The sequence below is a fragment of the Plesiomonas sp. genome (assembly GCF_051652165.1).
Lineage (GTDB): Bacteria > Pseudomonadota > Gammaproteobacteria > Enterobacterales > CAMTGL01 > Plesiomonas.
In genome coordinates this window covers 1-57,671 of record NZ_JBOFTR010000017.1, presented here as the reverse complement: position 1 = coordinate 57,671, position 57,671 = coordinate 1, and the positions used below count along the sequence as shown (strand labels likewise).

General features: G+C 46.7%; 52 protein-coding genes and 1 riboswitch (1 of these 53 running past the window's edge). Of the genes, 24 read left to right on the top strand and 28 right to left on the bottom strand.

The annotated features are described in order from the left end of the window. On the bottom strand, window positions 1-265 hold the start of the coding sequence (gene tssI / locus ACRC53_RS12370) for a type VI secretion system tip protein TssI/VgrG (protein ID WP_438643700.1). 1,781 nt of this gene lie to the left of the window's left edge; 265 of the gene's 2,046 nt are visible here — the first part of the coding sequence; the start codon lies at window positions 263-265; the stop codon falls past the left edge of the window. 192 nt (window positions 266-457) lie between these two features. Then, window positions 458-976 carry a type VI secretion system effector Hcp1 gene (gene hcp1 / locus ACRC53_RS12365; RefSeq protein ID WP_438622667.1) on the bottom strand — a complete coding sequence of 173 codons (519 nt, stop codon included), beginning with the start codon at window positions 974-976 and terminating at the stop codon, window positions 458-460. Window positions 977-1,392: 416 nt separating this feature from the next. On the opposite strand from hcp1, the gene ACRC53_RS12360 reads away from it, so the two are divergent. After that, entirely contained in the window at window positions 1,393-1,752 is a 360-nt protein-coding gene (locus tag ACRC53_RS12360; protein WP_438643699.1) for a hypothetical protein, read from the top strand. Between the two features lie 198 nt (window positions 1,753-1,950). Here ACRC53_RS12360 and ACRC53_RS12355 read toward each other — a convergent pair whose 3' ends face one another. Continuing rightward, complete coding sequence (locus ACRC53_RS12355; RefSeq protein WP_438643698.1) at window positions 1,951-2,814, bottom strand: YicC/YloC family endoribonuclease; 864 nt, start codon at window positions 2,812-2,814, stop codon at window positions 1,951-1,953. Between the two features lie 168 nt (window positions 2,815-2,982). On the opposite strand from ACRC53_RS12355, the gene rph reads away from it, so the two are divergent. Beyond that, window positions 2,983-3,702, top strand: a complete 720-nt coding sequence (gene rph / locus ACRC53_RS12350; protein WP_438643697.1) for a ribonuclease PH — start codon at window positions 2,983-2,985, stop codon at window positions 3,700-3,702. 124 nt (window positions 3,703-3,826) lie between these two features. Then, window positions 3,827-4,480 (top strand): orotate phosphoribosyltransferase, encoded by a 654-nt coding sequence (gene pyrE, locus ACRC53_RS12345; protein WP_438643696.1) that lies wholly within the window; start codon window positions 3,827-3,829, stop codon window positions 4,478-4,480. Here pyrE and ACRC53_RS12340 read toward each other — a convergent pair whose 3' ends face one another. The 4 genes from ACRC53_RS12340 to coaBC form a co-directional block, all read right to left on the bottom strand. Further along, window positions 4,481-5,428, bottom strand: a complete 948-nt coding sequence (locus ACRC53_RS12340; protein WP_438643695.1) for an urea transporter — start codon at window positions 5,426-5,428, stop codon at window positions 4,481-4,483. 433 nt (window positions 5,429-5,861) lie between these two features. Beyond that, the gene (gene slmA / locus ACRC53_RS12335) at window positions 5,862-6,452 is read right to left on the bottom strand and encodes a nucleoid occlusion factor SlmA (protein ID WP_438643694.1); all 591 of its coding nucleotides are present in this window, start codon (window positions 6,450-6,452) and stop codon (window positions 5,862-5,864) included. A gap of 126 nt (window positions 6,453-6,578) precedes the next feature. After that, window positions 6,579-7,034 (bottom strand): dUTP diphosphatase, encoded by a 456-nt coding sequence (dut, locus tag ACRC53_RS12330; RefSeq protein WP_438643693.1) that lies wholly within the window; start codon window positions 7,032-7,034, stop codon window positions 6,579-6,581. Beyond that, window positions 7,021-8,283 carry a bifunctional phosphopantothenoylcysteine decarboxylase/phosphopantothenate--cysteine ligase CoaBC gene (coaBC, locus tag ACRC53_RS12325; protein ID WP_438643692.1) on the bottom strand — a complete coding sequence of 421 codons (1,263 nt, stop codon included), beginning with the start codon at window positions 8,281-8,283 and terminating at the stop codon, window positions 7,021-7,023. The genes dut and coaBC overlap by 14 nt, the downstream gene beginning before the upstream one ends. A 344-nt stretch (window positions 8,284-8,627) precedes the next feature. Here coaBC and radC point away from each other — a divergent pair, with 344 nt between their 5' ends. The 4 genes from radC (at window position 8,628) to mutM (ending at window position 11,084) form a co-directional block, all read left to right on the top strand. Then, complete coding sequence (radC, locus tag ACRC53_RS12320; RefSeq protein WP_438643691.1) at window positions 8,628-9,302, top strand: RadC family protein; 675 nt, start codon at window positions 8,628-8,630, stop codon at window positions 9,300-9,302. A 391-nt stretch (window positions 9,303-9,693) separates the two neighbouring features. Continuing rightward, complete coding sequence (gene rpmB, locus ACRC53_RS12315) at window positions 9,694-9,930, top strand: 50S ribosomal protein L28 (protein WP_438622675.1); 237 nt, start codon at window positions 9,694-9,696, stop codon at window positions 9,928-9,930. A gap of 11 nt (window positions 9,931-9,941) precedes the next feature. Then, the gene (gene rpmG, locus ACRC53_RS12310; protein WP_029093261.1) at window positions 9,942-10,109 is read left to right on the top strand and encodes a 50S ribosomal protein L33; all 168 of its coding nucleotides are present in this window, start codon (window positions 9,942-9,944) and stop codon (window positions 10,107-10,109) included. 126 nt (window positions 10,110-10,235) lie between these two features. Then, complete coding sequence (gene mutM / locus ACRC53_RS12305) at window positions 10,236-11,084, top strand: bifunctional DNA-formamidopyrimidine glycosylase/DNA-(apurinic or apyrimidinic site) lyase (protein WP_438643690.1); 849 nt, start codon at window positions 10,236-10,238, stop codon at window positions 11,082-11,084. 117 nt (window positions 11,085-11,201) lie between these two features. Here the strand turns inward: mutM and coaD are convergent, their stop codons facing one another. Together coaD and waaA are read right to left on the bottom strand one after the other, a co-directional pair. Then, entirely contained in the window at window positions 11,202-11,687 is a 486-nt protein-coding gene (coaD, locus tag ACRC53_RS12300; protein ID WP_438643689.1) for a pantetheine-phosphate adenylyltransferase, read from the bottom strand. After that, window positions 11,684-12,976, bottom strand: coding sequence for a lipid IV(A) 3-deoxy-D-manno-octulosonic acid transferase (gene waaA, locus ACRC53_RS12295; RefSeq protein WP_438643688.1), 1,293 nt, complete (start codon window positions 12,974-12,976; stop codon window positions 11,684-11,686). Before waaA ends, coaD begins: the two co-directional genes overlap by 4 nt. A gap of 172 nt (window positions 12,977-13,148) precedes the next feature. On the opposite strand from waaA, the gene ACRC53_RS12290 reads away from it, so the two are divergent. Next, window positions 13,149-13,898, top strand: a complete 750-nt coding sequence (locus tag ACRC53_RS12290) for a glycosyltransferase family 2 protein (protein WP_438643687.1) — start codon at window positions 13,149-13,151, stop codon at window positions 13,896-13,898. A 61-nt stretch (window positions 13,899-13,959) separates the two neighbouring features. Here the strand turns inward: ACRC53_RS12290 and ACRC53_RS12285 are convergent, their stop codons facing one another. The 3 genes from ACRC53_RS12285 to rfaQ are packed head-to-tail and all read right to left on the bottom strand — an operon-like array spanning window position 13,960 to window position 17,250. Then, window positions 13,960-15,054 (bottom strand): glycosyltransferase, encoded by a 1,095-nt coding sequence (locus tag ACRC53_RS12285; protein WP_438643686.1) that lies wholly within the window; start codon window positions 15,052-15,054, stop codon window positions 13,960-13,962. Beyond that, entirely contained in the window at window positions 15,051-16,181 is a 1,131-nt protein-coding gene (locus ACRC53_RS12280) for a glycosyltransferase family 4 protein (RefSeq protein WP_438643685.1), read from the bottom strand. The genes ACRC53_RS12285 and ACRC53_RS12280 overlap by 4 nt, the downstream gene beginning before the upstream one ends. Next, window positions 16,174-17,250, bottom strand: a complete 1,077-nt coding sequence (gene rfaQ, locus ACRC53_RS12275; RefSeq protein ID WP_438643684.1) for a putative lipopolysaccharide heptosyltransferase III — start codon at window positions 17,248-17,250, stop codon at window positions 16,174-16,176. Before rfaQ ends, ACRC53_RS12280 begins: the two co-directional genes overlap by 8 nt. Before the next feature lie 172 nt (window positions 17,251-17,422). On the opposite strand from rfaQ, the gene ACRC53_RS12270 reads away from it, so the two are divergent. Continuing rightward, window positions 17,423-18,382, top strand: coding sequence for a polysaccharide deacetylase family protein (locus ACRC53_RS12270; protein ID WP_438643683.1), 960 nt, complete (start codon window positions 17,423-17,425; stop codon window positions 18,380-18,382). Window positions 18,383-18,385: 3 nt separating this feature from the next. Here ACRC53_RS12270 and ACRC53_RS12265 read toward each other — a convergent pair whose 3' ends face one another. The 7 genes from ACRC53_RS12265 to rfaD all read right to left on the bottom strand — a co-directional run bounded on the left by ACRC53_RS12265 (window position 18,386) and on the right by rfaD (window position 25,834). Beyond that, on the bottom strand, window positions 18,386-19,624 hold the full coding sequence (locus ACRC53_RS12265; protein WP_438643682.1) for a glycosyltransferase: 1,239 nt from the start codon (window positions 19,622-19,624) through the stop codon (window positions 18,386-18,388). 12 nt (window positions 19,625-19,636) lie between these two features. Next, a complete protein-coding gene (locus ACRC53_RS12260; RefSeq protein WP_438643681.1) occupies window positions 19,637-20,743 on the bottom strand; it encodes a glycosyltransferase family 4 protein in 1,107 nt (368 codons plus the stop codon). A gap of 1 nt (window position 20,744) precedes the next feature. Next, window positions 20,745-21,902 (bottom strand): O-antigen ligase family protein, encoded by a 1,158-nt coding sequence (locus ACRC53_RS12255; RefSeq protein ID WP_438643680.1) that lies wholly within the window; start codon window positions 21,900-21,902, stop codon window positions 20,745-20,747. Window position 21,903: 1 nt separating this feature from the next. After that, window positions 21,904-22,770: a sugar glycosyltransferase gene (locus tag ACRC53_RS12250; protein WP_438643679.1), complete on the bottom strand. Its 867-nt coding sequence runs from the start codon at window positions 22,768-22,770 to the stop codon at window positions 21,904-21,906. Window position 22,771: 1 nt separating this feature from the next. Then, a complete protein-coding gene (gene rfaC, locus ACRC53_RS12245; protein ID WP_438643678.1) occupies window positions 22,772-23,734 on the bottom strand; it encodes a lipopolysaccharide heptosyltransferase RfaC in 963 nt (320 codons plus the stop codon). Further along, a complete protein-coding gene (gene rfaF, locus ACRC53_RS12240; RefSeq protein ID WP_438643677.1) occupies window positions 23,734-24,780 on the bottom strand; it encodes an ADP-heptose--LPS heptosyltransferase RfaF in 1,047 nt (348 codons plus the stop codon). The genes rfaC and rfaF overlap by 1 nt, the downstream gene beginning before the upstream one ends. 109 nt (window positions 24,781-24,889) lie before the next feature. After that, complete coding sequence (rfaD, locus tag ACRC53_RS12235; protein WP_438643676.1) at window positions 24,890-25,834, bottom strand: ADP-glyceromanno-heptose 6-epimerase; 945 nt, start codon at window positions 25,832-25,834, stop codon at window positions 24,890-24,892. Between the two features lie 111 nt (window positions 25,835-25,945). Between rfaD and ACRC53_RS12230 the strand changes: the two genes are divergently transcribed. The 3 genes from ACRC53_RS12230 (at window position 25,946) to tdh (ending at window position 29,149) form a co-directional block, all read left to right on the top strand. Then, window positions 25,946-26,596 carry a TetR/AcrR family transcriptional regulator gene (locus ACRC53_RS12230; RefSeq protein WP_438643675.1) on the top strand — a complete coding sequence of 217 codons (651 nt, stop codon included), beginning with the start codon at window positions 25,946-25,948 and terminating at the stop codon, window positions 26,594-26,596. 236 nt (window positions 26,597-26,832) lie between these two features. Continuing rightward, window positions 26,833-28,026, top strand: a complete 1,194-nt coding sequence (locus tag ACRC53_RS12225) for a glycine C-acetyltransferase (RefSeq protein ID WP_438643674.1) — start codon at window positions 26,833-26,835, stop codon at window positions 28,024-28,026. A 97-nt stretch (window positions 28,027-28,123) separates the two neighbouring features. Further along, window positions 28,124-29,149 carry an L-threonine 3-dehydrogenase gene (gene tdh / locus ACRC53_RS12220; RefSeq protein WP_438643769.1) on the top strand — a complete coding sequence of 342 codons (1,026 nt, stop codon included), beginning with the start codon at window positions 28,124-28,126 and terminating at the stop codon, window positions 29,147-29,149. A 194-nt stretch (window positions 29,150-29,343) separates the two neighbouring features. Here tdh and metJ read toward each other — a convergent pair whose 3' ends face one another. Beyond that, window positions 29,344-29,661: a met regulon transcriptional regulator MetJ gene (gene metJ / locus ACRC53_RS12215; RefSeq protein WP_438622693.1), complete on the bottom strand. Its 318-nt coding sequence runs from the start codon at window positions 29,659-29,661 to the stop codon at window positions 29,344-29,346. A 329-nt stretch (window positions 29,662-29,990) separates the two neighbouring features. Between metJ and metB the strand changes: the two genes are divergently transcribed. From metB to metF, 3 genes are all read left to right on the top strand, one after another. Next, window positions 29,991-31,142 carry a cystathionine gamma-synthase gene (gene metB / locus ACRC53_RS12210; protein WP_438643673.1) on the top strand — a complete coding sequence of 384 codons (1,152 nt, stop codon included), beginning with the start codon at window positions 29,991-29,993 and terminating at the stop codon, window positions 31,140-31,142. Window positions 31,143-31,146: 4 nt separating this feature from the next. Continuing rightward, entirely contained in the window at window positions 31,147-33,573 is a 2,427-nt protein-coding gene (locus ACRC53_RS12205) for a bifunctional aspartate kinase/homoserine dehydrogenase II (protein ID WP_438643672.1), read from the top strand. A 382-nt stretch (window positions 33,574-33,955) separates the two neighbouring features. Beyond that, the gene (gene metF, locus ACRC53_RS12200; protein ID WP_438643671.1) at window positions 33,956-34,852 is read left to right on the top strand and encodes a methylenetetrahydrofolate reductase; all 897 of its coding nucleotides are present in this window, start codon (window positions 33,956-33,958) and stop codon (window positions 34,850-34,852) included. 77 nt (window positions 34,853-34,929) lie between these two features. Here the strand turns inward: metF and ACRC53_RS12195 are convergent, their stop codons facing one another. The 3 genes from ACRC53_RS12195 to argE form a co-directional block, all read right to left on the bottom strand. Beyond that, window positions 34,930-35,520 carry a PadR family transcriptional regulator gene (locus ACRC53_RS12195; protein WP_438643670.1) on the bottom strand — a complete coding sequence of 197 codons (591 nt, stop codon included), beginning with the start codon at window positions 35,518-35,520 and terminating at the stop codon, window positions 34,930-34,932. Window positions 35,521-36,691: 1,171 nt separating this feature from the next. Further along, the gene (ppc, locus tag ACRC53_RS12190) at window positions 36,692-39,322 is read right to left on the bottom strand and encodes a phosphoenolpyruvate carboxylase (protein WP_438643669.1); all 2,631 of its coding nucleotides are present in this window, start codon (window positions 39,320-39,322) and stop codon (window positions 36,692-36,694) included. A 173-nt stretch (window positions 39,323-39,495) separates the two neighbouring features. Beyond that, complete coding sequence (gene argE, locus ACRC53_RS12185) at window positions 39,496-40,665, bottom strand: acetylornithine deacetylase (RefSeq protein ID WP_438643668.1); 1,170 nt, start codon at window positions 40,663-40,665, stop codon at window positions 39,496-39,498. A gap of 477 nt (window positions 40,666-41,142) precedes the next feature. Between argE and argC the strand changes: the two genes are divergently transcribed. The 4 genes from argC to argH all read left to right on the top strand — a co-directional run bounded on the left by argC (window position 41,143) and on the right by argH (window position 45,743). Next, complete coding sequence (gene argC / locus ACRC53_RS12180) at window positions 41,143-42,147, top strand: N-acetyl-gamma-glutamyl-phosphate reductase (protein ID WP_438643667.1); 1,005 nt, start codon at window positions 41,143-41,145, stop codon at window positions 42,145-42,147. Between the two features lie 27 nt (window positions 42,148-42,174). Next, window positions 42,175-42,963, top strand: a complete 789-nt coding sequence (gene argB, locus ACRC53_RS12175; protein WP_438643666.1) for an acetylglutamate kinase — start codon at window positions 42,175-42,177, stop codon at window positions 42,961-42,963. A gap of 67 nt (window positions 42,964-43,030) precedes the next feature. Continuing rightward, a complete protein-coding gene (locus ACRC53_RS12170; protein ID WP_438643665.1) occupies window positions 43,031-44,242 on the top strand; it encodes an argininosuccinate synthase in 1,212 nt (403 codons plus the stop codon). 112 nt (window positions 44,243-44,354) lie between these two features. Then, window positions 44,355-45,743 carry an argininosuccinate lyase gene (gene argH / locus ACRC53_RS12165; RefSeq protein ID WP_438643664.1) on the top strand — a complete coding sequence of 463 codons (1,389 nt, stop codon included), beginning with the start codon at window positions 44,355-44,357 and terminating at the stop codon, window positions 45,741-45,743. A gap of 157 nt (window positions 45,744-45,900) precedes the next feature. On the opposite strand, the gene ACRC53_RS12160 is transcribed toward argH, so the two are convergent. From ACRC53_RS12160 to ACRC53_RS12150, 3 genes are all read right to left on the bottom strand, one after another. Continuing rightward, window positions 45,901-46,194 (bottom strand): hypothetical protein, encoded by a 294-nt coding sequence (locus ACRC53_RS12160; RefSeq protein WP_438643663.1) that lies wholly within the window; start codon window positions 46,192-46,194, stop codon window positions 45,901-45,903. 274 nt (window positions 46,195-46,468) lie between these two features. Next, a complete protein-coding gene (locus ACRC53_RS12155) occupies window positions 46,469-47,917 on the bottom strand; it encodes a dihydrolipoyl dehydrogenase (RefSeq protein WP_438643662.1) in 1,449 nt (482 codons plus the stop codon). 145 nt (window positions 47,918-48,062) lie between these two features. Continuing rightward, window positions 48,063-48,794, bottom strand: coding sequence for a glutathione peroxidase (locus ACRC53_RS12150; protein WP_438643661.1), 732 nt, complete (start codon window positions 48,792-48,794; stop codon window positions 48,063-48,065). Between the two features lie 170 nt (window positions 48,795-48,964). Here ACRC53_RS12150 and oxyR point away from each other — a divergent pair, with 170 nt between their 5' ends. After that, entirely contained in the window at window positions 48,965-49,867 is a 903-nt protein-coding gene (gene oxyR / locus ACRC53_RS12145) for a DNA-binding transcriptional regulator OxyR (protein WP_438643660.1), read from the top strand. 122 nt (window positions 49,868-49,989) lie between these two features. Here oxyR and sthA read toward each other — a convergent pair whose 3' ends face one another. Beyond that, complete coding sequence (gene sthA / locus ACRC53_RS12140; RefSeq protein WP_438643659.1) at window positions 49,990-51,399, bottom strand: Si-specific NAD(P)(+) transhydrogenase; 1,410 nt, start codon at window positions 51,397-51,399, stop codon at window positions 49,990-49,992. A gap of 385 nt (window positions 51,400-51,784) precedes the next feature. Here sthA and fabR point away from each other — a divergent pair, with 385 nt between their 5' ends. After that, window positions 51,785-52,411 carry an HTH-type transcriptional repressor FabR gene (gene fabR / locus ACRC53_RS12135; protein ID WP_438643658.1) on the top strand — a complete coding sequence of 209 codons (627 nt, stop codon included), beginning with the start codon at window positions 51,785-51,787 and terminating at the stop codon, window positions 52,409-52,411. 191 nt (window positions 52,412-52,602) lie between these two features. Next, window positions 52,603-52,965 (top strand): YijD family membrane protein, encoded by a 363-nt coding sequence (locus ACRC53_RS12130; protein WP_438643657.1) that lies wholly within the window; start codon window positions 52,603-52,605, stop codon window positions 52,963-52,965. A 52-nt stretch (window positions 52,966-53,017) separates the two neighbouring features. Here ACRC53_RS12130 and trmA read toward each other — a convergent pair whose 3' ends face one another. Further along, a complete protein-coding gene (trmA, locus tag ACRC53_RS12125; RefSeq protein WP_438643656.1) occupies window positions 53,018-54,124 on the bottom strand; it encodes a tRNA (uridine(54)-C5)-methyltransferase TrmA in 1,107 nt (368 codons plus the stop codon). A 105-nt stretch (window positions 54,125-54,229) separates the two neighbouring features. After that, window positions 54,230-54,539: riboswitch (cobalamin riboswitch) on the top strand. Window positions 54,540-54,611: 72 nt separating this feature from the next. On the opposite strand from trmA, the gene btuB reads away from it, so the two are divergent. Further along, window positions 54,612-56,483, top strand: coding sequence for a TonB-dependent vitamin B12 receptor (btuB, locus tag ACRC53_RS12120; RefSeq protein ID WP_438643655.1), 1,872 nt, complete (start codon window positions 54,612-54,614; stop codon window positions 56,481-56,483). Continuing rightward, window positions 56,473-57,303, top strand: coding sequence for a glutamate racemase (gene murI / locus ACRC53_RS12115; protein ID WP_438643654.1), 831 nt, complete (start codon window positions 56,473-56,475; stop codon window positions 57,301-57,303). The genes btuB and murI overlap by 11 nt, the downstream gene beginning before the upstream one ends. Window positions 57,304-57,671 lie beyond the last annotated feature (368 nt).

The window sequence follows — 57,671 nt, the reverse complement described above, 5'->3', positions numbered from 1 at the left end:
GCCGAAATCCGGTTTCCCCTTGTGAAAATTGGTTAGCAACACCGCTGATACGGCGCTGCAGTGCACCGTTAAACCAAATCAACAACTCACAAGGCTTTTCGAGTACCGCCGCAAAATCAATGTCAGGCCGTGAGCTTGCCAGTTCAAGATGGAGTAGAAATGGGCTACTCAGTGCTTCATGCAATGAGAACTCCGCAACAGCAAAGGTGTTTTCCGGCAGCGTACCGACAGTCAAGGTAAACTGTAGCCCTGTTTGATTGGCCATTCATCGCTCCTTGATGATGCTTTGCCATACTGCCGACAGTCCGGTTCAGTGGCAAAGCAAAAAGCTCCGGTCGCCAGCCGCGGCCGAAGCGATATGATGGCAGCCAATAGCGGTTGCCCATGATATACACCCTTGCAGTAAAATATCCCGACATACTGAGGGGATAGCGATTATCAGGGTCAATACGTGTAGTTAGGCCTCAATAGGTGCACGCCAGTCATCAGCCCCTGATGTTCCGGCTACGGTGTGTTCCCAGTCAATTTTGCGGTAAGCCATTGAGACTTGAATCAGTTGGGTAAAATCAGACTTAATCGGGTCTTGGCAGTGTGGCATTTGGCAGTCAATATCAACGATGGTGGCATCCGTCAGCAGGGTAGAGAAGAAGTGCTCTTGTTTACCTTCTACCGACGTGCGATACCATTTTAAGGTCACTTTTGGCAGCATTTCGCCTGATGCCAGTGCGTTATACATCAGCGGAACTGCTTTATTGAGCGCAACGGTGAACTGAAATGGTTTGTGAACACGTTGCCCTGCTGGCTGGCCTGATTGTGGATCTGTCGGCACAGTAACAATATGCTTAAACTCTTGTACCAGCATTTCATCTTCGTGCCCTTGCACAAAAATATTCCCGACTGAATCCGCTGTAAAAGCACCGGCGGTGATGTTGCCCTGTGTTTTACCATCGATAGAGATATAGCATGGGGTTGGCATGGATAGTTCTCCTGTTAGAAAAAAGGTTCATTCCAACAAGAGAAGGCAACTTTAATGCCAATATATAATGTTGTTATAAATCAATGTGTTATGATTTTTATGGCGTATTGATGCCATGTTTTTCAGCAAAAATTTGCGTAAACAGTGCAGATCAACCAGCAAAAGTTGCATAAAAAGTGAAATGGTCTGAACAGTGAGCGAAATTCTGCGTAGGTAGAGGGTTATGTGGTTTGTATACTTTTAACACTGTATGTTTAGGTAATGTTATGAACTCTTATCGTGATGGGGTTAGTCACACATAGCACATAGCGCAACACCGATAGCGATACATTAATTTACATTAGTAACTCGCTTTATGCACGAGTTGGGTGCTTGTAAGAGTCTTATTAACCTGTTGTTTTTTTATAGTGATAATTATGAAATCGTTATTTAGTAGTGTGTTACTTGCGGCGTTACTTGCTCTGTCTTTTTCTTCTGTTGCGGGCTCAGTCAACGGCCAGTTAACGAAAATTCGGGCATATGAAAAAGGCCGGAAAATTGAGTTTAAATCGCGAGTTCCTAATGTGTCATTTAGTTTAACGAAAGTTGATATTTTAAAAGCGATGACACGGTTTGGTAAAACAACGGCGGTCGCTGATTTAGAAAAAAATGGTTTGATTATTAATACCGATCGTAAAGCACTTGTCACACTTGATCGTGTTAGAGATGGTTTGTATATCAAAGGCAAAACGTTAACGATGTTTATCACAGAAAAAGAGTTAGACAGAGTGCGTTAAAAGAGCGGCTTAATGAAGGAGCTTACATAGGTTTGCTCCTTTATTTTCTTTATCGACAAATTGAAAAATGAGTGATGACCATTCAGTACGGCTCTATAGCCGAACTATAGCAACAATTACCGAACCTAATAAAACAAAAATCCCCACAAATGTGAGGATTTTCAATAAATTAAAATCAATATAAAACAGTGTAAAACATCATTCTATATTCTGAATCTGCTCACGCATTTGTTCGATTAGCACTTTTAGCTCAATACCGCTGGCGGTGACCTCGGCATTGATTGATTTTGAAGCCAGCGTGTTGGCTTCACGGTTAAACTCTTGCATCATAAAATCTAAGCGGCGGCCAACGGCTTCGTTCTTTTTCAAAATCGCGTGAGTCTCTTGTACGTGTGCGCTTAAACGGTCGAGCTCTTCGGCTACATCTAAACGTTGTGCCAGCAAAACCAGCTCTTGTTCAAGGCGGTTGCTGTCAACTTGCACCTGTGCCTCTTCCATTTTGGTGATCAGCTTGTCGCGCTGCCACTGCAAAATCTCTGGCATGTGCAGTTTTACTTTCTCAGCTTGTTCTTGAACGCCCTGCAAACGCTGTTCAATCAGCGCCTTCAGTGCTGCCCCTTCGCGTTCGCGGGCAGCGACAAACTCGTTCATCGCTAACTCAAAGCCTTGCATTAACTCTGTCGAGATGGCATCTAAGTCTTGCTCTGCGGCGGCAATCACCCCCGGCCAGCGCAGCACTTCCAGCGGGTTAATCTCGCCTTCGCCACTGGTCTGTTTTACCCACTGAGCAGCCGCCAATAGCTGGCGCGCCAGATCTTCATTCACACTCAGCGTGCTTTGTGCCGTTGGGTTAGCTTCAAAACGCAGCGCACATTCAACTTTACCGCGGGTTAAACGGTGACGAATACGCTCACGCAGTACCGGCTCAAGTGAGCGGAACTGTTCGGGTAAGCGCAGGTAAGTCTCGAGATAACGTTGGTTAACGGAACGGATTTCCCAAGCGGCGGTGCCCCAATCGCCCTTAATTTCTTGGCGGGCGAAAGCTGTCATACTACGGATCATGCGCGTGCGTCTCGTAATGAGTATTAATGTGGAACGATTATAACGCAGCTAAGTGCCTCTAGTCAGTGCAATCTCTGGTTGGAATTAGGAATTGTGCGGCGAAATCCGTATAATGCGCGGTCAATTGTTCCGGTAAACCGTGCCTTAATCCCGATCCAGGAGAACGTTATGCGCCCCGCAAACCGATTAGCTTCGCAAGTTCGCCCCATTACGATGACCCGTAATTACACTAAACATGCAGAAGGTTCTGTGCTGGTGGCGTTTGGCGATACCAAGGTGCTGTGTACCGCCACCATTGAAGAGGGCGTACCGCGCTTTTTAAAAGGGAAAGGTCAGGGCTGGATCACTGCAGAGTATGGCATGCTGCCACGCTCAACCCATACCCGTAACCAGCGTGAAGCAGCCAAAGGCAAGCAGAGTGGCCGGACGATGGAGATCCAACGTCTGATTGCCCGTGCGCTGCGTGCGGCAGTTGATTTGAAAGTGCTGGGAGAGTTCACCATTATTCTTGATTGCGATGTGATTCAGGCTGATGGCGGTACACGTACTGCGTCTATTTCGGGTGCATGTGTGGCACTGATGGATGCGATCAATGCACTGATGGCCAAAGGCACGCTGAAAGTGAACCCGATGAAAGGGCGCGTAGCGGCTGTCTCTGTGGGTATTGTGAATGGCGAAGCTTTGTGTGATTTAGAGTATGTGGAGGACTCCGCTGCGGAAACGGATATGAATGTGGTGATGATGGAAGATGGCCGCATGATTGAAGTGCAGGGCACGGCCGAGGGCGAACCATTCTCGCATGAAGAGTTATTGAGCCTGTTGGCTCTGGCGCGTGGCGGTATTGATGAGATCCTCGCGGCGCAGCAAGCGGCATTGCAAAACGGATGAGTGAAAGCGGCATTGAAGCCGCTTTTTTTATATCCCCCGTCAAAATATAACGCTGTGCCATGAAACAGCGAATAGACTGACGGAGGTGTGTTGGTGGTTGATCATTTTAGAACGGATACAGCAGATGAAAGCATATCAGCGTGAGTTTATTGAATTTGCCTTGAGCAAGCAGGTCCTCAAATTCGGTGAGTTCACCTTAAAATCAGGGCGATGCAGCCCCTACTTTTTTAACGCTGGCCTGTTTAATACTGGCCGTGATTTGGCGTTGCTCGGGCGCTTTTATGCTGCTGCCTTGGTGGATTCAGGGGTTGAGTTTGATCTGCTGTTTGGCCCTGCATATAAGGGTATTCCGATTGCGACCACGGCGGCGGTTGCACTGGCCGAGCACCATGACCGTGATGTGCCGTACTGCTTTAACCGTAAAGAAGCCAAAACGCACGGAGAGGGCGGAAACTTAGTCGGCAGCCCGTTGCAGGGCCGTGTGATGCTGGTTGATGATGTGATCACCGCCGGCACAGCTATCCGTGAATCGATGGAGATTATTGCCGCGCAACAGGCGACGTTGGCTGGGGTCATGATTGCACTCAACCGCATGGAGCGGGGTAAAGGTGAATTATCAGCAATTCAGGAAGTTGAGCGTGATTACGGCTGTCAGGTGATATCTATTATCAATCTGCATGATCTGATCACTTATCTGGAGGAGCAAGTTAGCACCCAGCCTGAACTGGCCAAACATCTGGCCGCAGTTCAGGCATACCGTGCAGAGTTTGGGGTTTGATTACTCTTTTTTAGGGCTCATAATTTGTAAAGCAGGTTGCGCTAACATGAAAATACCCAGTGTTAACAAATATGCTGCGGTAAATGTAGGCAATCCGAGCGGCGTAAACAAGCGGTTGAGTGCGGCTTGTACAATCACAGTGACAAAGGTAGCTAACATTGCCAACCAGATCCGTGAGTGGGTGGGTAAATAAAATACCCGCCCGATAGCCAAAGCACTTAATACCGGCGAAAAACCATATAACCCGGTTAAAATCGCGTAGGTATTTGCGCCAAATAACTGCGCTAACGTGGTTGCCAGCAGTGCACCACCTAGCGTAGTTAATGCCATCGCCCGTGAATGTACGGCTAATCCGATTAAAATCAGAACACCGCTAAAAGTGCTATTGAGCAAAAAAACCTGTGCAATATTGCGAATACTGGCCTGAAGCAACATCCACAAACTGATAGCCACATGGCTATTGCGGTGAACAGCATCATCAAGCACATGCAAATGTACACCCGATAAATTATAACCTGCCAATAGCAGCATCCAACTAATTAGTACAAAGGGTGCAGTTGAACCAGGTAAACCCCATGAGCGGCTCATTGACTCACTGATCGCTGATTCAACAATTGGGCAGAGTGTTGCACCAAGCAGTAGCAGTACCCACATCAGTGGAGAGGGGATAAAAAAGGTTGTCACCATAATCCCCACTAAAATACCGTTAAAGCCATGTAAACCTTGGTTAATATCATCTGTTTTTAAACGCAACATCTTGGCTGCGAAAGTAGACATAAACAACCCAACCACAGCACCGATAGCGGTGTAAGCTTCTCCACTATTGAATGCAGCATAAAAAATAGCCAATAGAAAAAAACTACCGGTGATGGGATTGTCACAGAAAAAAACTTGGCCTGCACCACGCAGTGCTGCAGAGACGATAGGTTTTGCTATGATTTTTGACATGATGATCCATCAACATAATAAAGAGAAAGAGGCTGCATGTTAGAAAAATACACAGTCGTCATACTGAGATGTTCAGCATACGGTAGGCCCGTGATCTGATTATTGATGGTTTTATGCCAACTGGCGAAGCCCAAAGTGTTTAGTAATATGGCTAAGAGTAAGTAAATATGACAGGGTATTGAGCTGGGTTGATAAAGCAGTCATAAAACAGCACATAACGTGGTGTGTGATAAAAAAACCACAGAGCTGCGCATTGTGATGTGCAACTCTTGATGAGTAAAATCAGGCCACAGAAGTGGCCAATGAGAGCTATCGCACAGTTTTACAAAGATGCTCTATTTGAGGGAAGCTGTTTTGACGGTGTTAATGCAACGTGTTTAAAACAGTGTATTTAAAATAGCGCGTTTACACTCACGACGCTGTGTGCAATCCACTACAGTAATTCAGCCGTTAACAGTTGCCAGCGAGTATCAAAATCAGCCGTGGGCAGATGACGAAATTCAGAACGTACAAAACGTAACATCAGGCCTTCACAAAAAGCGAGCAGTTGTACCGCTAATAAGCTCTCATCGTGGTTAAAGCCCTTGCCTTCACGTAACTTACGTTCACGCATTACTTGTCGTAGCTGGGCTTCAATCCGCTCAAATAACTGATTAATACGGCTTTGCAGACGATCTTGTTCAAACATCAGTGCATGGCCTGTCAGAATGCGAGTGAGGCCAGGGTTTTTTTCTGCAAAACCGAGCAAGAGTTGAATGATTAAGCGCAAGCGTAATAGCGTGTCTTTCTCGTCAGTTAAAATAAGATTAATCCGCGACATCAAACTGTCTTCGATAAACTCGATCAACCCTTCGAACATTTTGGCTTTGCTTGGAAAATGGCGATAGAGCGCCGCTTCTGATACACCCACTGTGATCGCTAAACGTGCAGTCGTGATCCGTTGAGACCCTTCACTTGACTCTAGCATCTGTGCGAGTGCTTGCAAGATCTCTTCCCGCCGGTTTTTCTTCTTATTTCCTGCCATTACATGCGATTCCCTATAAAGCTAAAAACTGCGTAATAACCGCAGTTAACATCAACGCGCCAACGTTATACGCGCTCGACAGGCGATAAGCCTGCCGAGAGAATAGGTTTTTAAGACAATGGAGTCTTATTTACGCCCCGTATGACCAAAACCGCCTTCGCCGCGTTCACTCTGATTAAACTCAGTCACCAAATTAAACGCTGCTTGCACCACAGGAACAAAAACCATTTGTGCGATACGCTCGCCCGGTTCAATCACAAATGTATCGTGGCCACGATTCCAAACTGACACTTTTAGCTCACCTTGATAATCCGAATCAATCAGCCCAACCAAGTTACCTAGCACTACACCGTGCTTATGCCCTAGCCCTGAACGCGGTAAAATCACAGCTGCTAACGAGGCATCTGCAACATGAATAGCCAGACCCGTTGGCACCAGTACAGTTTGCCCAGCTTCTAGCGTAATCGGGGCATCCAAACAGGCGCGCAGATCAAGGCCAGCTGAACCCTCAGTGGCATACGTTGGCAGAGGAAACTGCTGGCCAATCCGAGGATCGAGAATTTTCAGATCAATTTTTTTCATGAGAAAGTGCCGCTTGCTTATATAAGTAGAGTGAGAGGATTTCATCGTTTAGCTGTTGCCCTAACAGCGCCTTATGACAACACCGCAGGGCTTTATCGCCGAATGGCCAATACAAATGCAATGCGTTTTGATCGGCATTAAAACCTTGTTCTGGGGATGAAACATTATTGGCGCAGATCAGATCCAAATTTTTTCGCGTCAGCTTATCGCGAGCATATTTTTCCACATCTTGGGTTTCTGCTGCAAACCCAACAACAAAAGGGCGTGCAACGGTCAGCGCAGCAACATCAGCAACAATGTCAGGGTTTTTCACCAAGTGCAGCACCATCGCCTGATCTGTGCCATCGGCCGTTTTTTTGATTTTTTGGGGCGCGATCTCAGCCGCTCGGTAGTCTGCAACCGCAGCACATGCAATAAAAATATCGTGTTGACCCGCACGTTGCATCACCGCTGCATGCATTTGCAGCGCAGTTTCAACGGCCACACTAACCACACTATCAGGCACCGGTAATGTCACGGGCCCACTGACTAACGTAACGATCGCACCACGTTTAGCTGCGTTTTGCGCAATGGCATAGCCCATTTTTCCAGAGCTGTGATTACTGATAAAACGCACAGGATCAAGAGCTTCTCGCGTTGGTCCTGCGGTAATTAATACCCGTAACCCCTGCATATCCTGCACAGGATTGATGCTAGGCGTTTCTTGAAAAAACTGTAGCACTTTTTCGCACAGCGCAGCCGGTTCAAGCATTCGCCCAGGCCCGATATCACCACAGGCTTGAGCGCCCTCAGCCGGCCCCCATAACCGATAACCACGCTGTTGCAACCGCCGTAAATTCTCTTGCGTAATGGCCGCCTGATACATTTGCTGATTCATCGCGGGTGCTGCCGCGATGGGCGCAGCCGTTGCCAAACAGACCGTTGTCAGTAAATCATTGCCCATACCTGCCGTAATACGGGCTAACAGATCAGCCGTTGCGGGAGCAAGTAACACCAAATCAGCCCATTTTGCCAACTGAATGTGGCCCATTGATGACTCTGCAGCCGGATCAAGCAAATCATCGGCCACGGGGTGGCCCGATACCGCTTGTAACGTCAACGGCGTAATAAAGGCTTTGGCAGCGGTGGTCATCACCACCCTGACGTGCGCTCCTTGCTCACGCAAACGGCGCACGAGCTCAACACACTTATAGGCTGCTATTCCGCCACTGATCCCAAGCAAGATCTGTTTACCGGCTAATTCATTCATTTAGAAAATTGGCTCTTTAGCAGAAACACATATGTGGCACACTTTATCACACTCTTTTTCCGCTTTTTACTTTCACAACCCCTCTTATTAGCATTGGTATGTCAACATATCTCGCGTTTAGCCCTTGTATTAACACAATGCAAGATTAGATCAATCAGGCAATCCCCATCTTGCGTACACAGATACAACCCTCGGCAAAGCGTGAAGTTGCGGACTATTTCGCAGCAAAATAGCGTAGTGATCGCCGTAAGTAGTAACTTCTTTTACAACAACACGCTTTCGCATCCACCCTTAAAAGATGTTTTTTTGGGGGATACACAGCAGATCAAGGAGCTCTACGTGTTATGTTGATAAAAGCATTGCCTACAGCCGAACGTCCGCGTGAAAAATTATTGCAACAGGGCGCTCATCAGTTAACTGATGCAGAACTGCTGGCCATCTTTTTGCGTACCGGTATTAAAGGCTGTAATGCCATTGAACTGGCACAACGCCTATTGGCTACCTTTGGCTCTTTGCGAGCTCTGCTGGCAGCGAATCAAGAGGAATTTTGTCAGCAGCACGGGTTAGGCGAGGCCAAATTTGTGCAACTACAAGCCAGTATTGAGATGTCGCGCCGTTATCTGGCTGAACGTTTACAGCGTGAAAGTGCCCTGACCAGTGCAGAAATGACCAAAGCCTATTTACAAACATGCTTAAGTGGGCGTGAAAGAGAGATTTTTTTAGTGCTGTTTTTGGATAATCAACACCGAGTTATCAAACAAGAAGAGATGTTTGCTGGCACATTTAACAGCGCCACCGTACACCCGCGTGAAATTATTAAAACCGCGTTGGCGTGTAATGCTGCCGCACTGATTTTATCGCATAACCACCCTTCGGGTGTGGCAGAACCGAGTCAGGCTGACCGCAATATCACCCAAACTATTCAGCAAGCGTGCCGATTAGTGGATATTCAAGTGCTTGATCATATCGTCATCGGGATAGGTGAAACCGTCTCTTTTGCTGAACGAGGCTGGATTTAACCATTAACCAGACAAATTTCCACCATTGAATACTAAAAATTGCACATATTTAGCGCAATTGCTCGTTTTTAAATTTAACTTGCGGCGCGAAAGCTGTATCCTTACGCCCAGCCCCAGTAACGCAACTCCACATACTGTTATAACTTTCGTGCCATGTGCCGAAATTTAGTGGTTATGTGGGTGTACCGTTGGTGGTTTTAGATATTTGTCGAGTTATCTAGCCCCTGCGATTTAAGATCCTTTATTGATCCTAGAGGTGACTGCCTCTTGAGCAATCGCCAGATATCTTGTACAATCCCCGACCTTTGAGAATCACGGGTAAGGCGTGTTACCTGACGAGGTAGCCTTAACCTAACGACGCTCGAGCTGATTTGATTTTTGGAGAATTGACATGTCCCGAGTATGCCAAGTAACTGGCAAGCGTCCGGCAGTCGGTAATAACCGCTCTCATGCGATGAATGCGACCCGTCGTCGCTTCCTGCCGAACCTGCACACTCATCGCTTCTGGGTAGAAGGTGAGAAACGTTTCGTATCCCTGCGTGTTTCAACTAAGGGTATGCGAATCATCGACAAGAAGGGTATCGAAGTTGTTCTTTCTGAACTTCGTGCCCGCGGTGAGAAGGTGTAAGGAGCTGACTCATGGCTAAAGGTATTCGTGAAAAGATCAAGCTGGTTTCTTCTGCTGGCACTGGTCACTATTACACAACTACTAAAAACAAGCGCACTAAGCCTGAAAAATTGGAACTGAAGAAATTCGATCCAGTTGTTCGCCAGCACGTGCTGTACAAAGAAGCGAAAATTAAATAATTTTCTTTTCGGCGTAAACTTGTTAAAAAACCCAGCTTTGGCTGGGTTTTTTTATGCACGGCGTTTAGGTCTTAGCTTGCCGATTGTTTGCTAAGATGACGGCACATTTTTTGTCGGGTGGATATCATGCCAGAGCTTCCAGAAGTTGAAACAAGCCGTCGGGGGATAGAACCCTACTTACTTGGCGCAACCATTACCCACATGACGGTACGCCGATCGGCATTGCGCTGGCCTATTCCGCAAGAGATCATTGCCCTGCATGATGTGGAGGTTCGCGCTGTCAGACGGCGGGCAAAATACCTGCTGATTGATGTGGTCGATAAAGAGAATACCGCGAATGCGCACCAGACCGGCACACTGCTGATTCATTTAGGTATGTCAGGCAGCCTGCGGATTGTGGATGCTAGCGTGCCTATCACCTTGCACGATCATATTGATATGCAGCTCAATAATGGCAGCATATTGCGGTATAACGATCCGCGCCGTTTTGGTTGCTGGTTGTGGCACTCCTCGGCAGAGACGCACCCACTGCTTGCCCAGCTTGGCCCTGAACCGCTGACCGCTGCATTTAATGCCGACTATTTTTATGCCCGTAGCCAGCAACGCAAAACGGCGATTAAAGCATGGCTGATGGAGAATAAATTTGTCGTTGGGGTAGGCAATATTTATGCTAATGAAGTGCTGTATCAGTGCGCAATCCACCCGTTAACACCGGCTGGAGCACTCACTGAGATGCAATGTGCAACACTAACCAATAGCATTAAACAGATCTTAGCCCGCGCAATAGAGCAAGGCGGTACAACGTTGCGTGATTTTACCCAGCCTGATGGTAAACCCGGTTATTTTGCCCAAACGCTACATGTGTATGGCCGTGCCGGTGAACCGTGCGATAGCTGTGCAACCCCGATTGAGAGCTTACGTATCGGGCAGCGGAACAGTTTTTTCTGCCCGCATTGCCAGCCGTTGGTAGGATAAGGCACACACCTTACCTATTGATTGCCGAAAGTTCCTGTAAATAGCCAGCTCACCGCGATGACAAGGTTTTGGCTGGCTGTTTACTGTAACTTGTTTAGTGTTATCAGTGTATATTGATCAGCAGTAGGTTTTTTTCTGCGTCAGTGCAGTAGCAACTGCCGGTGGAACAAATTCTCTGACATCCCCACCGTGTAAGGCAATTTCACGCACCAGTGTTGACGAGATAAACGTCCACTCTTCAGAGGGGGTTAAAAAAACCGTTTCCAACTCTGGCATCAAACGGCGATTCATATTAGCCAGTTGGTGTTCGTAATCAAAATCGGTGACACCCCGAACTCCCCGTAATAACACATTGGCCTGTTGTGCTTTAGCCAGCTCGATTAGCAGACCGTTAAAACCGATTACCTCAACATTAGGAAGATCAGCGGTGACAGTTTGAATCAGTCGAACACGCTCATCTAAATCAAACAGCGGGCGTTTTGCAGGGCTGGCGGCTACGGCAATCACGATGTGATCAAATAAACGGCCAGCGCGCTGAATTAAATTAAGGTGTCCGTTGGTGATAGGGTCGAAAGTCCCTGGATAAATAACAGTGACACTCATGACCTGTTTCCTTGTTGAGGTAATTGCTGATCGATAACGTGTAACAGCCTCTCTAGTGCACCTTGATTGTGTGTGAGGACAGCCAATGCATTGTGCCCCTGCGTTGTCCGCAACAGGTTATCTTGTAAAAGTTGCTGCAATGCTGTGATTAAAGAAGCTGAGTCAGACACGGTCGTCAGGGCTTGTGCGGCGGTCAGTTTATCCCCGATCTCTTTAAAATTGAATCGATATGGGCCCATGATAATCGGAATGCCGTGTGCAGCAGGTTCAAGCGGATTGTGCCCGCCCCGTTCAATCAGGCTGCCCCCTACAAAAGCGATATCGGCAACGCCATACATAAGCATCAACTCGCCCATTGAATCACCAATCACAACCTGTGTCGCCGATGTTGGTGTATCGCCGCTACTGCGGGTAATACAGGATAAGCCAGTCGCCAGAGTTTGTGAGATAACTTCTGCAAAACGTTCAGGATGCCGAGGAACGATAATTAGCAACAGATCAGGGTGGATATGCAATAAGGCTTGGTGTGCTTGAAGTATCAACGACTCTTCACCCTGATGGGTACTAGCAGCAATCCATACCGGCCGCTGGGCAGCCCATTGCTGGCGAAGTTGTTGGCGTTGAGCATGTAATTCTGGAGAAACCGAGATATCAAATTTGATACTGCCGGTTATGGTGAGGTGTGATTTTGGTAATCCTAGTTGGATAAAACGTGCGCCATCATCTGTAGTTTGGGCTGCAATCTGGGTGATTTCGGGTAGTGTTTGTGCCATCAGTGATCGTATTTTTCCATAACCTTTGGCTGAACGTTCAGACAGTCGGGCATTGGCCACAATCAGTGGAATGTTACGTTGATGTGCTTGGTGGATCATATTTGGCCAGAGTTCGGTCTCCATCACCACCACCAGTACAGGTTGCAGATGCCGATAAAAACGGGCCATTGCATCAGGCAGATCGTAGGGCAGATAGCAGTGTGAAACTTGCTGGCCAAAGGTAGCGATGACACGCTCTGAACCGGTTGGTGTCATGGTGGTAATGGTAATTGGCAGCGCAGGATAGCGGCTTTGCAGTGCACGCACCAGTGGAATAGCGGCCAGTGTTTCGCCAACTGAAACTGAGTGCAGCAGTATCCCGCCCGAAGGTAGTGTTGCTCTGCGTGTCATGCCCAGTGCATAGCGTTCAGACCAACGTTGGCGATATGCCGGTGCTTTTCGGCCACGTAAAAACAGGCGTAGCCAGATAAGGGGCTGAATAAGATATAAAAGCAGTGAATAGAGAGCCCTTGGCATAGTTAAGCCTGTATAAATCTAAAAGATGGACAAAATTCTAGAGGTTTCAATAATAAGGTACAATATAAAGCCGCTGTATTTCCGCGTTCCGGTCTGCTTTGCATGCAGTATTAGGCGGTATAGGTTATCTTCATCAAAACGCAGAGATCTGCATAGGTGTTCGGGCAGCAAAATGAAATTAAGTGGATTAGTCATTACTTTTAATGAAGAGAAGAATATTCTTGCTTGTATACGCTCGTTACAGCAGGTGTGTGATGATGTGGTGGTGGTTGACTCAGGGAGTCAAGATCAAACCTGTGAGCTGGCTTTAGAGGCTGGGGCTACCGTTGTGGTGAATACGCCTTTTTTGGGCGATGGGCCGCAGCGTAGCTATGGGTTATCATCGTGTCGCCACCCTTGGGTAGTGAATTTAGATGCCGATGAGCGGTTGGATGATGATCTTGTCGCGTATTTACGTGCTACCGATATTGAAAATTTGGGCGTAGAGGCAATTGAAAATCGGCGTAAAAATTATATTGGTCAGCGAATGACGGAGTATGCCGGCCAGTACCCAGACTATATTTGCCGGATTTTTGATCGCACAAAAACCGATTTTTCACCGGTTTTTACGCACACACGGATCATGACGCGTAACACACAGAAAATCAGCCAACATGTGATTCACTATTCGTATGCTGATTACCATGACATGTTTGCGCGCTGTGTAAAATATGGTCAATGGCAGGGAAAAACACTGGCCGATTCAGGTAGAACAGTCCAACCGTGGCAACCGGTTGTGCATGGCGTATGGACATTTATTCGTCTGTATATCATTAAACGCGGTTTTTTAGCGGGCCTTGATGGGTTTACGATTGCAAAAGCAAAAGCAGTGAGCTCGTATTTGAAATATGCGGTCGCATGGGAGTTACAAAATAACAAATAGTAGTATTTATCGTTTCAGAATAGCGGTTAATTTTACCGCCATTCTGATGAGGTGATCCCCATTAGCACGCTAAATACTGTTCACAAATCGTATGTAAGCTAAATCGGCTAAGATCAACGGTTGAAAGATCAACGGGGTGTGCATCTATCTCTTGTATTGCCAGCGCAAGGCTTGCTGCTGACATGTCTATAGATAAACCACGGCGTAAATCACCCTGTAAAATCTCTGCAGGCCCACCAGGGCAAGGGGTGCTGACGACTTGAGTGCCACACACAAGTGCTTCAACCAAAACATTTCCGAAGCCTTCAGAGTCAGAGCTAAGAATCAGCATCTTGGCGTGGCGCAAATAAGGGTAGGGGTTAGCTTGAAAACCAAGATAGTGTACGCGATCAGCAATGCCTAACGTTTGGGCCTGTTGTTTAATATTGGCTTGAGCCTGCTCTGATCCCTCCCCAATAAGAAGCAGTGGGGACATAAGGTTGGCACGCGCATAAGCATCAAGCAAACGATCATGGCGTTTATGAGGGTGCAAACGCCCCATATGCAAAAGGTAGGGCTGAGAAGACCAATCACAAGGTGCGCTGGCGTGTTGACGAATGGTATTAAAATCAAAAGGGTTATAAATAACGCGGCTTTTTTGAGTATGCACCCCCAGTTGCTGCTGAAGATCAGCGATCACTGCATGTGAAACACCAATGACCTGGCGTTGCTGATAAACATGGCGGAGTTTGAGGCGCTTCCATAACCGAGAAAGACCACGCTTATGCCCTAAGTAAGAGGTTGATAACATGCCATGAATACATAACCACACCTTGTCTGTTGCCAGAGTTTTACACTGTGTCACAATACGATCTGTTTTATGCAAATTGGAAAAGATGTGGGTAAAGCAACCTTGGGCTTGTTGTTGCTCTAAAATACGATCCAGTTGCATGGCTCGGCGTTTGATCTCATTGAGTTTTCGAAACGGGCCGTGGGCATTATCTTCAACCACAATATATTGAAGCTGGGCAGGTAATGTGTATGTACACACATTACGCAATGAGATTAATGTGACCTGATGCCCTTGCTGTAGCATGCCCTCAGCTAAGGTCAGTACCACACGTTCAGCGCCTCCACCGGGCAGTCCGTCAATAATGAAAAGAATATTCTGTGTCATTTTTTCAGTAATTCCCGATACAGCGTGATGAGCTTTTCTGACATCTTTTGTGGAGTACAAGTGAGGATCTGCTCGCGTGCAGCCGCACCCATTGTTGAGCCAAGAGCTTGTGTGGGAAGCGCCATGATGGCATCACGAATTGCTATAGTATCAAGCGCGTCGGTGACAAAGCCCTCTTGCCCTGCGCGAATAAATTCAGCACCACCACAGTGAGTGCTTGTAATCACCGGTAATCCACACGCCATGGCTTCTAAAATCACATTCGGGAATGGATCATAGCGAGTGGGGAGCAGTAAACCATCGGCGGCATGGTAAAAGGGCAGCACATCTGGCTGCATACCAAAAAAATGCACTTGTTGTGCCACACCGCATGATTGGGCCAATGCCCGGTAGTGCTGTTCGGCTTTATCTTTACCTATCACCATCAAATGGCGGTTTGTACCCGCTAATGCAGCAATGGCGGTAGCTAAACCCTTGCGCTCAAAACCTGAGCCTACATAAATCAGGTAAGTGTGGTGTAGATGAAGGTTCAGAGCTTGGCGCGCCTGTAAACGTTGTTGCGCTGTTGCTGGTTGGAAGAGTGTGTTGTCTATGCCGTTATAAATGACATGAATTTTCTCTTCTGCTACCCCAAAATCAGCCATGATCTCGTGTTTGACCATATTGGCATTGCAAATAACCGCCTGTAATTCAGGTGCGGTGAACATGTCGCGTTCAGCTTGTAGAACATAGCGATGATAAGGGTCTGCATACAGCAGTTTTCCCCGCCAACGGGGAAGTGTGCGACAACGTTGCGCAAGATATTGGCGATGTACGCCATCACCTGCACGGTATAGCCCACAGCCAGGAATGCGCTCATGGCTTTGTACAAGATCAAATGCCTGCGATTGCCAGAGTTGACGTGCAGCATGAGCAAACCCACGCTCACGGCTAATACGCCCCCATTTTTGGGGATTACAAAGATGAATATGCCAGTTTGGATTTACAGTATCATGCCATTGTCGCGTAATAACATTGAGTTCAATATTTTGTTCTGACAAGGCGGTCAATGCACGGGCAATAAAACGTTCAGCGCCCCCATCTGGCCGGTATTTTTGTCGCACAAGGGCTAAACGAAAATTATCCATGTAAAAGCTCTTTGGCTGCCTGAATGACATCTTCTGCAGGGATGATATCCAGATAACGTTGGTCGGTATGGGTGCTAATGGTATCAGGATCAGGTAATGGGCCATAATCGCCAGCCCAAATGACCTTACCTCTTGCTTGCCACGGCCGCCAAAAGTGCAGTTTAGTTGGGCCAAAAAGAGCAATTAATGGCGTTTGCAGGGCCGCGGCCATGTGCATAGGAACAGAGTCTACACCAATAAAAAGTGCTGCCTGATCGATTAATGCCGCCAGTTGAGGCAAAGAGAGCTGTCCTGATAAGCTGGCGGGCTGGCCTGTTTTACACAGTGCTTGAATGTCAGCCACCATAGTTAATTCACGTAAATCAGGCCCAGATGTCAGAATAACGGTGTGGCCACACGCTTGCAGAGCGTCGATAACCTGTGCAAAACGCGCATTTTGCCAGCACTTAAAAAACCAGCGAGCAGAGGGTTGGATCACAATATAAGGTGGCGAAATATTCAAGGCAGCAAGGTGTTGTTGCACCTGATCTCGATCACTGTCGGCATATGCCATCGTGACGTGCGTACTTTGTTGCGGTAAATCGAGAGGGGCAAGAATGGCAAGATTTTGCTCAACAGTATGCAGTTGTTGCAACGGTGCGCAATCAATCAGCGTAGTATGAGCGTGCGACCATAACATACCTTCTCGTTTTGATAACCCTAAGCCAATTCGCTGCGTAGCCCCTGATATTTTGGTCAGTATTGCACTACGCCATTGGTCAGCTAAATTGAGTACCAGATCATAGTGCTGGTGGCGGATATCACGCAGCAAATTAAATTCATGTTTAAGCTGTTGGCGTAACCCACATTTTTTCCATTGGCGATCAATGAGTAAAATACGGTGTATTGCAGGGTGATGCTCTAGCATGGCACGCGTTTCAGCATACAACAACACATCTATTTGTGCGGTAGGGTAATTTTTCTGCAGGCTGCTCAGTACTGGGCTGATTAACAGCATATCACCATGATGACGCAACTTAATAACGAGTATCCGTAAAGGAGAGGGCGTTAGAGATACTGAAGTAGACATGAGTATTCATCACTATAGGGTACGACAAAAAGCATACGTGGCTTTATTGAGATTAAATTCAGTATTGAGCTCAAATTCAGTAAGTCAAGCTAGTGGGTCATTATCGTGCATTACAATAACATATACTCTATGATGCAGTGATATTTTCTGCGATGACACAGATAGGTAGCTTATGAAGCAGAAGCCTTTTTTTATTATCACCATTGATACCGAAGGGGATAATTTGTGGCAAAACAGCCAGAATATCACCACGGAAAACACCCATTATTTGCCCCGTTTCCAAGCACTGTGCGAGAAATACGGGTTTAAACCGGTTTATTTAACCAACTATGAAATGGCCTCTGACCCTGCGTATGTTGAGTTTGCCTCAGAGGTGATCTTGCGTGGACAAGGCGAAGTGGGCATGCACTTACATGCCTGGAATAGCCCGCCATTAGCAGCATTGTCATCTAATGATATGGCACATAAGCCATACCTTATTGAGTATCCGCTAGAGATTATTCGTGCAAAAGTCGATTTTATGACCAAGTTGCTAGAGGATAATTTCCAAACAAAAATGTATAGCCATCGTGCAGGCCGTTGGGCATTTAATAGTGACTATGCCCGTTTACTGGTTGAATACGGTTATCAGGTTGATTGCTCTGTTACACCGGGGGTTGATTGGAGTAAAGCGAAAGGAAACCCACAAGGGCAAGGCGGTACAGATTATCGACACTTCCCACATCATGCCTATTTTATGGATCTTGCACAGATTGATCAGGTTGGCAGTAGCACGCTACTGGAAGTGCCTATGAGCACTGCGCTGAAGTATCCAGCATGGTTGAATCAGTTACGCCAAGGTTACGATAATTTGCGTGGTAAACCGCGTGCACCTTCTATGCATTGGTTACGTCCGCGTGGTGGGAATACCCATGAAATGCTGGCTGTTGCTAAAAAATATTTGGCACAAGGCAGTGATTACATTGAGTTTATGCTGCACTCTTCAGAGTTTATGCCGGGCGGCAGCCCGACATTTAAAACAAAGCAAGATATTGAGCAGTTATATCGTGATCTAGAAGAGACGTTTGCGTGGCTTGCACAGCGAACACAGGGTGCAACATTGGCTGAGTATTATCAGTATAAAATCAAATAATACTTATATATTGCGAGGAGGCTCTCCTCGCTTATTGACTGTACTTAAATAATTAATTAGTGAATCACAAAGCTGTGTAAATGAGCGGCATGTGTGTGCATGCTCAATTGCACCAAGAGAAAGAGAGGCATAAACCTCAGGTGCGCGGTATAACGCAATAATAGAGTCGGCAATTTGTTGTGGAGATAACATTTTAGGTTCTAATAGCGTATCGTTAGTTGGTGAGTAAATAAGCGGTGAAAATGCAGTAGATGCTTGAGTGAGTGTTTTATATTCATTTACAGATAATGTAGGCTCAAGACAATAACCTGATTTTTGATGTTGTACGGCTTCAGGAAGCCCATCAACGAAGCTTGTAATGACAGGTATTCCAAATGCTTGTGCCTCTAAGCAAGATAGAGAGAAACTTTCATGCATAGAAGGGCAAATATAAAGGTCAATCTTCTCATAAAAGCTCGACATATTCTCAATATGTCCTAAAAAGATAACATGCTCAGTAATATCCAGTGAGTGCGCTGTTGCTTTTAGGTAATGCTCTTCAGGCCCATTTCCTGCAATAAAGCACTCACAAGCGATACCTTGTTTTTTTAAAATGCTCACTACATACAAAAGTAATCCAATACATTTTAATGGAACAAGACGGCCAGCAGTGCCAAAGCGAATAGGTTGTTGTTGACGCTGTTTAACTACAACAGATGTAGTCGGAGCATGTTGTAAAACCAGTGCATTTTTTTCAATGCTAATAGGAAGGTGAATTAAATGGTATTTAAGCTCTAAGATTCTTTTAGCAGCAAAAGAGACTGCAATACAGGCATCTACATGTTGGAAAAACTGTTGAGGAATATGTGTTGCTTGACGATACCAAGCCATACCGTGCTCATAATAAACTACTGGGCAACGTAATATTTTACTCACATATTTTGGTGGCATAGACCACTCAATGAACTGATTCCAGATCAATATAATGTCAGGCTGCTGTTTTTTTATGAGTCGTAAGCGATTCCATGCCCTAAATATTTTAGGCCGATTTGGTAAACTCACCCTACCATAAAATTTTATACCCTGTTTATTCTTAAGATTGATTGTGTGTAATCTTGAAGATAAAGAGGGGGCGATATCGTTGTGATCCATTACAATAGAATGGGTGATATTTTGATGTGATGCAGTATTACGAATAAAATCGCAAAACATGGTTTCAACACCGCCTACTTTACGTAAATCAATTAAATGTAATATGTGCATAATAATATTGATTTAGCTATCTGCGATATGTTGATAAAAATTAACCATTTCCTGCATCATGTAGTCAAAGGTCATAAAACGTTGTGCATATTGATAAGCATTATATTGTAACGCCGCTTTTAGCTCAGGTTGTTCAACAAGGCGCTCAATGGCTTGTGCTAGAGCAATTGCATCTCGTGGAGGGCAGAGCAAACCTGTTTGCTCATGGGTGATCATTTCAGGTAACCCCCCAGTGGTGGTGGCAACAATATTTTTTTGCATAAAGAATGCTTGAGACACTAAACGTGTCTGTGCTTCTGTAGCAACAGAGGCAATAACAACAATATCAGCAAGTGCCAAATAGTTTTCAATATCATTATGATAACCTAAAAATTGGATCTGATTTCCAAGGTAAGGTTGTGCTGCATCGAGTACTTGCTGTTTAAATTCAACCGTTTGTTTAGTTGCTTCACCAACTTGGATACAGGTGATAGGCAGCCCTTTTTCCAACAACAATTTCACTGCATCAATATAATAATTTTGCCCTTTATCAGGCCTAATCATACCAATATTAGCAATAATCAGATGGTCATCTGGAATACCCAATTGGCGACGCAATGCAAAACTGTCAACAGTAGCATGAAAGCGCGCAGGATCAACGCCCGCAGGAGCAACCAGTGTTTTCCCTTGATTGGGAATGCTGCATGCCTCTAGCATATCCTGAATTTTTTTTGCTGTTGTGATAATACCGTGATTACCATATTTCCAGATAATACCGTGCATACCGGTAGTTTTAATAGGGTCAGTCACATGGCGTGAACGGATCACAGTAATTCGGGTGAGTGCTTTTACTAATGCACCATAAACACTGTCGCGGCTGCCATGGCAATCGAGGATCTGAATATGATGTTGTTTTAAAAAATGCAATAAATTTTGTAACGTAGCCGGATGCACCGATCCCCGAACACGCAGTTCAAATACCGGTAGTTGTTTTTCGCGAGCCTTTTCAATAATGGCAGCACCGGGGCGAGCAATAATCCATGTCGGATGGCCATGCAGGTTTAGCCACTCAGTTTGTTCAACAATCCGTAGTTCTTGACCACCCCAATCCATTGAGGTTTCAAAATGTGCGATGTTCATTTTATTTCCTACGACTTGTTATTTGCGAAAGACTGAGCGCAAGCGGCATCCAAAAGATAAACCAAGGTGCATCAGGGCTCATAATTAAAAACTTCCACTGACTGCTAATATGAAGCAGTGCAAATGAGAATAGAGCCAAAGCTAAAGAGTCTTGAGTATAGTTTTTAATACTATTAAATAAAATAAACCCACACATAGACAGAAAAAGAAGTAACCCTATCAGACCACCAGTAAAAAATGATCCAAAATATACACTGTGTGTTGTTGTGAAAAAAATACCACTTGGTGAGGGATAGTTTAATGGAGTTAAAATACCATGCCCAATAATAGGTGATGAAAATGCACGATTTAATGCAAATTTCCATATAGCACCACGAAAACCTTCAGTACCATTAATTTCGGTATTAATAGCAAGAAATCGTGAAATAAGTGTAGATAAATTAATAATATTAGCCGTGTGAACAATGATAGCTAATGTCATCAGACACAGTATGAATTTTCCTGCGTTTTTTAAATTGTTTTTTCTAATTAAAAATAGGCTGCAAATGGCTGTGTATAATATAGGCCCTCTGCTTTGTGTGAGTAAGCAGGCAGCAAGATTAATCAATGCAATGAATATGTAAGTTAAAAATGATGATTTACTTTTACTTTGTAACAGTAAATAAGTACTGACTAAAAAACCAATACTACAATATCCTGCAAAGTCAATAACGTTCTCAGGGCCATAAGGCGCTGGGAGTCGAATGGTTGAAAGCTGTGAGAAATGAGAGATAGAAAATAGAGCGACTAAGCTACTGATTGTTGATGCAATAAGGATAGAGTATAGTAAGAAAATTCTATTTTTATGGTATAAAGTATGTAAAATGAGAATAAATATCAATATACATATAGAATACCGCATATACTTCATGAAGTCATACGAATATGCGGACCATAATAGCGTAATAGTAAAGTATAATAATGTGATTGCTATGAGTATACTTTCTTTCGAAAAAAGCGTTTTTTTAAGGTCTACTTTTGAAAAAACAAAAAAAATAGCACTTATATAAAACATAGCGTTAATGGCCGGATAATTACAGAATGTAAAGCTAAATATAATAAAGGCAGACATGAATCCGGCTGACCATGTCAAAATTGAGGGGGATTTTTTTATAAGCATTTTACTTAACCTTATGCTTTTTTATTATGTCATTTGGAATGGCACTATCAATTGATAAATTTAATGTGATGATATTTTTTTCTTTCATAATGCATGATGCTAATTTAAATGAAGGGATTATCTTATGGTGTAAATTTTCACCAAGAGTTGTTGGTTGTTTAGATTCTTTTGTTTCATAAAATCTGGGTTGATGAAAATTATTCATATCTAATCCAGCAAATGTTATTTTTTTTGCCCCCATAAAATAGGCGATTTGCATTGCCCAGTAAGCAACAGTGCCACCATCAACAATACCTTTTCGAATATCAAGCGAAAATCCACATTCACCATCAACTTTTATATAGTCATTCAGTTTGTTAGCAAGTAATGCAAGGTTTGTTTTTTTTTGGTAGACTTTTTCTGTAATATCTTCAATGATAATTAATTTACACTTTATTTGTGTGTTGATGTTTTCTTTTATTCGCCAAAAACATATTACAGTTGTTATGAGAATAAGATCTTTATTTTGGATGGCTTTTTCTACTATCTCTTTTTTTTTGATAATAAAATCTTGATCGACAATAACATAATGCGTTAATTTTATTCGATCAGATAATAAATATGCACCATTAACAGCAATGATAGCATCATATCTATTTTCATCAAAGTGTGTTTTTTTTATCGAAGGGCCAGTTGCTACAATAAGTACACTATTAGCACAATTTTTTATTGAAGTTACACTTTGCAGTGTAACTATTTGGCCTTGATAGGTAAGTGTTGAAATTTCACCCGATTTTTCTCTGGTGATTGTAAGTGCTGGCCAATAATTTTCATTATGGCGATAAGCTCTGGATCTGGTATATCGGTATAACTGTTTTAACAACCCCATGTTATCTAGATAACCTATTTGTATAGATGTCGTCAGGATTAATATCATCTAGTTTACATGTGGGTGATAATATTGCAATCTGCCCTTGCCCATATCCCCCAATTAACCCCGGATCCGTTGGCCCGTATAGCGTAATATTGGGCTTATCCAGTGCTGCGGCTAAATGGCTCAGGCCTGTATCGACAGAGATAACCGTTTTTGCTCCAGCCAGTACACTGGCAACTTCCGCTAATGATAATTTCGGCAGAATATCGACATGCTCAAACCCAGCCGCTAATCGTTGTGCGCGGGCGTATTCATGCGGTGCACCCCACGGTAACTTAATGCGTAATGCACTATTTTCACCCACCCGCGTAATCAACTCACGCCAATGGTTTTCTGGCCAATGTTTTTCATCGCGCGTTGTGGCATGCAAAAATACCAGATATTGACCAGCATCAGCCGGTAAATTGGCTGTAAAGTGGCGAGCAATGGCGTAATCACCTTGAGTATCGGGCACTGAATAACCCAAACTTTGTGCAAACAGTTGGCGAGTACGCTCTACCGCATGCTGGTGAGTCGCCACAAAATGGCGTTGATCATAAAACAAGCTGGCCAGAGGTTCACGGGCACAATGGCGATCAAACCCGTGCTTTATCCCTTTCGCAAGGCGGGTTATTAATGCTGCACTTTTGATGAGCCCTTGTGCATCAATGATTGCATCATAGCGATTTGCCTGTAATTGCTGTGTAAATGCACGCCATTCGCGGTGGGTTTGTGCGCTAAAGACCTGCTTGCGCCAGCGGCGGATGGCTACAGGGATCACGCAGTCAACAGCAAAATGCCAGCTTGGGATCTGAGCAAACCCCTCTTCGACAACCCAATCAAACACAATGCCGGGTATGGCGTTGGCTGCATCGGTTAAGGCGGGAAGAGCATGAATCACATCGCCCATTGAGGAGGTTTTGACAACTAAAACACGCATTACTCAATATCCTCTGGTAATAGCTCACGCAGAGCATTGAGTACGGTCGTCGGTTGAATATCAATCAGACTTTGGTGATAACCTTGCGCTGCATCGCCCTTACGGACTTTATGGTAGCCGCTAATAAGGCGCAAAACCTTCGCTGTATCAGATAAAGGCGGCGTAAAATCAGGGCTGCTTGGCCCGTAAAGCGCAACTAAAGGCCGTTGTAGAGCCGCAGCAATATGCATGAGCCCTGAGTCATTGCTGACAATGGCATGGCAATCGGCAATCAGTGCCACTGCTTGTTCTAAGTCAGTATTACCGGCTAAATTAATGCAGTAAGCCTTCAGATTATCTGGTAACTGTTGGCGGATTTGCTCACCAACATCGGCATCTTTTGCCGAACCAAATAAACGAATTTGATAGCCTTGCTCAATTAACTGTTGGGCTAGTGCTGCGTAGTGATAATGTGGCCAACGTTTTGCGGGGCCAAATTCTGCACCAGGGCAAAAACCGATTGCTTTGCGATCATCATTAAGATCAAATGCGGCACAAGTATTGGCTATCTCGGTATCTTCAACGTGCAACTGTGGCCACAATAGTGGCGATGGCAACTGCTCGGCTGATTGCACAGTGCCTTGTGGATAAGCCAATGCAGTATACCGCTGTACCATCAGTGGAAAAGCCGGTTTATTTAATACCCGCAAATCAGTCAGTAAACCATAGCGCATCTCACCACGCCAACCTGTGCGTCGCGGAATATCAGCAAAATAGGGGATCAATGCTGATTTAAACGAGTTAGGGAGGATAATAGCCTGATCATAGTCTTCCGGTTGCAGCAGTTTACCCAACGCACGGCGCTCACCAAGCGCAAACGCACCGTGGCCTAACGGCATTGGAATAGCTTGATTGACCTCTGGCATCATTGTGAGCAGAGGGCGACACCATGCTGGCGCCATCACATCAATAGTGCAATCAGGGTGTATGGCTTTTAGCGTGCGGTATAAGCTGTGTGACATCATCATGTCACCGACCCAAGAAGGGCCTATTACCAGGATTTTCATGCGTCCTCAAAAGATAAAACGAGCAACATGATGTTACTCGTTCAGAGTATATACAGTAATTATCACGATGCTCACGCTTTAGTGTCGCCGTGTTATTTTCTGCTTCTTATTACTGATTTAACCACACCATATATTCCGCAACCCCTTCGGCTACAGTTTTAAAGGGGGCGGTATAACCAGCAGCACGCACTTTGGTTAAATCTGCTTGCGTAAATGCTTGATAACGGCCTTTTAAATGCTCAGGGAAGGGGATGTACTCTACGTGGCCTTGCTGATGGTGTGCAATAACGGCATCGGCAACCACCTGAAATGACTCTGCGCGGCCTGTGCCACAGTTAAAGATACCGGAAACACCGCTCTCTAAAAACCACAAATTCATGGCTGATACATCACCGACATAGACAAAATCACGTTGGAACTGTTCGCTACCGGCAAATAATTTTGGGTTTTCACCTTTATTAATTTGGGTATTGAGGTGAAATGCCACACTCGCCATGCTGCCTTTATGGCCTTCACGTGGGCCATACACATTAAAATAGCGGAAACCGGTGATCTGTGACAAGGTTTCGCCATGTGCTTTGGCATCTTGCCATAAACGGCGGACATAATTATCAAACAACTGCTTTGAATAACCGTAAACGTTCAGTGCCCCTTCGTATTCACGCTCTTCAATAAAATCGTGATCGCGGCCACCGTAAGTAGCGGCAGAAGAGGCATACAGGAATGGAATCTCACGCTCTAAACAAAAATGCAGCAGCTCTTTAGAGTACTCATAGTTGTTTAGCATAACGTACTTGCCATCCCACTCAGTGGTAGCAGAACATGCGCCTTCATGGAATACCGCTTCAATATCACCGAAATCATCACCCGCCATAATTTGGGCAATAAAATCTTCTTTATCCATATAATCGGCGATATCAAGATCAACGAGATTGACGAATTTCGTGCCATCTTTCAAGTTATCGACCACCAGAATATCGGTGCGTCCGCTATCATTGAGCGCCTTGATGATGTTACTGCCGATCATGCCGGCACCGCCTGTGACGATAATCATGGATCGAATACCTCTTTATAACCTGATAGATAATGCTGTAGACAGCTTGCTCGGTCAGCACAGTCAGCTATGATGAGCGCAAGCAAAGCTGTATAAAGGAGTGCTGAACAGATGAAAACCCGTGATCGTATCATTCAAGCCAGCGTCGAGCTGTTTAATGAACACGGTGAGCGTAATGTCACTACTAACCATATAGCGGCTCATCTGGGGATCAGCCCCGGTAACTTGTATTATCATTTTCGCAATAAAGAAGACATTATACACGCCATTTTAAGCGAGTATGCAGCACATTTGGCACTCGCATTTCAACCGAAACAAGCCTCTGATTTTAGTCTTGATGTTTTGATGGGGTATCTTGATGCCATATTTTACACCATGTGGCGCTACCGTTTCTTCTATGCGAATTTGGCTGATTTACTTAATCGTGACAATCGGTTACAGCAACAGTACCTTACAGCGCAGGCTGATCTTGATCAAAAGCTGATTGCTATCATGGAGAGTATGCAAGCAAACCAGTTATTAGAGATGCCTGCGGACGCACTGCCCGAATTTGTGCACACAATGAAACTCATTGTTACGTGTTGGATCCCTTATCAGAGCGCACAAGCACCCGGTAGCCAGATTACACGTCAGGTGGTGTATCAAGGGGTGCTCAGTATGCTCAATTTAATGCGCCCAATGATGACACTGCAGGGAAAAGAGCATATTGCTCGTTTAATTGAACACTACCATGTGCAATTAGCGCGTGAGCTAAAATCGTAGCGCACTCTTGTTGTTTGTCTTTTGAGTACAGTGCATATATTAAGGCGCTGCTTATTGATATCAACTTCTCTGAATAAAAGTAGGCTATTAGCCTGCTTTACCCTTTTTTAACCGATTCTGCTGCACAAGCTCTCAATTCTGGTGTCAAACACTCTGAAAATGGCCGATTCTCAGTAACATAAGCAGCAACTTTGCTGACTGTTACAGCCATGACCTCATAAGGGAGAGATGCCACAATGTCTGCCAATTTTTATCAACAAATTCGCGATCAAATTACACAAACCCGTGATGACGGGTTGTACAAAGAAGAGCGCATCATCACCACTGCACAGCAGGCCGATATTGCCGTTGCCGATGGCCGTGAAGTCGTCAATTTTTGTGCTAATAACTATCTAGGATTAGCCAACCACCCAGCACTGATAGCGGCAGCTAAAGCCGGTATGGATAGCCATGGCTTTGGCATGGCCTCAGTGCGTTTTATCTGCGGTACGCAAGACAGCCACAAACAGCTTGAAGCACGTTTAGCCCACTTTTTGGGGATGGAAGACAGCATCTTGTACTCCTCTTGCTTTGATGCAAACGGTGGCCTGTTTGAAACCCTGCTGGGCAGTGAAGATGCGATTATTTCCGATGCGCTGAACCACGCCTCGATTATTGATGGTGTGCGCCTATCCAAAGCAAAACGCTACCGGTATGCCAACAACAATATGGCCGACCTTGAAGCACAACTGCAACAGGCCAGAGCCGATGGCGCACGCCATATCATGATTGCTACCGATGGCGTTTTTTCGATGGATGGCGTGATTGCCGATCTGAAGTCAGTCTGCGATCTGGCTGACTGCTATAACGCGCTGGTGATGGTGGATGACTCACATGCGGTGGGCTTTGTGGGGGCAAACGGGCGCGGTACGCACGAGTATTGCGAAGTCATGTCGCGCGTTGACATTATTACCGGCACGCTAGGTAAAGCGTTGGGTGGTGCTTCGGGTGGTTATACCGCAGGGAAAAAAGAGGTCATTGAGTGGCTGCGCCAGCGTTCACGCCCTTATCTGTTCTCAAACTCACTGGCGCCGGCGATAGTCTCCGCGTCGATGGCCGTACTCGATCTGCTCGAAGAGGGCGCAGCCCTGCGCGCGCGCCTGTGGGAGAATGCCAACTATTTCCGTCAGCAGATGAGTGCAGCTGGTTTTACACTGGGTGGCGCAGATCACGCGATTATTCCCGTCATGATTGGTGATGCCAAGCAAGCCGCTGATTTTGCTGATGCGCTGCTGGCTGAAGGTATCTACGTGATTGGTTTCTCCTTCCCAGTTGTACCTAAAGGGCAGGCGCGTATCCGTACTCAGATCTCCGCTGCGCACAGCCGCGAGCAGCTTGATCATGCTATTGAAGCCTTTACCCGCGTAGGTAAACAGCTTGGCATTATCTGATGTTAACTACATCTGATGTGAACTACTGCGCTCAACGTCGTCTATTGTGCCGCAAGCCATCACGTTGGGCTCTGACAAAATCATGGGGATCACCGCAATGAAAGCACTGGCTAAACTCAAATCGGAAGTCGGCATCTGGATGACCGATGTGCCACAGCCCCCGATGGGCCACAATGATCTGCTGATTAAAATCCGCAAAACCGCGATTTGTGGTACAGACGTGCATATTTATAACTGGGATGACTGGTCACAGCGTACGATCCCCGTGCCGATGGTCGTCGGTCATGAGTATGTTGGTGAAGTCGTGGCAATGGGACAAGAGGTACGCGGTTTTCAGATAGGTGATCGGGTGTCTGGTGAAGGGCATATCACCTGTGGCCACTGCCGTAACTGCCGTGCGGGTCGTACCCATTTATGCCGCAATACTACCGGTGTCGGTGTTAACCGTGACGGTGCATTTGCTGAATATTTGGTGATCCCTGCATTTAACGCCTTTAAAATTCCCGACAATATCTCTGATGATCTGGCCGCGATTTTTGACCCCTTTGGTAACGCGGTTCATACCGCGCTGTCGTTTGATCTGGTGGGAGAAGATGTGCTGATCACCGGTGCTGGCCCTATCGGGATCATGGCTGCGGCAGTCTGTCGCCATGTAGGTGCACGCCATGTGGTGATCACCGATGTGAATGAGTACCGCTTGTCACTGGCGCGGAAAATGGGCGTGACCCGTGCGGTCAATGTGGCACAAGAGAGCCTGACCGAGGTGATGCAGCAACTGGGTATGACCGAAGGGTTTGATGTGGGGCTAGAGATGTCAGGTGTGCCGAGTGCTTTCCAGAGTATGCTCAGTGCCATGAACCATGGCGGTAAAGTGGCCATGCTGGGTATTCCACCCAGCGATATGGGGATTGACTGGACACAGGTGATCTTCAAAGGGTTGTTTATCAAAGGCATTTATGGCCGTGAGATGTTTGAAACCTGGTATAAAATGGCCGCGCTGCTGCAATCGGGTCTCGATCTTAGCCCTATCATTACGCACCGTTATGCGATTGATGATTTTCAGCAGGGGTTTGATGCCATGCGTTCAGGCCAGTCGGGTAAAGTGGTGTTGAGCTGGGATTAATTGCTCAGGCGTACAGTGCCGGCTTGTTGGCTTTGGTATACAAAGCAGGTGTTCTAGCCTCACTGAGATCCTCTAAAACGCTGCATTTAAACAGTTGCATTTAAAGAATAGGGATAACAAAAAAGCCTAACTGCACAAGCATGTTAGGCTTTTTTATCGGGATCACTTTTTATCGAGATGACTTTTTACCAAGATTAATATTCCCAGCTGTCAGGGTCGATTCCCATCTGGCGCATAATCTCTTTTGCCTCAACCGGGATCTCATCGTGGCGCTCTTTGCCCAGATCATCATCGGTTGGCAGCGGCTGACCGGTAAAAGCGTGCAAAAAGGCTTCACATAGCAGCTCGCTGTTGGTGGCATGACGCAAGTTATTCACTTGGCGACGAGTACGTTCATCAGTCAGAATTTTAAGCACTTTCAGCGGGATAGAGACAGTGATCTTCTTCACTTGCTCACTTTTTTTACCATGTTCCGCATAAGGGCTGATGTATTCGCCATTCCACTTTGCCATAAAACACCTTGCAACGCGTCATCATCACACTGTGTGATGTTCCGTAATCAGATAAAGAAATAAGAATAAGAGTACAATTCTAGCGGTTAATCTGAGAGCTGACAATCTAAACGCAAAGATGCTTAGACATCTAGATGTATTGACGGCTAATGCAAAATGTCGTTACTCTATTTCCTGTACGTGTAACAACGCAAAGCCAGTGAAAAGCAAAGTAGTATAGAAAATCAGCATGCCGTAAAACCAACGTACATCGCCAACATTAAACAACACACCATGATGAGCCACCATAGGCTGTCATCCCCAATACTATCGCTAGGGAAAGCAAGTGTATGACATATAAGCAGGCAACCTCAGCCATTCGCAGTGGCCTGAATAATGATGACCAATTTGGCTGCGTTGTTCCCCCTATTCATCTCTCATCTACTTACAACTTTACCGAATTTAACCAGCCGCGGGTACACGATTATTCGCGTCGTGGTAATCCGAGCCGTGATGTGGTGCAGCAAGCATTGGCTGAACTAGAAGGCGGTGCGGGTGCGGTGATGACAGCCAGCGGCATGGCGGCTATTCATCTGGTCTGTACCGTTTTCCTGCAAGCCGGAGATTTGCTGGTCGCCCCACACGACTGCTACGGTGGCAGTTACCGTTTATTTGATAGTCTGAGTAAACGTGGTGCATATCGGGTGATCTTTGTTGATCAATCTGATCCGCAGGCACTGGCGGCAGCATTGGCCGAACAGCCCAAACTGGTGTTAATTGAAACGCCAAATAACCCGCTGCTCAGAGTGGTTGATATTGCCGCTATCACCAAGCAGGCTCATCAAGTTGGCGCGAAAGTGGTGGTCGATAACACCTTTTTGACACCACTGCTGCAACAACCGCTGGCGTTGGGCGCAGATCTGGTGGTGCACTCGTGCACTAAATACCTCAATGGCCACTCCGATGTGGTGGCCGGTTGCGTAATTGCCGCTGATCCCGCATTGGTGACTGAGCTGGCATGGTGGGGCAATAATATCGGGGTTACCGGTTCGGCATTTGACAGTTATCTGCTGCTGCGCGGCTTACGAACGCTTGGCCCACGCATGCGACAGCATCAGGAAAATGCATTGGCGATTATCGATTATCTGCGTCAACAACCCTTAGTCGGGAAACTGTATCACCCTTCATTGCCCAATCATGCCGGCCATGCGATTGCTTGCCGGCAACAAAAAGGCTTTGGGGCGATGATAAGCTTTGAACTGAACACCGATGTAGCCGAATTTGTGGCACAATTGCGGCTGTTTACACTGGCAGAATCGCTCGGTGGTGTAGAGAGCCTGATTTCACATGCTGCGACCATGACACATGCAGGAATGACTGCTGCAGCGCGTGCCACTGCGGGCATTAGTGAGAATTTACTGCGGATCTCTGTCGGTATTGAAGATGTAGAAGATTTAATTGCTGATCTGGAGCAAGCCTTCCAGACAGTTGCGAAGAGGTAACTTGATGAGCGTACAAAGCGGAGCCAAGATCCGTCAATTGCATAAATTTGGCGGCAGCAGTCTGGCCGACCCAAGCTGTTATCAGCGGGTTGCCAAGATCATGGCCGAGCACAGCCAGCCTGATGATTTGATGGTTGTTTCTGCTGCGGGCAGTACAACCAACCAGCTGATTGCGTGGCTCAAATTGGCCTATACCGATCCTCTGGCGGCTCATCAGGCACAGCAAGTGCTGCGCCGCTATCAACTGGGCTTGATTGATTCATTGCTCAGTCCAGACGTTGCTACAGAATTAAGTGCGCTATTTTTGGCTGATATCGAGCGTTTAGCATGCTTGATGCAGTCAGATCACAGTGATGCTTTATATGCCGAAGTCGTCGGGCATGGCGAGATTTGGTCAGCCCGTTTGATGGCCGCTTATTTGCGTCATCAAGATATACCGGCTGTGTGGCTAGATGCCCGTCAGTTTTTGCGTGCCGAGCGCGCGGCCCAGCCACAGGTTGACGAGGGCCGCTCATGGCCGCTCTTACAAACCCTGTTGGCACAACATCCTAATCAGCGAATCGTTGTCACCGGATTTATCTGCCGCAATGACAGCGGTGAAACTGTATTGTTGGGGCGTAACGGCTCTGATTACTCTGCTACCCAAATTGGGGCGTTGGCCGGTGTTCAGCGGGTGACGATTTGGAGTGATGTTGCTGGTGTCTACAGTGCCGACCCACGTAAAGTCAGCGATGCCTGCCTACTGCCGTTATTACGGTTAGATGAAGCGAGCGAGCTGGCTCGTCTGGCAGCACCGGTACTGCATGCCCGTACTTTGCAACCGGTCTCCGGCAGTGAGTTAGATCTGCAATTGCGCTGTAGCTATCAGCCTGATCAAGGTTCAACCAAAATCGAGCGGGTGCTGGCCAGTGGCACCGGTGCCAAAATTGTCACCGGACACGATGATGTTTGCTTGATAGAGCTGAGCGTAGCACAGGCTGATCGTTTTGATACCGTACGTGAAGAAGCACTGCGCTTGCTTAACCGCGCACATGTTAAACCGATTGCCAGCTTTGCCCATCTTGATCGCCATTTGCTGCAACTGTGCTATACCGCCGAAGTGGTCAACAGCGCATTTCAACTGCTGCAAGAGGCCACGTTACCGGCGGAATTACGGTTGCGTGAAGGGCTGGCAATGGTAGCACTGGTTGGTGCGGGAGTATGTAACAACCCGCTGCACAGCCACCGTTTTTACCAGCAGATTAAAGATCAGCCGGTCGAGTTTGTCTGCCCGTCGGAAGAGGGCATTAGCCTGATGGCAGTATTGCGTCATGGCCCGACTGTCCATCTGATTCAGGGGTTACACCGCAGCCTGTTTCAGGCCCACAAGCGGGTGGGGCTAGTGCTGTTTGGCAAAGGCAATATCGGCTCACGCTGGCTGGAGTTATTTGCGCGTGAGCAGCGCAGTTTCTCAGCGCGCACAGGGCTTGATTTTGTGCTGGCCGGCGTGGTTGATAGCCGCCACAGTTGGCTTGATTATCAGGGGCTAGATGCCAGCCGCGCACTGGCTTTCTTCCATGATGAAGCTTCAGAGCACAACGAGCAACAACTGGCTACATGGATGAGTCAGCACCCCTTTGATGATCTGGTAGTGCTTGATGTGACCGCCAGTGCTCAGGTTGCCCAGCAATATTTACGCTTTGCTGAACACGGCTTTCATGTGATCAGCGCCAACAAACTGGCCGGTGCTGCCAGCGCCATACAATACCGTACCATCCGCGATGCATTCCAAAAGACCGGTCGCCACTGGTTGTATAACGCCACGGTTGGGGCAGGTTTGCCAATTAACCATACCGTACGCGATCTGCGTGAAAGTGGTGACAGTATATTGGCAATCAGCGGGATTTTCTCAGGCACATTGTCATGGCTGTTTTTGCAGTACGATGGCAGCCAGCCATTTACTGCCTTAGTTGAGCAAGCATGGCAACAAGGGCTCACTGAGCCTGATCCACGCGATGATCTCTCAGGGCAAGATGTCATGCGCAAACTGGTGATTTTGGCGCGTGAAGCAGGCTACGATATTGAACCTGAACAGGTGCGGGTTGAGTCATTAGTGCCAAGTTCGCTTGAGCAGGTTTCACTTGATCACTTCTTTGAGCAGAACCTTAAGCTCAATGAGTCAATGGCGCAGCGTATTGCCGCTGCACAAGAGGCCGGTTTAGTGCTGCGTTATGTTGCTCGCTTTGAGGGCAATGGCAAAGCACGGGTGGGTATTGAAGCTCTGCGCCCTGACCATGCACTGGCCTTTTTACTGCCGTGCGACAATATTTTTGCGATAGAGAGCCGCTGGTATCGTGATAATCCGCTGGTGATCCGTGGGCCAGGTGCTGGGCGTGATGTTACTGCAGGCGCTATTCAGTCAGATCTGAATCGTCTTGCTCAGTTGTTATAATGGGGTTATCGCTGATAGCGAGTTGCAATTAGCCGCTCTTGTTTGGCAGGTTAGTCTCAATAAAAAAAACCAGAACGTCAGTTCTGGTTTTTTTATGCCGAAAAAGTGATAAAAATGATCATTGACAGTCAGCCCGAGTTACGTCATCTTAACATTCATTATCTGCATCTAGACGTCTAAACGTATGGATGTCAAAAGTGGATGCAGTATAGGATGCTGTATAGATTGAGACTGACAACGGCTCGGGCAGGGAGTTAGACGGTAATACAACACCGCCCAAGCAAAGGAATGATGAACAGGCTGGATACCGCAGCACAAGCGCCACTAAACCGAATGCGCGTTGCTGTGCTCCATCGGGCCTGTATTAACGGAAGGATCCGCCATGAGTTACCATGCTAATCAACTTGATGCACTTAACCAAAGTGTGGCTGAATTGCACGGCCAAATTAATGTCTCGTTTGAGTTTTTCCCACCGCGTACTGAAGAGATGGAGGCGACCTTATGGCACTCCATCCAGCGTCTACGCTCACTACAGCCGAAGTTTGTGTCGGTCACCTATGGCGCAAACTCTGGTGAGCGCGATCGTACTCACTCGATTATCAAAGCGATTCAAGATCAGACCGGTTTGGCGGCTGCGCCACATTTAACCTGTGTGGATGCCACCGAGCAAGAGCTGCGCAGTATTGCGCGCGATTACTGGAATAACGGTATACGACAAATTGTTGCTTTACGAGGTGACTTACCAGCCGGACACGGAAAACCAGCTCTGTATGCCAATGATCTGGTTGCGTTGCTCAAAGAGGTGGCTGATTTTGATATCTCAGTGGCGGCCTACCCAGAAGTGCATCCTGAGGCGAAAAGTGCGCAGGCAGATCTGTTGCATCTGAAACGTAAAATAGAGGCGGGTGCGAACCGTGCTATTACCCAGTTCTTTTTTGATGTAGAGAGCTATCTGCGCTTTCGTGATCGCTGCGCAGCCATTGGCATTGATGTTGAAATTATCCCCGGTATCTTACCGGTCTCTAATTTCAAACAGTTAACCAAATTTGCTACCATGACCAATGTGCGGGTACCGCAATGGATGCACCGCATGTATGCCGGTTTAGAGGATGATCCGGCAACCCGAAATTTGGTCGGAGCCAGTATCGCGATGGATATGGTGAAAGTGTTGTCGCGTGAAGGGGTAAAAGATTTTCATTTTTACACGCTTAACCGTGCTGAATTGAGTTATGCCATTTGCCATACTCTAGGTGTACGTCCAATGGCATTAACGCAGTAACCTCATATACAAATAGAGCACAACGCTGACAATCAGAAAATATGTCAGCGTTGTTATCGCGTTTTAGCAATACTCAACTAGCAGCAGCTCTCTTCTAGCTCTTTTTCCACGCGCGCGCGATTAGCGTTCATCTCAAGCTCTGCCAGCAAATTTTGCGCCTCTTCTGCCCAGATTAGCCACGCTTGCTCTTGCAAAATACCACGACGCAATGTCAGATAGGTCAGCTTATCTTCCAGACTTAATGTCTCTGGTGTAGCAAACTGTTCACTGGAGAGTTTTTGATACTGACGCAGTTGTTCGTTATGTTGTTGTGTTTGTTGAATTAACGCCTGACGAACTGGCACAATATTGTAGTGGCTACACGCCAGCAAGCGAACAAGTAGCTCATCACGTACTGGGCGTTCATCAACGGGCGTACTGAGCCAGTTTTGCAAACAGGTTCGGCCAGAATCAGTAATGCTGTACACTTTACGATCGGGTTTACCCTCTTGTGGAATTAACTGGCTGATCACCATACCCTGATCAGCAAGGCGGCTCAGTTCGCGGTATACCTGTTGGTGGCTGGCTGTCCAGACTAAGCCGACCATTCGGCTAAATTCTTTGGTAATGTCATAACCACTCGCGTCCTGACGGCTTAATAATGTTAGAATTACCTGAGAGAGCGCCATAATATCCTCATTTGCTTTTATTGCTTTCCTGTTGCGAATTTGCAACTTACACCATGATAGCTTCCACCCTATCCCTGACGTGGAAGAAACGGGAACACTCCCGTTGTTCTAAAAGTCATATAAATAGTATTGCAATCATCACCCGTAAATAATGGATTAATAGCAAGCCGTGTTTTATGTTCACCCTTTGCAAATTAAATTAAAAAATACAGGTGTCTTGATTGTGTTGATAAGAGTGACATATAACTTTGTATTGCGTCTTAGCAATTAGTGTCATATGCATCATTCGTATCACTGTGTTTTGTTCGATATGCAGGTTATTCTATATTTATCTATAAACAATATTTTCAATAGCAAAATGAGAGGGGGTCGACAAATTATTATCAGATTTTAGTGTAAGAGGAAAAACAGTATACGTCAGAGATGGCAAGGTATCACAAGGTATTGTGTGGATGCGAGAAGTAAAATAACACGCATACTATGTAATAGAAAAAGAGATGTATCGTCAGAGCTAAAACGTTATCTCACGATAAATAGTATGATATTTTAATTAAGAAATGAGAGCTGACGCATATAATAAATAAAAAAATAACAGTGTGAAAAGAGGAGGTTTAAATAACTTTTTTATCTACAAATTTCTATGATGAAATCTGTTCATTGTATGATGGATTATTAAGTGTGATGTAATGCTGCGTGGCCAATGAGTGATTATCCATTTCCAATGATAAAAAACGAAAGCGTACGAAAAAATAAAGAATATAAATATAAATATAGATTATGATATTGAATTATCCTATTTAAAATAGGCGTGGCAGTATAATTTTTTTATTTCTTTCCTAAGAGATGAAATATTTTCGCGTGGTATTTATCACATCAATATAAAAAGTCTGTTGCTGTAAAGAGTGTCTTTATAAAAGGAATGCTAAAGAAAACAGAAAACAGAAAACAGAAAACAGAAAACAGACATTTTCCACATGGTATGAGATTAATACCAATACAACATGCGTGCGGTTACTAGTAACAGTGATGACAATAAGGCGAGACAATACACTCCATAACCCATAACCCATAACCCATAACCCATAACCCATAACCCATAACCCATAACCCATACCGCAGTGAGCGCAGTACGGGTTATAAGAGGGTTTATTGCACAGATATTAAAAATTGATCATCCAGTATTGCGCATACCTGCTGCAATGCCAGCAATGGTGACCATTAGTGCTTGCTCTACCTGAGGATCTGGCTCGGTCAACTGGCGTGAACGGTGCAGCAATTCAGCTTGCAGCACATTGAGTGGATCAGTATAGACGTTACGTAAACTGATCGACTCTTGCAACCAAGGCTGATCGGCCATGCCATGCCCTTCGTTGGCAATCGCCAGTACTGCCCCGATATCATGCTTTAACATGCTGCGCAGTTGTGTGCCCAGTGGCCATAGGGCAGTATCGACCAAGCGTTGATCATAATACTCGGTCAGCCACAGGTCGGTTTTACTGAACACCATCTCCAGCATACCGATGCGGGTTGAGAAGAACGGCCAGTCATGGCACATCTCTTCGAGTATCGGCTGATTACCTTGATCGATCACCTTCTGCAGCGCATCACCGGCACCCAACCAAGCTGGCAGCATTAGGCGGTTTTGTGTCCACGCAAAGATCCACGGAATAGCCCGCAGACTTTCTACGCCACCGTTCGGACGGCGTTTTGATGGCCGTGAACCAAGTGGCAATTTTGCCAGCTCACCTTCTGGCGTCGCCGCACGAAAATAGGGCACAAAGTCCGGATTTTCACGCACAATACTGCGGTATACGGTACAAGATGCATCAGACAGCACATCCATCGTATCGCGCCAGCCTTGTTGCGGTTGTGGTGGCGGCAGCAGATTCGCCTGCAATACGGCGCTGGTGTAGAGTGACAAACTGTTTACCGCAATCTCCGGTAGGCCGAGTTTAAAGCGGATCATCTCACCCTGTTCGGTCACCCGTAGCCCACCTTTGAGCGATCCCGGCGGTTGTGACAGCAGTGCCGCGTGTGCCGGAGCGCCGCCACGACCAATGGTGCCACCACGACCGTGGAACAGTGTCAGTTCAATGCCGGCCTCTTCACAGGTTTTGATCAGCGCCTCTTGTGCGCGGTACTGCGCCCATGCAGCTGCCATCACACCGGCATCTTTGGCCGAGTCTGAGTAGCCAATCATCACCATTTGGCGGCCCTGAATAAAGCCGCGATACCAGCCAATATTCAGCAGATCACGGATCACATCATCGGCACGGTTCAGATCATCAAGCGTTTCAAACAGCGGGGCGACCGGCAGATGTTGCTGGCAACCGGCCTCTTTTTGCAGCAAGTGCACAGCCAGTACATCCGAAGGTTGGCGCGCCATTGAGATCACATACGAAGCCAGTGCACCCGCCGGTTGCTCGGCAATCGCGCGGCAGGTTTCGATTACCTCAGCGGTCTCTTCGCTGGGTTGCCAGTTGAGTGGCAATAATGGGCGCTTTGAGGTCAGCTCTTTGACTAAAAATGCCTGTTTATCTGCCTCGCTCCACTGCGCATAATCGCCAAGCCCCAGATAGCGGGTAATTTCGGCGACAGCATCAGCGTGGCGGGTACTCTCTTGACGGATATCAAGCTGCACCAGATGAATACCAAAGCAGCGGATGCGGCGCAGTGTATCGAGCAGCAATCCATCTGCAATAATGGTCATACCACAGGCTTTGAGTGATTCATAGCACAGGTGCAGTGGTGTCCAGAGTTGCTGATTATTATCGATAATATCGACAGGTGTGGCATTGTGCCCCTTCAGGCGTGCATCAAGGTATTCAAGTGTATTTTGCAGTTGCTTGCGCAGTTGTTTGAGCAGCACGCGGTAAGGCTCGGAGACATCACCGACCAATGTCAGAATATCTGCACTGCATTCGCTCATCGATAACTCAGAGATCAGTTCATTAATATCGCGCAAGAACAGATCGGCCGCTTTCCAGCGGCTAAGTAACATCGCTTTGCGGGTAATGCTGGCGGTGACAAATGGGTTGCCATCGCGATCGCCGCCCATCCATGAGCTAAAGCGGATAGGCGTCGCATCAATCGGCAAGCGGGTATTCAACGCCTCTTTCAGGCGGCTATCGAACTCGCGCAAAAACTCTGGAACACCTTGCCATAGGCTGTTTTCAACCACCGCATAGCCCCACTTAGCTTCATCAAGCGGAGTCGGGCGCTCTTTACGGATCTCATCGGTGTACCATGCTTGTGCAATCAGTTGCATTAGGCGCTGGTGGATTTTTCGCCGCTCAACATCGGGAAGATCATCATGTTCTAGGCCATCAAGGCAGCGATTAATCTGTACATGCTTATGGATGAGTGTGCGACGGGTAATTTCAGTAGGGTGTGCAGTCAGTACCAGCTCAATAGAGAGCTGGCTAACGGCTTCACGGATCTTCTCTTCGCTGATCCCCTGATGTTTTAACTGTTGGAACAGTGATTCAAAGGTATCAGGCCGGAAAATATGGGCATCACTGTTACGTGAAATGGTGTGATATTGCTCTGCAATATTGGTCAGATTCAAGAACTGACTGAACGCACGTGCAACCGGCAACAACTCATGGTTAGACAGATTTTGCAGTGTATCAAGGAGTATCTGGCGGTCATGCTCATTGCCCGCGCGTGATGATTTAGATAGCTTGCGGATTGTTTCAACCCGCTCTAACAGAGGCTCACCTCCGGCATCGCGGATTGTCTCCCCCAACAACTTGCCCAGCATATTTACGTTGCTGCGCATGGCGGCATAATGTGCGTTCATGGCTCTCCATCCATTTAGTAAATTTACTACATCCGTTACGCTAAGTAGCGTTTCTGCTATCTAGCCATGAACTTAACTGTTCGTCAAATGGCCAATGGTTCTGCTCAACCTTACAAGATTGTGTTAAATCAAAACAAGGTGAAATTTAATCACAGACTGCAATTTTATCCCCCTTATTGCATTGGGTTAGTAGGGGCGTTTGTACAACAAAATTCGGTGATTAAACGTGTTAGCAGCAATGTTGTTGGTAAAATAAACTCAGTAGAGAGGAACTCATCTGGCTGATGGGCTTGTTCAATTGAGCCCGGACCAAGTACCAGTGTTGGGCAAACTGACTGAATAAAGGGTGCTTCGGTGCAGTAGTTGACGGTGGCACAAGGCTCGCCCAGCAATTTTTCTACCACCTGGACAATTTCAGCATCTGGTGGGCACTCATAACCGGGGATCGGATCATGCAGGGTGTGAATGGATAACCGCCCCGGCCAGCGTTGTTGTACTGGCTCAAGGGCACTGTGCAGCATCTCATCGAGATCTCGCAGGGTTAACCCCGGCAGTGGGCGAATATCCATATGCAGTTCACAACAGCCGCAAATGCGGTTCGCCGCATCCCCGCCATGAATATGGCCCAAGTTTAAGGTAGGGTAGGGAATAGTAAAACCGGCATGATGATAGCGTTCACGCAACTGGTTACGCAGTAGCATGAGCTGTGTGGTGGCTTCGTGCATCAACTCAATGGCATTGACCCCTCGATCGGGATCGCTAGAGTGGCCCGACTGCCCCAAAATCCGGATGGCATTTGACAGATGCCCTTTATGCGCGCGAATGGGCTGTAGTGATGTCGGCTCGCCAATCACTGCGTAATCCGGTTTTACCGTGGCAGTGGCGGCAAACAGTTGCGCGCCGGCCATTGATGTCTCTTCATCTGCGGTGGCCAGTACGCGCAAAGGCTTGGTTAGCGTGTTGCGATCGAACTGGCGAACCGCTTCAAGAATAAAGGCAAAAAAGCCTTTCATATCCGCCGTACCTAACCCGTAAAAACGGCCATTCTCTTCGGTCAAGGTGAATGGGTCTTTGGTCCAGCGCCCCTCGTCAAATGGCACTGTGTCTGTATGTCCAGCCAACAGTAACCCGCCTGGGCCACTGCCTAGTGTGGCCAGCAGGTTATATTTATCGCGGGTATTTGGCACAGGCTGGATCTCAACGGTAAAGCCTAAATGCTCAAACCAGCCGGCCAGCAGGTCAATCAGTGCACGGTTACTTTGGTCGTGCGTTGCATCCGTTGCGCTGATAGAGGGGGTGGCTATCAGGCTGCAGTAGATATCGATAAACTGAGGAAATTTCATACAGAGATTGACAGTCCTTTGATTGAGTGGTATCGATATAATAATTCAATTTTGATGAATAAAAATACACTTAATTTCGCGAGTGATGGAAATAATGACAAGGATTGTTCTGACTGCATTACCTCCTGCCATACCCTTTCTGCTTCGACGATGAGTCAGCCTAGCGTTACGTTTACCTAAGTTAGGTGCGTCGTGGGCAACTGATCACGTTATACCTGTTATTGAACCTCTGCATGAGAACATATTCGTACATGTTTATCGCTATACAACAGGTTCTTCTTTTGTTGGCACTGCGCCTGTTATAGCGTCTTTTACTGGAATACTCTGTGCATATTAGCGAATAAATCCATGTGCCCTGTGTCGGTTTTACGTAATAAAACAGCGATCAATAGGTTGTACTGGTTCGCGTAATAGGTGCAAACAGAGTGATATGTTCACAATGGAAATTTTTTACTTTCGCAATAGGAAAGGATGCTGATGTTAAAGACCCTGATTATTGGTGCCAGTGGATACACAGGTGCTGAACTGGCTGCAATGGTGGCACGTCATCCACAATTAACGCTAGAAGGCATTTATGTGTCAGCAGGCAGTCATGATGCTGGCCGCCTGTTATCTGATTTGCACCCGCAATTTAAGGGCGTACTCGATATACCGTTACAACCACTGCATGAGGTCAATCTGCTGGCACAGCAAGCAGATGTGGTGTTTTTGGCAACGGCGCATGAAGTGAGCCACGATCTAGCCCCGCAGTTTCTGGAGGCCGGTTGTACGGTATTGGATTTATCTGGCGCATTTCGGGTGAACTCTGCTGAGTTTTATACCCAATATTACGGGTTTACCCACCAGCACCCGCAGTGGCTAGATCGCGCCGTTTACGGGTTGGCTGAGTGGCAGGCCGAGGCGATTGCCCATGCTCAACTGATTGCCGTACCGGGCTGTTACCCGACAGCCTCGCAACTGGGGCTAAAACCGCTGATTGAAGCGCAGTTGCTCGATACTGCTCAATGGCCAGTGATCAATGCTGTCAGCGGTGTTAGCGGTGCTGGGCGTAAAGCCAGTTTAACCAGCAGTGTGTGTGAGGTGAGCTTACAGCCATACGGGGTGTTTACCCACCGTCATCAACCGGAAATTGCCACTCACTTAGGCGTGCCGGTGATTTTTACCCCGCATCTGGGGAATTTTCCGCGCGGTATTTTAGCCACTATTACCGCCAAACTGCGCGCAGGGGTAACCGCAGCACAGATCCAGCAGGCCTATACAACAGCCTATGCCGCGCAACCTTTAGTGCGTTTATATCCTTCAGGCTGGCCATCGATTCGCGCAGTTGTTGGAACACCGTATTGTGATATCGGTTTTGCCTTGCAGGGCGAACATGTGATTGTGGTCGCAGCTGAAGACAATTTACTCAAAGGGGCTGCGGCACAAGCCATGCAGTGCCTTAATTTACGCTATGGCTTTGCGCAAACCTGCGCGCTGATTTAATCCAAACTCGTTTGAAGGAGTAAACGTATGACTGCCGCATCGTCTTGCCCACTGGTCATTAAATTAGGTGGCGTACTGCTCGACAGTGATGAAGCACTGGAGAAACTGTTTTCAGCGCTGGTGGCCTATCATCAGCAAAATCCGCGCCCACTGGTCATCGTACACGGTGGGGGGTATTTGGTGGATTCCCTGATGAAAAAACTGGCTTTGCCGGTGATTAAAAAACAGGGTTTGCGGGTTACACCGGCTGATCAAATTGACATCATCACCGGCGCTCTGGCGGGCACAGCCAATAAAACCTTGCTGGCATGGGCGATAAAAAAACAGATTGCGGCTGTCGGGTTGAGTCTGGCTGACGGCGGGATCACACAAGTGACCCAACGAGACCCTGAGCTGGGTTTTGTGGGCGATACCGCAGCTGGTAACCCAACACTGCTTACCTTGCTACTCAGTAACGGGTATCTGCCCATTATCAGCTCGATTGGCATTGATGCTCAGGGCCAACTCATGAATGTGAACGCTGATCAAGCGGCTACTGCCATTGCCGAAACCCTACACGCTGATTTAGTGATGCTGTCAGATGTCAGCGGTATTTTAGACGGTAAAGGTCAGCGGATTGCCCAGTTGCCAAGCAAAAAAGCGCAAGAGCTGATCACTCAAGGGATCATCACTGACGGCATGATAGTCAAAGTGAATGCTGCGTTGGCGGCTGCACACACCTTGGGGCGACCCGTGGATATTGCCAGTTGGCGTTATCCTGAACTGTTACCGGCACTGTTTAACGGTGAGGCAGTCGGCACCCGAATTATGCTGTAAGTGCGCCGATTCTATGTCAGTGCACCCACTCAAATAATCAGAGAGTTCAACGTTTAAGGAAAAACAGATGACGAAGAAAAATGGCATGAGCAAAATCGTATTGGCGTACTCAGGCGGGCTTGATACCTCGGCAATTATTCCGTGGCTGAAAGAGCATTATGATTGCGAAGTTATCGCGTTTGTTGCCGATGTCGGGCAAGAGCGTGAAGATTTGATTGGGATAGAAGAGAAAGCCCTAAAATCAGGTGCTTCAGCGTGCTATATCAAAGATTTACGTGAAGAGTTCGTCAAGCACTATGTCTACCCGACACTGCAAACAGGTGCATTGTATGAGGGCACTTATCTGCTCGGTACATCTATGGCTCGCCCAATTATCGCCAAAGCGCAAGTTGAACTGGCGCTGGAGATTGGTGCTGATGCGTTATCGCATGGCTGTACCGGCAAAGGCAATGATCAGGTGCGTTTTGAAACCACTTTCGCGGCACTAGCCCCGCAACTCACGGTCATCGCCCCGTGGCGAGAGTGGGATCTGCGCTCGCGTGAGGCACTGCTCGACTATCTGGCTGAACGCAATATCCCAACCACCGCTTCACTAACCAAAATTTATAGCCGCGATGCTAATGCTTGGCACATCTCCACCGAAGGCGGTGTACTGGAGAGCACGTGGAATGCCTCGAACCAAGATTGCTGGGTCTGGACAACCGATCCTGAACAAGCGCCCGAAAAGCCTGAATATGTCACTGTACAGGTAGAAAAAGGCGAAGTAGTGGCGGTGGATGGCAAAGCCATGAGCCCGTACCAGTGCTTAACTTACCTGAACGATAAAGGCGCGCCGCACGGTATCGGTCGGGTTGATATTGTCGAAAACCGTCTGGTTGGCATGAAATCACGTGGCTGCTATGAAACGCCGGGCGGCACTATAATGGTCACCGCACTGCGGGCGATTGAGCAACTGGTGCTTAACAAAGATAGCTTCAAGTGGCGTGAGCAGTTGGGGTTAGAGATGTCACACGTGGTCTATGACGGCCGCTGGTTTACCCCACTGTGTGCCTCGCTGGTGGCGGCGGCACAATCACTGGCTGCCGACGTGAACGGTGAGGTGGTGATTAAGTTGTATAAAGGAAACTGTACCGCGATTCAGAAACGTTCACCGAACAGCCTGTACTCGGAAGACTACGCAACCTTTGGTGCTGATCAAGTGTATGACCACAGTGATGCGGGTGGATATATCCGCCTGTACTCACTCTCTGCCCGTATCCGCGCATTGAGCCGTCAGTAGATCCTGACTCTTACCGCAGACTGCACGGTATCGGCATACTCTGCCGATACCCGTGTTGGTGTTAGTTTTATCACAATATCATGATAACAACCGCGCGATAACAGGAGTAGACATGGCTCAGGCAGGTGCACTGTGGGGCGGACGGTTTAGCGAAGCGGCCGATCTGCGCTTTAAACAATTTAATGACTCACTGCGGTTTGATTACCGCTTGGCCGAGCAGGATATTGATGGCTCAGTGGCGTGGTCACACGCACTGGTCAGCGTGGGTGTGTTGACCGAGCGTGAGCAGCAACAACTCGAAGCGGCACTGCTGGCGCTCAAACTGCGAGTTCAGGCCGATCCGCAACAGATCCTGCACTCTGATGCAGAAGATATCCATAGCTGGGTAGAAGGTGAACTGATTCAGGCCGTGGGCGATTTAGGGAAAAAGCTGCACACTGGCCGTAGCCGTAACGATCAGGTCGCCACCGATCTGAAACTGTGGTGTAAGCAGCAAACGTTGGTATTACAACAGGCTATCCGCCATTTTCAGCAGGCGTTAGTACAGACTGCCGATGCACATCAGCAGGCGGTGATGCCGGGTTATACCCATCTGCAACGCGCCCAACCGGTGACTTTTGCTCACTGGTGTCTGGCCTATTTTGAGATGCTAGAGCGCGATCATTCTCGCCTGAGTGATGCGCTGGTGCGCATGAATACCAGCCCGCTCGGTTGCGGCGCACTGGCTGGCACGGCGTACCCTATCGATCGTGATCGGCTGGCTACCTCACTCGGGTTTGCCAGTGCTACACGCAATAGCCTTGATACTGTGGCTGATCGCGATCATGTGGTTGAACTGATTTCCGCTGCCGCACTGAGCATGAGTCACCTGTCGCGTTTTGCCGAAGATTTGATTTTCTTCAACAGTGGTGAGGCTGGTTTTGTTGAGTTGGCAGATAAAGTTACCTCTGGCTCATCACTAATGCCGCAGAAGAAAAACCCTGATGCCCTTGAGCTCATTCGCGGCAAAACCGGGCGAGTAACCGGTGCGCTCAGTGGTCTTCTGGTCACCCTTAAAGGCTTGCCGTTGGCCTACAACAAAGACATGCAAGAGGATAAAGAGGGGCTGTTTGATGCGCTCGATACTTGGTTGATGTGTCTGGATATGGCCGCGCTTGTGCTTGAGGGCATTGCGGTGCGTACTCAGCGCACGGCAGATGCCGCGCAGCAAGGATACTCGAATGCCACAGAGCTGGCCGATTATTTGGTCGCAAAAGGTATCGCGTTCCGCGAAGCTCACCATATTGTCGGTGAAGTGGTAGTGGCTGCCATTGCAGCTGGCAAAGCACTCGAAGCGTTATCGCTCAGTGAGTTACAACGGTTTAGTGCGGTGATTGCGGCAGATGTCTACCCGATATTGTCACTGGAGTCTTGTCTGGCTAAACGCAGTGCGAAAGGTGGTGTTGCCCCAGAGCAAGTAGCCTATGCCATAACACAAGCAAAACAACAACTTGCTAGATAAACACCCTCGGAACAACCAAACATTATACTGATATCTGGAATGGTTAGCGTGTGGCAATAATATAAATAAGAACTGTGCTGTTGTTGATTTTATGGCAACAGCACAACAAAAATGTGGGCATGAAACAGCGGTTAAAAATATAACATTCAGTCAGTTTTTATAGTGTTAATGCCATTTGCGGATCTGCAGCGGTAAATTTTATATGCAACTTATTGCTTCGCGGGAACTCACGTGCAATCACTGGTTTTAAGATCGTACGTAATTGCGAAAAATCACAATGAAGTGTTTGATTAACAAAGCCAAACACACTGATACGATAAGCATCGTCCGCTGTTTTTTCTACCCAATAACCGCGATCTTTTTTAAATGAAAAAACACCTAAGCGATCACCTGTATGAAATGAACGGCTACGCTGCAAAGAGTAGGTCAATGCATGAGCGGCGGGGATCATACGTGTTCTCCTCATTCTGACTATTTGTCTATTATGGCAAACACATTGCATATCATCCATTCAGAATTATTGACTATTTCGTTCAGTGTTGTTGAATCAAAACCAATAAAAATGCCACTCCAATTATGAAGTGGCATTTTTTTACCATTAATTAACCTGTTTTGTAGGATAAAATATCAAACCATTGCAGTTATACTTAACTTCTGCACAAGGAAAGTAACAGGTTAAAAAATAGCAATATTAACAATGTTGCAGCGTATTATTTTAAATGCCGTTATTCACCCGGACACACCTGACAATGTGCAATCATTTCAGGGCCAAGTTTAAGTTTAGCTTGCAGATCACGCAGCGCAGTACGTAAACCCTCTTCAATCACCGGATGATAAAACGGCATATCCAACATCTGGCTAACAGTCATCTGTTGCTGATGCGCCCATGCCAGCAAGTGTGCAATGTGCTCAACATTTGGCCCCATCATCTCAGCACCAAGGAAACGGCCGGTTCCCTGCTCGCCATACACATGCAAAAGACCTTTGTTGCGCAACATTACCCGTGAACGGCCCTGATTTTCAAAAGAGACCTCACCGGTAGCAAAACAACCACACGAACCGTATTTCTCACTCAGTTCACGGTGGGTAGAGCCAACCATCGCAATTTGTGGATCAGAAAATACTACTGAGATAGCACTGCGGCGTAAACCGGCACGGATATCTGGAAAACGGCCAGCGTTATCACCGGCAATTTTGGCTTGATCGGCCGCTTCGTGCAGCAGAGGAAGCTGGTTGCTGGCATCACCAGCAATAAAAATATGCGGTACACTGGTTTGCAGTGTATGGCGATCTGCCTGCGGAATACCACGATCATTGACTGCTACCGTAGTATTCTCTAGCCCAATTTTATCGACGTTCGCACGGCGGCCAGTGGCAGCCAGCACGTAATCGACCAGAATCTCTTGGCTTTGCCCTTGCTTATCTTGATAACGGATAAATACCTGATCGCCTTCGCGCTGCATCAGCTCTACCTTGGCATCAGCATCAAGGTAGAACTCATCGTTGAGGGCTTTCGCTGCATAGTCACGTATTGCGCTGTCAGTCAGCGGACCCACTAGCCCACCCATACCAAACATCACAACCTTTACACCTAAGCGGTGCAGAGCTTGTCCTAGCTCCAGCCCAATGACGCCGGGGCCAAACACCGCCACTGATTGCGGTAAATCGTCCCAGTTAAACACATCATCATTAATGATTAAGCGATCACCGAGTGAGTTCCACGGTGCAGGCCAACTTGGGCGAGAGCCAGTCGCAATAACAATACGTTTGGCAGTAATCTGAGTGTGCTGATCAACTTGCAATGTATGCTCATCAAGAAAGCGAGCATAACCGAGAATTTTATCTTCGGCTGGAATGCTATCAACACCTTCCATCACAAAACCAACAAAGCGATCACGTTCGCGTTTAACGCGATCCATCACTTCACGGCCATTGATCAATGTTTCGCCTTGTGGATGAACACCAAAACCGGGAGCTTTTTCAATCTGATGGACAGCTTCTGCTGCAGCAATTAATAACTTAGAAGGCATACAACCAACACGAGCACAGGTTGTACCAAATGGGCCGACTTCAATCATCACAACACTGTGAGTGTGTGCTTTTGCTGCACGATACGCACCTGAACCTGCCGTACCACCACCAATAACTGCAACATCAACGTGTAAATGTTTCATGCATCTATCCTTCGTGTTTATGTTTTATGCGAGCATAAATATCAATGCTATAAGTTATCGCGCATACCAAACGGGCAAAAAAAGGGCGGGGAGGGGGCTCCCCGCCAAATGCTTTACGTTGGCTTTCTTATTTGATAACGAGGGATTAAGCGTGCAAATAGGTCTCTAAATCATCGCTGCCGCCAATATGCTTACCGCCGATAAACACTTGTGGCACAGTCGTACGGCCAGAAATAGCGCGTAGACTCACAGTTGTTGCATCTTTACCCAGAATAATCTCTTCAAATGACATCTGGCGATCAATCAGCATTTGTTTGGCTTTTGCACAGTATGGACAACCTGGCTTAGTAATAATGGCGACAGAATCTTGTACATGGTACTCAGGTGACAAATACTTCAACATAGTATCTGCATCAGAAACTTTGAACGGATCACCTGGCTCTTCCGCTTCAATAAACATTTTCTCTACTACGCCATTGCGTACTAGCATAGAGTAACGCCATGAACGTTCGCCAAAGCCTAAATCTTCTTTTTCTACCAACATTCCCATACCGCGAGAGAACTCACCATTACCATCAGGAATAAAGGTAATACGATCTGCTTTCTGATCATCTTTCCATGCATTCATAACGAAAGTATCGTTTACTGATACACATAAAATGTCATCAACACCCAGTTTTGCAAATACCGGTGCTAACTCGTTATAGCGTGGCAGATGGCTAGATGAACAAGTTGGCGTAAATGCACCTGGCAGGGAAAATACGATCACTGTTTTATTTTTAAACAGCGCATCCGTTGTTAAATCAACCCACTGATCTGCCTGACGGGTACGGAATGTAACCTGTGGAACTGCTTGACCTTCATGACTCTTTAACATATTCGTTATCCCTAAATTTTTTATATACAATGAATAAGTAATTCAGCGTAATCGTATTTCCTGACGAGCTGTCCGTCATCTCTTGTAACCAATTATGTGATCTGGCGATTGATAGATCTAATTGCTTGTCGCTATTCTATCGATAGGTTCTCACTATCAAATGGTGTGTTATGAATATTCGCGACCTCGAATATCTGGTGGCATTGGCGGAACACAGGCATTTTCGTAAGGCAGCGGAGGCATGTCATGTGAGCCAGCCAACGCTCAGTGGGCAGATCCGTAAGCTAGAAGATATGTTAGGGGTGATGTTGCTTGAGCGTACTAGCCGAAAGGTGTTATTCACTGAGTCGGGTATGCGTTTAGTTGAGCAAGCACGTGAAGTGTTGCGGCAGGTCAAAATTCTCAAAGAGATGGCCAGTGTGCAGGGGGATGAGATGTCTGGCCCGCTAAATATTGGTGTGATCCCTACCACTGGACCCTATTTATTACCACACATTGTGCCTTTTTTGCGTCAACAGTTTCCACAACTAGAGATGTACCTATACGAGGCTCAGACACATAAACTATTGGCTCAACTTGATGCTGGCCAGCTTGATTGTGCGTTGTTGGCACTTGTTAAAGAGACTGAATCGTTTATTGAAATCCCCCTGTTTGATGAACCTATGCTACTGGCCGTCTGCAGTGATCATCCATGGGCAAGTCGCACTGAAATTCGTCTGCCAGAGCTGGCCGGAGAGCATGTATTAATGCTAGAAGATGGCCACTGTTTGCGTGAGCAAGCCATGCGTTTTTGCTTTGCTGTTGGTGCTGATGAAGATACCTATTTTCGAGCAACCAGCTTAGAGACATTGCGTAATATGGTTGCCGCAGGTGCAGGAATGACCCTAATGCCACAACTGGCCGTCCCCTTAAAGCGTAAGCGCGATGGTATCTGCTATCTCTCTTGTTATGATCCTCGGCCACAGCGTACTATCGGGTTGGTTTACCGCCCAGGCTCTCCGTTGAAAGCTCGCTACGAACAACTTGCAGAGTCGATTCGTCAACAGATGTTACCGCTATTGGAAAACAGTTAACATGACGCTAAATTCCTGAGTTTTCTGCCCATTTATTCCGATACGGTTACTGTTTAGGCCGTATCGGGTTGCGGAAAAGAGGGTGTTTAGTGCCCTTTTTATTTGTATGGCTTATCAAGACATTAAAACAACCGATTTAAGCCATTTAACGCCGCAACACGATAAGCTTCAGCCATCGTCGGATAGTTAAATGTGGTATTAACAAAATACTCCAGCGTATTGGCACTGCCGGTCTGTTCCATAATTGCCTGCCCGATATGAATAATCTCTGCCGCCCGCTCACCAAAGCAGTGAATACCCAAAATGGCCTTAGTTTCGCGATGAAATAAAATCTTCAGGCTGCCGACACTCATCCCAGCAATTTGCGCTCTGGCCAGATGCTTAAACTGAGCTCGACCCACCTCGTAAGGCACATTGAGCGCGGTTAACTCTTGTTCGGTTTTTCCCACAGAACTTATCTCTGGAATGGTATAAATTCCCGTTGGAATATGCTCAATGTGCTTACGGTGCACAGATTGTTGAGCAATGGCTTGTGCTACCATACGCCCTTGATCATAGGCGGCAGATGCCAGGCTTGGATACCCAATCACATCACCTACCGCATAAATATTCTCTACACCAGTTTGGTAATGGTCATTTACCTGTAACTGCCCACGCGTATCAGCAGACAGGCCGATATTGTCCAGTTGCAGTAAATCAGTATTACCGGTGCGCCCGTTAGCGTACAGCACACAATCTGCCTTCATTTTCTTGCCTGACTTGAGATGCAAGATCACCGCGTTATCAGTACCCTCTATGTGTGAGCACTCCTCATGGTGGCGGATCACCACCCCGCTGTTCCAAAAATGGTATGACAGCGAATCTGAGATCTCTTGATCTAAAAATGATAGCAGGCGATCCCGTGTGTTAATCAGATCTACTTTCATCCCTAGCCCGCGAAAAATCGAGGCATACTCACAGCCTATTACCCCTGCGCCATAAATAATGACATGCCGAGGATCATGCTGTAGTGACAAGATCGAGTCACTGTCATAAATACGCGGGTGTGAAAAATTTACGCCTTGTGGGTGATAGGGGCGCGATCCGGTAGCAATCACTACATAACGAGCGCGCAGCACCGTTGGTGTCTGTTCTGCATTGGTGATCACCAGAGTTTGTGCATCAAGAAAATGGGCGGTACCGAAAAAAAGTTGGCACTGATTACGATCATAAAACCCTTTTCGCATACGGGTTTGTTGGCCAATAACATGCTGGGCATGTGCCAGAATTTTGGGAAATGTGCTGCGTAGCGTAACTGCGTTATCGCAATAGAGTGGGTTATGGTTAAACTCAATAATTCGGCTCACTGCATGGCGTAAGGCTTTTGATGGGATAGTTCCCCAATGTGTACAACCTCCACCTACGCTAGGGTAACGTTCAATCATTGCAACGCGAAAGCCTTGTTTCACCAGCCCCATAGCGGCCCCTTCACCACCAGGGCCTGAACCAATTACGATAACATCAAAATCAGTATCCGTTGTAGGGGTATGCATGCCAGATCCATCACGCTATGATTATTCACATAACTTTAACATTTTGCAATTGTGATCCCCAATCTGATTCTTAGGGCACAAGATAAAAGCGTGATAGAGGCAACATCTTCACTGTGCGGGATTTACGGTGTGTTGTGGCTGAAGAGATAACAAACAAATAATGACGTACCCATACTGCATAATGGCAGAAGATTATGCTGGAATAGAAACTGAATGTGTAAACGGTATTCGCGTTTTAAATCATTCGCGTTAGACTGAACAACACAACGGGCATGCTGCGTTTACCGCATACAGATAACCACCGATGATCACCAGATAAATCGGTGCTATTCACTGCCATATCCATCATTAATATACCGTCAACACAGAGTAGATAAACCAGTATATGGGTGTTCGAGCCGAACAAAAAGAGCGTACACGCCGTGCATTAATTGATGCTGCATTCAGCCAATTAAGTGTTGAACGCAGTTTCTCTAGCCTCAGTTTACGGGAGGTAGCAAGAGAAGCGGGTATTGCGCCAACCTCATTTTATCGCCATTTTCGTGATATGGATGAGCTTGGGCTGACAATGGTAGATGAAAGCGGTTTGATGCTGCGCCAACTTATGCGGCAGGCACGCCAACGGATCGCTACAGGTGGCAGTGTTGTACGCACCTCGGTTGAAACATTCATGGAATTTATCTGCGATAACCCGAATATCTTCCGTTTACTGCTACGCGAACGTTCTGGTACCTCTTCCGCATTTCGTGCTGCGGTTGCGCGTGAAATTCAACATTTTATTGCAGAATTATCTGAGTACATTCTACAAAACAATAAAATGCCACTCCCTTTTGCCGCAGCCCAAGCAGAAGCGATGGTTACACTGGTCTTTACCGCGGGAGCGGATGCGCTGGATATGGATCAACATAGTCGTAATCTGCTAGAAGAGCGATTAGTACTACAACTACGTATGATTGCTAAAGGGGCATATTGGTATCGTAAAGAACAAGAGAAGCGTGCAATCGCACCATAGTGAAATAACATTATAGCGACAAAATGTTATTTTTATACTGCAAAAGTTACATGCAAGCTAACCGATATAGTTAATGTTAGCCTTTGTTTTTTTGTTCGTTCATCTGCACACAACAACATACAGGTGATATGCCCTGTATAGTTAAGAAAGATAAACAGAGTTCATTGATAGATAAAATTAGGAAAGAAAGAATGAATCACACCACACAGAAAAAAGAGTTAAAACCGCTACTGTTTGCACTGCTTGTTGGTTTTTGCGGTAATGCAACCGTTGCAACACTGTTTAACAGCCATGTTACGTTTAGTCTGTTTCCCGTGATTGCACTTGTCTTATCGGTATACTGCTTATATCAACGCTATGTTAGTGCTCCACTACAAAATGACTCCCCGTTGCTCACCGGCCTCAGCTTTATTTTTGGTGTGTTAGCTTATTCTGTTTTTGTGCGTGTAGAACATCCTGAAATGGGCTCTAATTTTATCCCATTGATGCTTTGCATGGCACTGCTATTCTGGATCTTGAGTAAACTGGGTTTATTGAGCAAAAAAAGTGCCTAAGTGCCTCAATATACACTGCCCGCGCATGTTAGCGGGCAGTGTTACCTTGTATTTATTGGCTTTTACGTTCCAGCAGTACACCACTTTCCATATGGTGGGTATACGGGAATTGGTCAAACAATGCTAATTTCTTAATCTCGTGCGTTTCACTTAATATCAGCAAATTCTCGTGTAGTGTTTCCGGGTTACATGAAATATAAAGAATACGCTCATATCCCTGCACTAATTTGACGGTATCTGCATCTAAACCACTGCGTGGCGGATCGACAAAAATGGTATTGCACTGATAACTTTTCAGATCGATACCTTTCAGGCGATTAAACTCACGTACACCGTTCATTGCCTGCGTAAAATCCTCTGCCGACATCCGGATTATCTGCACATTTTCCAGCTTATTCACAGCAATATTATACTGTGCTGCCTCAACAGAGGGTTTCGCAATCTCGGTGGCTAATACGCGGTTAAAATTGCGTGCTAGTGCTAATGAAAAATTACCGTTACCGCAATACAGCTCTAATAGATCGCCTGTGGCATGTTGCGTTGCTTCTACAGCCCAATCGAGCATATGCATGTTGACGACAGCATTGGGCTGGGTAAAGCTGTTTTCTACTTGGCGATAGATCATCTCTTTGCCTTTCACAAACAAATTTTCATCAACATAATCATGATCTAACATAATTTTTTGCTTAGTTGCTCGGCCAATCAGTTGCAAATTAAACCCAATACAACGCAATGCATCACGTAAATGGCGTGCTTCATGCTGCCACTGCTCATCGAGTTTTTTGTGGTATAGCAGTGAAACAATCACCTGATTACTTAAGGTCGACAGATAATCAATCTGGAATAATTTGTTGCGCAACAGAGGGTTATGACGTAATTGATCCAACAGTGCCGGCATTAAACGGTTAATTAACTTACTGGCCGCCGGAAACTGATCGACACGAATACGCGCCTTTGTCTCTTTATCAAACACAATATGATAAAGATCCTCACCTTCATGCCAAATTCGGAACTCAGCCCGCATCCGGTAATGCTGATGTTCCGAGGCAAAAACCTCTGGTGCCGGCGCATCAAACTGCGCCATCAGCGTCTGTAAACGAGCCGTTTTTTCCGCTAACTGGGCATCGTACTGATCAAGAGGCAAACTACCAGGGGTCATCACTTTTCTCCGCAAACATCGCTATATAAGAAGGGAATTGTAGGCAAACCTATCGGGAAGTCCAGCTATAGAAAGTTTAGCAATCTAGACATCCAAACTGACAGCCAGTACTATACCCTCTCCGGTCTCTGCTTTGAGTGAAAAGGGAATCTGGTGAAAATCCAGAACTGACGCGCAGCGGTAAAGGGGAACGAAAGTAGCAGGTAGTACACACTGCCGACACTGTCACTTTTATATTACGCACCCTCAATGGCATCTTATTTTGCCCTTGAACACGCTAGTTGTGAGCAAAATAAAAAGCGAAAGCCACAACGATAGCGTGAACAAACCGGTGTAAATATAAACGTATGGGAAGTCTGTTACCGTAGGTTTATCGCCCCTAAGTCCGAAGACCTGCCGGAAACACGGGTCTGCTGTTATCAGGTACGCCGCGGGATGCGGCCTGCTAACAGTGACAAATGCTCGACTGATAAGGCATCCATCATTAATGAACAACACCAAGCCAACACTGCTTACTGGCGCAATTGCCGCCGCGCTTTTTTCAGGGACATCGGTTGCTGAGAATCGAACAACTGAAGATGGCTCACCGATCATTGTTATCACCAGTGCCAACCGCTTTGCACAACCTGTTTCATCTGTGCTTGCTCCAATGAGCGTCGTCACACAACAAGAGCTCACCCGTTGGCAGGTGACATCCGTTACCGAAGCACTGCGCCGTTTGCCTGGTGTTCAAATTTCACAAAACGGTGGAATGGGGCAAAAATCCAGTGTCTTTATTCGTGGTACTGAATCAAAACATGTCTTGATTTTGATCGACGGTATTCGTTTTTCACAAGCAGCCGATCTAACAGGATCTGTTGACTTTAGTCAGATCCCCCTAGCATTGGTACAGCGTATCGAATATATCCGTGGGCCACGCTCATCCACTTACGGTGCTGATGCTATTGGTGGTGTGATTAATATTATCACTGGCCGAGAAACAGACGGCGGCAATATACAATCGAGCATAGGTAGCAGAGGTTATCAAAACTACCAAGGTAGCATTAGAGAACAACTCTCTGAGAATACACACATTTCTCTAGCAGGCGAGTTTGCTAAAACCAAAGGATATGATGTTGTAGCCGGTTACCCGCAATTTGGTTCAGCCGCTGAAACCGATCGTGATGGTTTTCGCAGCCGCTTTGGTTGGGCATCGCTAGAACATAACTTTTCCGATACCACCAGTGCATTTGCCCGTGCTTACGTCACTGCAAACCACACTGATTATGACTCGGGTATTCCGGCACCAGGAAGAGACTATTACCCAAACCAAAACCGTTATTACACTCGCCAGTATGATACAGGAGTGCGCTACCAAAAAGGCCAGTACTCATCACAACTTTTGGGCAGTTACCAAAACACAGACAGTTATAACTATGGTGTCAAGGTGACAGAACAAAATGAAAGACAAAACCATTATAACCAAACCACCCTACAGTGGATGAATAACTATCAACTGAGCCATGGTCAAATTGGTGCAGGTATTGATTGGAATAGAAATGAAATTGAACCGAGCAAAATAGGCGAAGTTGCCGGTCAACACGTTGATAATACCGGCATCTACCTAACAACCCAGCAAAAATTCAATGCATGGACAATAGAAGGTGCACTTCGCCAAGATCATAACCAAAACTATGGCAACAATTTTACTTGGCAAAGCGGCATTGGCTGGCAATTTATTGATAGTACACAAGCTATCCTATCTTACGGTACAGCCTTTAAAGCACCAACACTTGGCCAATTGCATGGCGCAGGCAGCACCCTTGGTAACCCTGCACTAAAAGCTGAAAATGCACACAACCTTGAACTGGCACTCAGTGGCCACATTCAATCATTAAACTGGCGGGTGTCAGCTTACCGTAATAAAATTGATAACCTTATTGATTACGATAAAAACCAATATAAAAATGTCAAAACAGCAACAATTAAAGGGATAGAAGCACAAACCACCTTCTTTACTGCAGGTGTGCAACATACGATCTCCTACGATTACCTCGATCCAACCCGTACAGACGGAACACAAAACACACAGTTGCCACGTCGAGCTAAACAAAATATCCGTTATGCCCTTGATTTTGCTATAGAACAAACACAGTTTGATATTTCCTATAATTACATCGGCAAACGGTATGATGATTATGCTAACAAGCGTGAACTCCCAAGCTACAGCCTGTGGGATCTGGCTGCGTCATATCCTATAACGCAAAGCTTTACTGCCCGTGGTAGAATCGCAAACCTGTTTGATAAAAAGTACGAAACCGCGTACGGCTATCCAGCGGCAGAGCGTACCTATTACCTAACCTTGAGCTATGACTTCTAACAAAAAAAAACACCAACCTACCGTCCTTGTTTTTGACTCCGGCGTAGGTGGCCTCTCCATATACCAAGAGATCCGGCAGCGATTGCCGGATTTACACTACCTCTACGCCTTTGATAACGCCTGCTTCCCCTATGGTGAACAACCCGAAACCCTGATTATTGAACGCGTACTTGCCATCGTCAGCGCCATTGCTTGTCAGCACCCACTCGACATGGTCATCATCGCCTGCAATACGGCCAGTACCATCACACTGCCCGCACTGCGCGCTCGTTTTGCCATCCCTATCGTCGGTGTCGTCCCTGCCATCAAACCCGCTGCAGAGCGCACCCGCAATGGTATTATTGGTCTCCTCGCCACGCGAGCCACCGTCAACCGCCCCTACACCCATCAACTGATTCGTCAATTTGCCAGCCAGCACCACGTCAAACTGCTTGGCTCTGCTGAACTGGTGCAACTTGCCGAACAAAAAATGCAAGGTCAACCCATAGCACTACACACCCTGCGCCACATCCTTTCACCCTGGCTTACCTCCACCTTCGCGCCTGATACCATCGTATTGGCTTGCACCCACTTTCCCTTATTAAAAGAAGAGCTACAGCAAATCTTCCCATCACATACACAACTTATAGACTCCGGCAGTGCCGTCGCCAAACGTGTAGAATATCTGCTTACCCAGAAAAATAGCTTATTCACTACCATAAATAGCCCTCAACAGCCTAAAAACCAGAGCTATTGTACTTTATGGGATACACACGCAGAGCAACTACAACCCCTGTTTAACCAAGAAAACCTTGGGAAACTGCAAAAATTGGCGCTTTAAACCTCAAATAGACCGATCTTTGAACAAACAGAAAAAAAGTGCATATTTCCCCTTGCACCAAACGCAAAACCCCCTATAATGCGACCCCACTGACACGGCAACCGTGATGCAAATCACTGAATGCTAACAGTAAAGAATAAAACGCTTTTAAGGGATGTGAAAAACAGACCTTGACAGCCAAAGGGAAATGCGAAATAATACGCGCCCTGTCAACGCCAAGGCGCTGATGCTGCTCTTTAAAAAATTAATCAGACAATCTGTGTGGGCACTCGTTGAAGACGCTGACTATCCAAAAGATACTTAGTTAAACGAGTGACTGACAATTTATTTGCTAGTTATTTCGAGCGACAAACTTTAAATTGAAGAGT

Coding starts and splice junctions, on each gene's coding strand:
- hcp1 (WP_438622667.1), bottom strand. CDS start 976: ATGCCAACCCCATGCTATATCTCTATCGATGGTAAAACACAGGGCAAC.
- ACRC53_RS12360 (WP_438643699.1), top strand. CDS start 1,393: ATGAAATCGTTATTTAGTAGTGTGTTACTTGCGGCGTTACTTGCTCTG.
- ACRC53_RS12355 (WP_438643698.1), bottom strand. CDS start 2,814: ATGATCCGTAGTATGACAGCTTTCGCCCGCCAAGAAATTAAGGGCGAT.
- rph (WP_438643697.1), top strand. CDS start 2,983: ATGCGCCCCGCAAACCGATTAGCTTCGCAAGTTCGCCCCATTACGATG.
- pyrE (WP_438643696.1), top strand. CDS start 3,827: ATGAAAGCATATCAGCGTGAGTTTATTGAATTTGCCTTGAGCAAGCAG.
- ACRC53_RS12340 (WP_438643695.1), bottom strand. CDS start 5,428: ATGTCAAAAATCATAGCAAAACCTATCGTCTCTGCAGCACTGCGTGGT.
- slmA (WP_438643694.1), bottom strand. CDS start 6,452: ATGGCAGGAAATAAGAAGAAAAACCGGCGGGAAGAGATCTTGCAAGCA.
- dut (WP_438643693.1), bottom strand. CDS start 7,034: ATGAAAAAAATTGATCTGAAAATTCTCGATCCTCGGATTGGCCAGCAG.
- coaBC (WP_438643692.1), bottom strand. CDS start 8,283: ATGAATGAATTAGCCGGTAAACAGATCTTGCTTGGGATCAGTGGCGGA.
- radC (WP_438643691.1), top strand. CDS start 8,628: ATGTTGATAAAAGCATTGCCTACAGCCGAACGTCCGCGTGAAAAATTA.
- rpmB (WP_438622675.1), top strand. CDS start 9,694: ATGTCCCGAGTATGCCAAGTAACTGGCAAGCGTCCGGCAGTCGGTAAT.
- rpmG (WP_029093261.1), top strand. CDS start 9,942: ATGGCTAAAGGTATTCGTGAAAAGATCAAGCTGGTTTCTTCTGCTGGC.
- mutM (WP_438643690.1), top strand. CDS start 10,236: ATGCCAGAGCTTCCAGAAGTTGAAACAAGCCGTCGGGGGATAGAACCC.
- coaD (WP_438643689.1), bottom strand. CDS start 11,687: ATGAGTGTCACTGTTATTTATCCAGGGACTTTCGACCCTATCACCAAC.
- waaA (WP_438643688.1), bottom strand. CDS start 12,976: ATGCCAAGGGCTCTCTATTCACTGCTTTTATATCTTATTCAGCCCCTT.
- ACRC53_RS12290 (WP_438643687.1), top strand. CDS start 13,149: ATGAAATTAAGTGGATTAGTCATTACTTTTAATGAAGAGAAGAATATT.
- ACRC53_RS12285 (WP_438643686.1), bottom strand. CDS start 15,054: ATGACACAGAATATTCTTTTCATTATTGACGGACTGCCCGGTGGAGGC.
- ACRC53_RS12280 (WP_438643685.1), bottom strand. CDS start 16,181: ATGGATAATTTTCGTTTAGCCCTTGTGCGACAAAAATACCGGCCAGAT.
- rfaQ (WP_438643684.1), bottom strand. CDS start 17,250: ATGTCTACTTCAGTATCTCTAACGCCCTCTCCTTTACGGATACTCGTT.
- ACRC53_RS12270 (WP_438643683.1), top strand. CDS start 17,423: ATGAAGCAGAAGCCTTTTTTTATTATCACCATTGATACCGAAGGGGAT.
- ACRC53_RS12265 (WP_438643682.1), bottom strand. CDS start 19,624: ATGCACATATTACATTTAATTGATTTACGTAAAGTAGGCGGTGTTGAA.
- ACRC53_RS12260 (WP_438643681.1), bottom strand. CDS start 20,743: ATGAACATCGCACATTTTGAAACCTCAATGGATTGGGGTGGTCAAGAA.
- ACRC53_RS12255 (WP_438643680.1), bottom strand. CDS start 21,902: ATGCTTATAAAAAAATCCCCCTCAATTTTGACATGGTCAGCCGGATTC.
- ACRC53_RS12250 (WP_438643679.1), bottom strand. CDS start 22,770: ATGGGGTTGTTAAAACAGTTATACCGATATACCAGATCCAGAGCTTAT.
- rfaC (WP_438643678.1), bottom strand. CDS start 23,734: ATGCGTGTTTTAGTTGTCAAAACCTCCTCAATGGGCGATGTGATTCAT.
- rfaF (WP_438643677.1), bottom strand. CDS start 24,780: ATGAAAATCCTGGTAATAGGCCCTTCTTGGGTCGGTGACATGATGATG.
- rfaD (WP_438643676.1), bottom strand. CDS start 25,834: ATGATTATCGTCACAGGCGGTGCCGGCATGATCGGCAGTAACATCATC.
- ACRC53_RS12230 (WP_438643675.1), top strand. CDS start 25,946: ATGAAAACCCGTGATCGTATCATTCAAGCCAGCGTCGAGCTGTTTAAT.
- ACRC53_RS12225 (WP_438643674.1), top strand. CDS start 26,833: ATGTCTGCCAATTTTTATCAACAAATTCGCGATCAAATTACACAAACC.
- tdh (WP_438643769.1), top strand. CDS start 28,124: ATGAAAGCACTGGCTAAACTCAAATCGGAAGTCGGCATCTGGATGACC.
- metJ (WP_438622693.1), bottom strand. CDS start 29,661: ATGGCAAAGTGGAATGGCGAATACATCAGCCCTTATGCGGAACATGGT.
- metB (WP_438643673.1), top strand. CDS start 29,991: ATGACATATAAGCAGGCAACCTCAGCCATTCGCAGTGGCCTGAATAAT.
- ACRC53_RS12205 (WP_438643672.1), top strand. CDS start 31,147: ATGAGCGTACAAAGCGGAGCCAAGATCCGTCAATTGCATAAATTTGGC.
- metF (WP_438643671.1), top strand. CDS start 33,956: ATGAGTTACCATGCTAATCAACTTGATGCACTTAACCAAAGTGTGGCT.
- ACRC53_RS12195 (WP_438643670.1), bottom strand. CDS start 35,520: ATGGCGCTCTCTCAGGTAATTCTAACATTATTAAGCCGTCAGGACGCG.
- ppc (WP_438643669.1), bottom strand. CDS start 39,322: ATGAACGCACATTATGCCGCCATGCGCAGCAACGTAAATATGCTGGGC.
- argE (WP_438643668.1), bottom strand. CDS start 40,665: ATGAAATTTCCTCAGTTTATCGATATCTACTGCAGCCTGATAGCCACC.
- argC (WP_438643667.1), top strand. CDS start 41,143: ATGTTAAAGACCCTGATTATTGGTGCCAGTGGATACACAGGTGCTGAA.
- argB (WP_438643666.1), top strand. CDS start 42,175: ATGACTGCCGCATCGTCTTGCCCACTGGTCATTAAATTAGGTGGCGTA.
- ACRC53_RS12170 (WP_438643665.1), top strand. CDS start 43,031: ATGACGAAGAAAAATGGCATGAGCAAAATCGTATTGGCGTACTCAGGC.
- argH (WP_438643664.1), top strand. CDS start 44,355: ATGGCTCAGGCAGGTGCACTGTGGGGCGGACGGTTTAGCGAAGCGGCC.
- ACRC53_RS12160 (WP_438643663.1), bottom strand. CDS start 46,194: ATGATCCCCGCCGCTCATGCATTGACCTACTCTTTGCAGCGTAGCCGT.
- ACRC53_RS12155 (WP_438643662.1), bottom strand. CDS start 47,917: ATGAAACATTTACACGTTGATGTTGCAGTTATTGGTGGTGGTACGGCA.
- ACRC53_RS12150 (WP_438643661.1), bottom strand. CDS start 48,794: ATGTTAAAGAGTCATGAAGGTCAAGCAGTTCCACAGGTTACATTCCGT.
- oxyR (WP_438643660.1), top strand. CDS start 48,965: ATGAATATTCGCGACCTCGAATATCTGGTGGCATTGGCGGAACACAGG.
- sthA (WP_438643659.1), bottom strand. CDS start 51,399: ATGCATACCCCTACAACGGATACTGATTTTGATGTTATCGTAATTGGT.
- fabR (WP_438643658.1), top strand. CDS start 51,785: ATGGGTGTTCGAGCCGAACAAAAAGAGCGTACACGCCGTGCATTAATT.
- ACRC53_RS12130 (WP_438643657.1), top strand. CDS start 52,603: ATGAATCACACCACACAGAAAAAAGAGTTAAAACCGCTACTGTTTGCA.
- trmA (WP_438643656.1), bottom strand. CDS start 54,124: ATGACCCCTGGTAGTTTGCCTCTTGATCAGTACGATGCCCAGTTAGCG.
- btuB (WP_438643655.1), top strand. CDS start 54,612: ATGAACAACACCAAGCCAACACTGCTTACTGGCGCAATTGCCGCCGCG.
- murI (WP_438643654.1), top strand. CDS start 56,473: ATGACTTCTAACAAAAAAAAACACCAACCTACCGTCCTTGTTTTTGAC.